The 57,044-nt window shown below is 53.8% G+C and carries 54 protein-coding genes (2 of these 54 cut by a window edge); 30 read left to right on the top strand and 24 right to left on the bottom strand.

Features of this window, described 5'->3' with window-relative positions; genetic code table 11:
• On the top strand, positions 1-1,255 hold the 3' portion of the coding sequence (gene guaD / locus ACP15Y_RS11345; protein WP_424983199.1) for a guanine deaminase. 59 nt of this gene lie to the left of the window's left edge; the window shows 1,255 of its 1,314 coding nt (coding positions 60-1,314); the start codon falls outside the window, past its left edge; the stop codon is at positions 1,253-1,255.
• Between the two features lie 238 nt (positions 1,256-1,493).
• Here guaD and ade read toward each other — a convergent pair whose 3' ends face one another.
• The 9 genes from ade to ACP15Y_RS11300 all read right to left on the bottom strand — a co-directional run bounded on the left by ade (position 1,494) and on the right by ACP15Y_RS11300 (position 13,543).
• Positions 1,494-3,200: an adenine deaminase gene (gene ade / locus ACP15Y_RS11340; RefSeq protein WP_424983198.1), complete on the bottom strand. Its 1,707-nt coding sequence runs from the start codon at positions 3,198-3,200 to the stop codon at positions 1,494-1,496.
• A gap of 117 nt (positions 3,201-3,317) precedes the next feature.
• A complete protein-coding gene (locus tag ACP15Y_RS11335) occupies positions 3,318-4,391 on the bottom strand; it encodes a BMP family ABC transporter substrate-binding protein (protein ID WP_133573640.1) in 1,074 nt (357 codons plus the stop codon).
• 48 nt (positions 4,392-4,439) lie between these two features.
• On the bottom strand, positions 4,440-5,360 hold the full coding sequence (locus ACP15Y_RS11330) for an ABC transporter permease (RefSeq protein ID WP_424983197.1): 921 nt from the start codon (positions 5,358-5,360) through the stop codon (positions 4,440-4,442).
• Positions 5,360-6,445 carry an ABC transporter permease gene (locus ACP15Y_RS11325; RefSeq protein ID WP_424983196.1) on the bottom strand — a complete coding sequence of 362 codons (1,086 nt, stop codon included), beginning with the start codon at positions 6,443-6,445 and terminating at the stop codon, positions 5,360-5,362. The genes ACP15Y_RS11330 and ACP15Y_RS11325 overlap by 1 nt, the downstream gene beginning before the upstream one ends.
• Complete coding sequence (locus ACP15Y_RS11320) at positions 6,442-7,983, bottom strand: ABC transporter ATP-binding protein (protein ID WP_424983195.1); 1,542 nt, start codon at positions 7,981-7,983, stop codon at positions 6,442-6,444. Before ACP15Y_RS11320 ends, ACP15Y_RS11325 begins: the two co-directional genes overlap by 4 nt.
• A 118-nt stretch (positions 7,984-8,101) precedes the next feature.
• Positions 8,102-9,532 carry a methyl-accepting chemotaxis protein gene (locus tag ACP15Y_RS11315; protein WP_424983194.1) on the bottom strand — a complete coding sequence of 477 codons (1,431 nt, stop codon included), beginning with the start codon at positions 9,530-9,532 and terminating at the stop codon, positions 8,102-8,104.
• Between the two features lie 133 nt (positions 9,533-9,665).
• Complete coding sequence (locus ACP15Y_RS11310; RefSeq protein WP_424983192.1) at positions 9,666-11,261, bottom strand: 2-oxo acid dehydrogenase subunit E2; 1,596 nt, start codon at positions 11,259-11,261, stop codon at positions 9,666-9,668.
• Positions 11,261-12,277, bottom strand: a complete 1,017-nt coding sequence (locus tag ACP15Y_RS11305; RefSeq protein ID WP_424983191.1) for an alpha-ketoacid dehydrogenase subunit beta — start codon at positions 12,275-12,277, stop codon at positions 11,261-11,263. Before ACP15Y_RS11305 ends, ACP15Y_RS11310 begins: the two co-directional genes overlap by 1 nt.
• Before the next feature lie 3 nt (positions 12,278-12,280).
• Positions 12,281-13,543: a 3-methyl-2-oxobutanoate dehydrogenase (2-methylpropanoyl-transferring) subunit alpha gene (locus ACP15Y_RS11300; protein WP_424983190.1), complete on the bottom strand. Its 1,263-nt coding sequence runs from the start codon at positions 13,541-13,543 to the stop codon at positions 12,281-12,283.
• A gap of 232 nt (positions 13,544-13,775) precedes the next feature.
• Here ACP15Y_RS11300 and ACP15Y_RS11295 point away from each other — a divergent pair, with 232 nt between their 5' ends.
• Entirely contained in the window at positions 13,776-14,243 is a 468-nt protein-coding gene (locus tag ACP15Y_RS11295; protein WP_424983189.1) for an Lrp/AsnC family transcriptional regulator, read from the top strand.
• On the opposite strand, the gene ACP15Y_RS11290 is transcribed toward ACP15Y_RS11295, so the two are convergent.
• Positions 14,240-14,959, bottom strand: coding sequence for a winged helix-turn-helix domain-containing protein (locus ACP15Y_RS11290; RefSeq protein WP_424983188.1), 720 nt, complete (start codon positions 14,957-14,959; stop codon positions 14,240-14,242). The genes ACP15Y_RS11295 and ACP15Y_RS11290 overlap by 4 nt on opposite strands.
• The gene (locus ACP15Y_RS11285; RefSeq protein WP_424983187.1) at positions 14,956-16,914 is read right to left on the bottom strand and encodes a PAS-domain containing protein; all 1,959 of its coding nucleotides are present in this window, start codon (positions 16,912-16,914) and stop codon (positions 14,956-14,958) included. Before ACP15Y_RS11285 ends, ACP15Y_RS11290 begins: the two co-directional genes overlap by 4 nt.
• Before the next feature lie 189 nt (positions 16,915-17,103).
• Here ACP15Y_RS11285 and ACP15Y_RS11280 point away from each other — a divergent pair, with 189 nt between their 5' ends.
• From ACP15Y_RS11280 to ACP15Y_RS11235, 10 genes are all read left to right on the top strand, one after another.
• Positions 17,104-17,895, top strand: coding sequence for an ABC transporter ATP-binding protein (locus ACP15Y_RS11280; protein ID WP_424983535.1), 792 nt, complete (start codon positions 17,104-17,106; stop codon positions 17,893-17,895).
• Positions 17,896-17,897: 2 nt separating this feature from the next.
• Entirely contained in the window at positions 17,898-19,886 is a 1,989-nt protein-coding gene (locus ACP15Y_RS11275) for an AMP-binding protein (RefSeq protein WP_424983186.1), read from the top strand.
• Positions 19,883-20,779: a branched-chain amino acid ABC transporter permease gene (locus ACP15Y_RS11270; RefSeq protein ID WP_424983185.1), complete on the top strand. Its 897-nt coding sequence runs from the start codon at positions 19,883-19,885 to the stop codon at positions 20,777-20,779. The genes ACP15Y_RS11275 and ACP15Y_RS11270 overlap by 4 nt, the downstream gene beginning before the upstream one ends.
• 11 nt (positions 20,780-20,790) lie before the next feature.
• A complete protein-coding gene (locus ACP15Y_RS11265; protein WP_133573652.1) occupies positions 20,791-21,855 on the top strand; it encodes a branched-chain amino acid ABC transporter permease in 1,065 nt (354 codons plus the stop codon).
• A gap of 97 nt (positions 21,856-21,952) precedes the next feature.
• Positions 21,953-23,173: an ABC transporter substrate-binding protein gene (locus ACP15Y_RS11260; RefSeq protein ID WP_424983533.1), complete on the top strand. Its 1,221-nt coding sequence runs from the start codon at positions 21,953-21,955 to the stop codon at positions 23,171-23,173.
• 73 nt (positions 23,174-23,246) lie between these two features.
• Complete coding sequence (locus tag ACP15Y_RS11255) at positions 23,247-24,074, top strand: ABC transporter ATP-binding protein (RefSeq protein WP_424983184.1); 828 nt, start codon at positions 23,247-23,249, stop codon at positions 24,072-24,074.
• 13 nt (positions 24,075-24,087) lie between these two features.
• The gene (locus tag ACP15Y_RS11250) at positions 24,088-25,323 is read left to right on the top strand and encodes a phenylacetate--CoA ligase family protein (protein ID WP_424983183.1); all 1,236 of its coding nucleotides are present in this window, start codon (positions 24,088-24,090) and stop codon (positions 25,321-25,323) included.
• 145 nt (positions 25,324-25,468) lie between these two features.
• Positions 25,469-26,575, top strand: a complete 1,107-nt coding sequence (locus tag ACP15Y_RS11245) for a DUF2332 domain-containing protein (protein ID WP_424983181.1) — start codon at positions 25,469-25,471, stop codon at positions 26,573-26,575.
• A gap of 130 nt (positions 26,576-26,705) precedes the next feature.
• Positions 26,706-28,532: a hypothetical protein gene (locus ACP15Y_RS11240; RefSeq protein ID WP_424983179.1), complete on the top strand. Its 1,827-nt coding sequence runs from the start codon at positions 26,706-26,708 to the stop codon at positions 28,530-28,532.
• Positions 28,533-28,738: 206 nt separating this feature from the next.
• Positions 28,739-30,589: a hypothetical protein gene (locus ACP15Y_RS11235; protein ID WP_424983177.1), complete on the top strand. Its 1,851-nt coding sequence runs from the start codon at positions 28,739-28,741 to the stop codon at positions 30,587-30,589.
• On the opposite strand, the gene rpiB is transcribed toward ACP15Y_RS11235, so the two are convergent.
• Complete coding sequence (rpiB, locus tag ACP15Y_RS11230) at positions 30,579-31,013, bottom strand: ribose 5-phosphate isomerase B (RefSeq protein ID WP_424983176.1); 435 nt, start codon at positions 31,011-31,013, stop codon at positions 30,579-30,581. The genes ACP15Y_RS11235 and rpiB overlap by 11 nt on opposite strands.
• Before the next feature lie 51 nt (positions 31,014-31,064).
• Positions 31,065-31,430 (bottom strand): DUF6693 family protein, encoded by a 366-nt coding sequence (locus ACP15Y_RS11225; protein WP_424983174.1) that lies wholly within the window; start codon positions 31,428-31,430, stop codon positions 31,065-31,067.
• 201 nt (positions 31,431-31,631) lie between these two features.
• On the opposite strand from ACP15Y_RS11225, the gene ACP15Y_RS11220 reads away from it, so the two are divergent.
• The 8 genes from ACP15Y_RS11220 to ACP15Y_RS11185 are packed head-to-tail and all read left to right on the top strand — an operon-like array spanning position 31,632 to position 40,055.
• Complete coding sequence (locus tag ACP15Y_RS11220; RefSeq protein WP_424983173.1) at positions 31,632-32,237, top strand: TetR/AcrR family transcriptional regulator; 606 nt, start codon at positions 31,632-31,634, stop codon at positions 32,235-32,237.
• 1 nt (position 32,238) lies between these two features.
• Complete coding sequence (locus tag ACP15Y_RS11215; protein WP_424983172.1) at positions 32,239-33,402, top strand: isovaleryl-CoA dehydrogenase; 1,164 nt, start codon at positions 32,239-32,241, stop codon at positions 33,400-33,402.
• 8 nt (positions 33,403-33,410) lie between these two features.
• Positions 33,411-35,018 (top strand): carboxyl transferase domain-containing protein, encoded by a 1,608-nt coding sequence (locus tag ACP15Y_RS11210; protein ID WP_424983171.1) that lies wholly within the window; start codon positions 33,411-33,413, stop codon positions 35,016-35,018.
• A gap of 9 nt (positions 35,019-35,027) precedes the next feature.
• On the top strand, positions 35,028-37,001 hold the full coding sequence (locus tag ACP15Y_RS11205; protein WP_424983170.1) for a biotin carboxylase N-terminal domain-containing protein: 1,974 nt from the start codon (positions 35,028-35,030) through the stop codon (positions 36,999-37,001).
• Positions 36,994-37,845, top strand: a complete 852-nt coding sequence (locus ACP15Y_RS11200; RefSeq protein WP_424983168.1) for a hydroxymethylglutaryl-CoA lyase — start codon at positions 36,994-36,996, stop codon at positions 37,843-37,845. The genes ACP15Y_RS11205 and ACP15Y_RS11200 overlap by 8 nt, the downstream gene beginning before the upstream one ends.
• Before the next feature lies 1 nt (position 37,846).
• On the top strand, positions 37,847-38,221 hold the full coding sequence (locus ACP15Y_RS11195; RefSeq protein ID WP_424983167.1) for a DUF4440 domain-containing protein: 375 nt from the start codon (positions 37,847-37,849) through the stop codon (positions 38,219-38,221).
• On the top strand, positions 38,212-39,264 hold the full coding sequence (locus ACP15Y_RS11190; protein WP_424983166.1) for a S66 family peptidase: 1,053 nt from the start codon (positions 38,212-38,214) through the stop codon (positions 39,262-39,264). The genes ACP15Y_RS11195 and ACP15Y_RS11190 overlap by 10 nt, the downstream gene beginning before the upstream one ends.
• A 2-nt stretch (positions 39,265-39,266) precedes the next feature.
• Positions 39,267-40,055, top strand: coding sequence for a crotonase/enoyl-CoA hydratase family protein (locus ACP15Y_RS11185; protein WP_424983164.1), 789 nt, complete (start codon positions 39,267-39,269; stop codon positions 40,053-40,055).
• A 186-nt stretch (positions 40,056-40,241) separates the two neighbouring features.
• On the opposite strand, the gene ACP15Y_RS11180 is transcribed toward ACP15Y_RS11185, so the two are convergent.
• The 10 genes from ACP15Y_RS11180 to ACP15Y_RS11135 are packed head-to-tail and all read right to left on the bottom strand — an operon-like array spanning position 40,242 to position 50,134.
• The gene (locus tag ACP15Y_RS11180) at positions 40,242-41,036 is read right to left on the bottom strand and encodes an enoyl-CoA hydratase-related protein (protein WP_424983163.1); all 795 of its coding nucleotides are present in this window, start codon (positions 41,034-41,036) and stop codon (positions 40,242-40,244) included.
• A gap of 4 nt (positions 41,037-41,040) precedes the next feature.
• Positions 41,041-41,973 carry an electron transfer flavoprotein subunit alpha/FixB family protein gene (locus tag ACP15Y_RS11175; protein WP_424983162.1) on the bottom strand — a complete coding sequence of 311 codons (933 nt, stop codon included), beginning with the start codon at positions 41,971-41,973 and terminating at the stop codon, positions 41,041-41,043.
• A complete protein-coding gene (locus ACP15Y_RS11170) occupies positions 41,973-42,722 on the bottom strand; it encodes an electron transfer flavoprotein subunit beta/FixA family protein (RefSeq protein WP_424983161.1) in 750 nt (249 codons plus the stop codon). The genes ACP15Y_RS11175 and ACP15Y_RS11170 overlap by 1 nt, the downstream gene beginning before the upstream one ends.
• A gap of 33 nt (positions 42,723-42,755) precedes the next feature.
• On the bottom strand, positions 42,756-43,937 hold the full coding sequence (locus tag ACP15Y_RS11165; RefSeq protein ID WP_424983159.1) for an acetyl-CoA C-acyltransferase: 1,182 nt from the start codon (positions 43,935-43,937) through the stop codon (positions 42,756-42,758).
• A 9-nt stretch (positions 43,938-43,946) separates the two neighbouring features.
• Positions 43,947-44,717, bottom strand: coding sequence for an SDR family NAD(P)-dependent oxidoreductase (locus tag ACP15Y_RS11160; protein WP_424983158.1), 771 nt, complete (start codon positions 44,715-44,717; stop codon positions 43,947-43,949).
• 2 nt (positions 44,718-44,719) lie between these two features.
• Positions 44,720-45,493 carry an enoyl-CoA hydratase-related protein gene (locus ACP15Y_RS11155; protein WP_424983532.1) on the bottom strand — a complete coding sequence of 258 codons (774 nt, stop codon included), beginning with the start codon at positions 45,491-45,493 and terminating at the stop codon, positions 44,720-44,722.
• Between the two features lie 39 nt (positions 45,494-45,532).
• Positions 45,533-46,417: a 3-hydroxyisobutyrate dehydrogenase gene (gene mmsB / locus ACP15Y_RS11150; protein ID WP_424983156.1), complete on the bottom strand. Its 885-nt coding sequence runs from the start codon at positions 46,415-46,417 to the stop codon at positions 45,533-45,535.
• 31 nt (positions 46,418-46,448) lie between these two features.
• Positions 46,449-47,489, bottom strand: a complete 1,041-nt coding sequence (locus ACP15Y_RS11145) for an enoyl-CoA hydratase/isomerase family protein (RefSeq protein WP_424983155.1) — start codon at positions 47,487-47,489, stop codon at positions 46,449-46,451.
• Positions 47,486-48,628 (bottom strand): acyl-CoA dehydrogenase family protein, encoded by a 1,143-nt coding sequence (locus ACP15Y_RS11140; protein ID WP_424983154.1) that lies wholly within the window; start codon positions 48,626-48,628, stop codon positions 47,486-47,488. Before ACP15Y_RS11140 ends, ACP15Y_RS11145 begins: the two co-directional genes overlap by 4 nt.
• Before the next feature lie 6 nt (positions 48,629-48,634).
• A complete protein-coding gene (locus tag ACP15Y_RS11135; protein WP_424983153.1) occupies positions 48,635-50,134 on the bottom strand; it encodes a CoA-acylating methylmalonate-semialdehyde dehydrogenase in 1,500 nt (499 codons plus the stop codon).
• Positions 50,135-50,323: 189 nt separating this feature from the next.
• Here ACP15Y_RS11135 and ACP15Y_RS11130 point away from each other — a divergent pair, with 189 nt between their 5' ends.
• From ACP15Y_RS11130 to ACP15Y_RS11120, 3 genes are all read left to right on the top strand, one after another.
• Positions 50,324-51,214 (top strand): LysR family transcriptional regulator, encoded by an 891-nt coding sequence (locus ACP15Y_RS11130; RefSeq protein ID WP_424983152.1) that lies wholly within the window; start codon positions 50,324-50,326, stop codon positions 51,212-51,214.
• A complete protein-coding gene (locus ACP15Y_RS11125) occupies positions 51,211-51,663 on the top strand; it encodes a MaoC/PaaZ C-terminal domain-containing protein (RefSeq protein ID WP_424983151.1) in 453 nt (150 codons plus the stop codon). Before ACP15Y_RS11130 ends, ACP15Y_RS11125 begins: the two co-directional genes overlap by 4 nt.
• Before the next feature lie 872 nt (positions 51,664-52,535).
• Positions 52,536-53,042 (top strand): fasciclin domain-containing protein, encoded by a 507-nt coding sequence (locus tag ACP15Y_RS11120; protein WP_424983531.1) that lies wholly within the window; start codon positions 52,536-52,538, stop codon positions 53,040-53,042.
• Between the two features lie 216 nt (positions 53,043-53,258).
• On the opposite strand, the gene ACP15Y_RS11115 is transcribed toward ACP15Y_RS11120, so the two are convergent.
• Positions 53,259-53,471 carry a hypothetical protein gene (locus ACP15Y_RS11115; RefSeq protein ID WP_424983150.1) on the bottom strand — a complete coding sequence of 71 codons (213 nt, stop codon included), beginning with the start codon at positions 53,469-53,471 and terminating at the stop codon, positions 53,259-53,261.
• 158 nt (positions 53,472-53,629) lie between these two features.
• Between ACP15Y_RS11115 and ACP15Y_RS11110 the strand changes: the two genes are divergently transcribed.
• The 7 genes from ACP15Y_RS11110 to ACP15Y_RS11080 form a co-directional block, all read left to right on the top strand.
• Positions 53,630-53,998 carry a PRC-barrel domain-containing protein gene (locus tag ACP15Y_RS11110; RefSeq protein ID WP_424983149.1) on the top strand — a complete coding sequence of 123 codons (369 nt, stop codon included), beginning with the start codon at positions 53,630-53,632 and terminating at the stop codon, positions 53,996-53,998.
• A 58-nt stretch (positions 53,999-54,056) separates the two neighbouring features.
• A complete protein-coding gene (locus ACP15Y_RS11105; RefSeq protein ID WP_424983148.1) occupies positions 54,057-54,242 on the top strand; it encodes a DUF3008 family protein in 186 nt (61 codons plus the stop codon).
• A 164-nt stretch (positions 54,243-54,406) separates the two neighbouring features.
• The gene (locus tag ACP15Y_RS11100; protein ID WP_424983147.1) at positions 54,407-54,949 is read left to right on the top strand and encodes a biotin transporter BioY; all 543 of its coding nucleotides are present in this window, start codon (positions 54,407-54,409) and stop codon (positions 54,947-54,949) included.
• A gap of 13 nt (positions 54,950-54,962) precedes the next feature.
• Positions 54,963-55,625 carry an energy-coupling factor ABC transporter ATP-binding protein gene (locus tag ACP15Y_RS11095; RefSeq protein ID WP_424983146.1) on the top strand — a complete coding sequence of 221 codons (663 nt, stop codon included), beginning with the start codon at positions 54,963-54,965 and terminating at the stop codon, positions 55,623-55,625.
• The gene (locus tag ACP15Y_RS11090; protein WP_424983145.1) at positions 55,619-56,245 is read left to right on the top strand and encodes an energy-coupling factor transporter transmembrane component T family protein; all 627 of its coding nucleotides are present in this window, start codon (positions 55,619-55,621) and stop codon (positions 56,243-56,245) included. The genes ACP15Y_RS11095 and ACP15Y_RS11090 overlap by 7 nt, the downstream gene beginning before the upstream one ends.
• On the top strand, positions 56,238-56,663 hold the full coding sequence (locus tag ACP15Y_RS11085) for a DUF1284 domain-containing protein (protein ID WP_424983144.1): 426 nt from the start codon (positions 56,238-56,240) through the stop codon (positions 56,661-56,663). The genes ACP15Y_RS11090 and ACP15Y_RS11085 overlap by 8 nt, the downstream gene beginning before the upstream one ends.
• Positions 56,660-57,044, top strand: partial view of a class I adenylate-forming enzyme family protein gene (locus ACP15Y_RS11080; RefSeq protein ID WP_424983143.1) — the start only. The gene runs 1,007 nt beyond the window's last position; only the first 385 of its 1,392 coding nucleotides appear in the window; its start codon is at positions 56,660-56,662; its stop codon lies off the right edge, out of view. Before ACP15Y_RS11085 ends, ACP15Y_RS11080 begins: the two co-directional genes overlap by 4 nt.

Below are 57,044 nucleotides of genomic sequence, written 5' to 3'. Positions count from 1 at the left end.
CGATGATGAAAGCGCCTATCGCTATATTGAGGATGGCGCTTTGATGGTGCGTAATGGCACCATTGCGGCCATGGGCGCCTATGATGAGGTGAAAGCCAAAGCCGACAAAAATGTCCAGATTGACGATCATCGCGGCAAGCTGATCCTACCGGGCTTTATCGACCCGCACATTCACTTCCCACAAATGCAGGTGCTGGCGTCCTATGCTGGGTCACTGCTAGAATGGTTGAACACTTACACCTTTGTGGAAGAGCAACGTTTTGGCGATGCGGTTCATGCCGCGCGGATCGCAGACCATTTAATTGATGAATTCATCCGCAATGGCACCACTACCGCCAGCGCCTTTTGCTCGGTGCATCCCGGCTCCGTCGATGCCTATTTCAGCGCCGCGTCCCACCGCAATATGCTGATGCTGGGCGGCAAAGTGATGATGGATCGAGAAGCGCCAGAAGCGCTCACTGACACGCCACAATCCTCCTATGACGACACCAAAGCTGGCATTGAAAAATGGCACGGGCTGGGCCGTAATTATTATGTGATCACCCCACGCTTCGCCATCACCTCCACCCCAGAACAGTTGGAAGCCGCAGGGGCGTTGGCGAAAGAATTTCCAGACCTGCATATTCAAACCCACTTGAACGAAAACAAAAACGAAATCGCCTTCACCAACGAGCTTTATCCTGAAGCGGGTGACTATTTCGGCATCTATGAAAAATATGGGCTGGTGGGCGACAAATCCTTGTTCGGCCATTGCATCCATATGAGCGACCGCGAGCGCGACGCCATGTTTGACACCAATTCCGTAGCCGTCTTCTGCCCTACATCAAATATGTTTATCGGCTCCGGCCATTTTGATTGGCAAAACATGGAAGGCGACCAAAAACAGGGCCGCATTGGCTTGGCCACCGATATTGGCGGCGGCACCTCCATCTCCATGCTGCGCACCATGGATGAGGGCTACAAAGTGCTGCAACTACAAGGCCAGCGCCTACCGCCTTTGGTTAGCTTTTACCAAGCGACATTAGGCAATGCCGAAGCCCTCTCTCTGCAAAACCGTATCGGCACTTTGGACGAAGGCAGCGATGCCGACTTTATCGTCCTCGACGCCGCAGCAACCCCGGTGATGAAGCTGCGCATGGAAACGGTGCACGATCTGGAGCAAGAGCTGTTCCTCCTGCAAACCATGGGCGACGACCGTGCCATCGTAGAAACCTATGTCGCCGGGGAAGCGCTGAAGTCGAAACTGGCTGGCTAACATCCCCAGCCGCCGTCCCGGCCTTGAGCCGGGACCAAATATCAATGCAAATATAGGCAAGTAGGCCCCAGATCAGGTCCGGGGCGGCACGGTGGGGTTGTGGCGCTCTGCGGCTCATGTGAGTTTGTTTCTGTGTGAATCATCTGCCTACGCTCCACCGTCATTACCGGACTTGATCCGGTAATCCATGCAGCACCAACGGTTACACAGGCGTGTCACTTATTGTGTGACACGCACTTCACTTCACAAAATCAAACGCATCCACATCAAACAGCCCATAATCTGTCATCTTCAAATGCGGAATAACCGGCAGCGCCAAAAAGGCCACCTGCAAAAACGGCTCAGGCAGCGTGCACCCCAGCCCATGCGCCGCATCGCGCAGCTTCTCCAAAGCATGGGCCACTTCTTCAAACGGCAGCTCGCTCATCAGCCCGGCAATAGGCAGAGCCAGCTCCGCCAAAATCTTCCCTTCATGCGCCACGCAAAAGCCACCGCGCATTTCGATAATGCGGTTGGCGGCAGCGCTTAGATCATCCGGGTTGGTGCCCACCAAAGTGATGTTGTGGCTGTCATGGCCTACCGACGACGCAATCGCCCCCTGTTTCAGCCCGAACCCTTTCACAAACCCATGGCCAATATTGCCATTCCTGCCGTGCCGCTCCACCACGCTCACCTGAATAGCGTCCTGCGCCGGGTCTGGTTGCAAAATGCCGTCCTCGCGCGGCAACACGCCCTCTTCACGAAAAGTGAGGATCAGCCCTGGCTTAACCCCCATCATCGGGGTCAGGTTTTTGCCTTCGCTAGCGGGCACTTTAAACTGATCGGGGCAAGTCTTTTGCGCTTTCATCGAATGAAGCCCAATCGGCTCAAGCGAAGGCCGCGCCGCAAAAGCGGCTTCATCCACCAACTGGCCAGATTTGACCACATCGCTCACCGCGCACTGCTCTAAATCATCCAGCAGCACGATGTCCGCCAGCCAGCCCGGCGCGACAATACCCCGATCATCAAGACCGAAAATTCGCGCCGCTGAATGGCTTGCTGCGCGATAAACATGATGCGTCGGGCAGCCTTTTGCGATCAGGCGCCGGATCAAGCTGTCCAAATGGCCTTCTTCATGAATATCCAACGGATTGCGGTCGTCAGTGCATAACGCCATAAAGCTGGAGCTTTCCGCGGTCAGCACCTCGGCCAGCGCATTCAAATCTTTCGACACAGACCCTTCGCGGATCAAAATCGCCATGCCTTTGCGCATTTTCTCCCGCGCTTCGTCAGCACTGGTGCATTCATGGTCCGTGCGGATTTTGGCGGCCAGATAGCCGTTTAAATCCATGCCGCGCAGCAATGGCGCGTGGCCATCAATATGTCCATCCTGAAACGCCAGCAGCTTGTCGAGCACTTCATCATTGGTGTTGATCACGCCGGGAAAATTCATAAATTCTGCCAGCCCGATCACGCTCGGATGGTCGCGATAGGGCAGCAAGTCCTCGATCAGCAATTCCGCGCCAGATGTCTCAAACGCTGTGGCAGGCACGCAGGAGGAAAGGTTGACTTTAATGTCCATCAGGCTGCGTTCAGACGCGTCGAGAAAATATTTGATTCCGTCTGCGCCCAGCACATTGGCAATTTCGTGGGGGTCGCAAATAGCGGTGGTCAGCCCATAAGGCAACACACAGCGGTCAAACTCCATTGGCGACACCAGCGAGCTTTCAATGTGCAAATGGGTGTCGATAAAGCCCGGCACCGCATAGCGCCCCGCGCCATTAATTTCCCGCTCGCCGTCATAGCTGGCATGGGTACCTACAATCCGGTTGCCGACAATGGCGATATCGCTGGTGGCGATGTCCCCGGTGATGATGTCGAGCAAGCGCACATTTTTGATCACCAGATCTGCTTTGCGTTTGCCCGCACCCGCTTGGATCATTCTGGCCAACTCTGCCTTATCCATCGCCTGCTCCCCCACTCAATTATTTTATCGTTTGGTCAAATATTATAAACGGTATAGATCCAATAGAAAAGGGCGGATCAAAAGACCCGCCCTTAAACTTAACCAAGCTTTTCAGCCTTATTGAGGCAATTGATCGTCAACGCCTTCAACATAGAAGTTCAAGCCGAGCAAAACGCCGTCTTCAGCTTCTTCGCCTTCAGCCAACCAAACAGAACCATCTTGTTTGTTCACTGGGCCGGTAAATGGCTTCAACTCGCCTGAAACGATGGCCGCCTCTGTGGCTTCCGCCATGGCTTTCACATCGTCTGGCATGTTGGTGTAAGGCGCCATTTCAAGAATACCTTCTGCCAAACCATCCCAAGTTGATTGGCTTTCCCAAGTGCCGTCCATCACATCTTGCACGCGCTTGATATAATATGCACCCCAAGTGTCCACGATCGCAGTCAATTGAGTTTCTGGGCCGGCAGCAATCATGTCAGAGGCTTGGCCGAATGCTTTGATGCCGCGCTCTGCTGCCACTTGCATTGGAGCGGTGGAGTCAGTGTGCTGGGTCAAAATATCAACGCCTTGGTCGATCAGGGCTTTGGCCGCATCGGCTTCTTTACCCGCATCAAACCATGAGTTCACCCAAACCACTTTCAGTTTGAAATCTGGGTTCACGCTTTGGGCACCCAAAGTGAAAGCGTTGATGCCTTGCACAACTTCTGGAATTGGGAATGAACCGATATAACCCGCTACGCCTTTTTCGCTGGTTTTCGCAGCGATTTGGCCGAGAATATAGCGACCTTCGTAAAAGCGTGAGTTATAGCTGGTTACGTTTTCTGACGTTTTATATCCAGTGGCATGTTCAAACTTCACATCAGGGAAGCGCTCAGCAACGGCCATTGTTTGGTCCATAAAGCCGAAGCTTGTGGTGAAGATCAATTCACAGCCAGAACGGGCGAAACGTTCAATAACGCCTTCAGCCTGTGGGCCTTCTGCCACGTTCTCAATGAAAGGCGTCTCAATCTTGTCGCCAAAATGTGCTTGCAGTTCCTGGCGGCCAATATCGTGGGCCTGGGTCCAGCCACCGTCAGTTTTTGAACCAACATAAACAAAGCAAACTTTCATGGGGTCTTCTGCCAAAGCAGAAGCAGCCATGCCAAGCGACATTGCGGCAACGCCAGCAAGTCCGATCAGCAATTTTTTCATCTCTTCACCTCCGAGGTTTGATTTGGCAACATGCCAAACTTTTATTGTTTATCGATCAGGCACAAAAGGCCGACCAAGCATTGCGGGCGTGTTGATCAACGTCGCCCGAACATTCTGTGAAATCAGCACCAGCACCACAATGGTCGCCAAAAATGGCAACGCGGTGAGCAATTGTGAGGGCACTGCAATTCCCAACGCTTGCGCGTGTAATTGTCCAATAGATACCGCACCAAATAGATATGCGCCAGCTAAAACGCGGGCGGGCCGCCAAGAGGCAAACACCACCAGCGCCAACGCAATCCAGCCGCGCCCAGCAGTCATATTTTCCACCCATTGTGGCGTGTAAACCAGCGACAAATGTCCGCCCGCCAGCCCCGCACATGCGCCGCCAAACATCACCGCCAAATAGCGATAGCGCAACACGGGAATGCCCAGTGCATGGGCCGAATGGTGGTTATTGCCAATGGAGCGCAAGGTTAGTCCTGCGCGGGTGCGGAACAAAAACCAGCTCACGCCAAACACCAGCGCGATGGAAATATAAAAGATAGGATCTTGGCCAAAAATAAGCGGCCCGATCAACGGAATATCGGTGAGCACGGGCAAATCCAAATTTGCCAGTTTCTTGCCCGCTTGGCCCACAAATTGCTCGCCCATCAGGCTGGAGGCACCTAGCCCCAAAATAGTGAGCGATAGGCCCGTGGCCACCTGGTTGGCCGCCAAAGTCAGCGTGAGAAAAGCGAACAATAAGGACGTGATCGCGCCCAGTGCAATCGCCGCCAACACGCCTAGCCATGGGTTGCCTGTTAGGCTGGCCACCACAAAGCCGCCAACCGCGCCCATCACCATCATGCCTTCAACACCAAGGTTCAACACGCCCGACCGTTCAACCACCAATTCGCCAATCGCGGCGATCAAAAGCGGTGTTGCCGCGGTGGCAATGGTCAACAAAATGGCTTCTGTCATGCCCATTATGCGGCTCCCTTATGCGCAGCGCCAAAAGTCAGGCGGATTTTGTAAAGAATCAGCGTGTCGCAGGCGAGCACGAAAAACAGGATGAGACCTTGGAACACACGTGCAATCTTGTCGGATAGTCCAAGGCTGATTTGCGCCGCTTCGCCGCCCAAATAAGTAAGTGCCAACACAAGGCCAGCCACAATGGCCCCAATAGGGTTCAACCGCCCCAAATAGGCGACGATAATGGCGGTAAAGCCATAACCGGGCGACACGGTCGGCCGCAATTGCCCGGTGGCCCCTGCCACTTCGATAATGCCCGCCAGCCCGGCGCAGCCGCCCGCCAAAAGGAAAGAGAAAAAGATCATCTTCTTCGCATCAAACCCGGCAAATTGCGCCGCCTTTGGACTGGTACCGATCACCTTCACCTCAAAGCCCTTCAGGCTTTTCGCCAGCATCACGCCAAGGGCAATCGCCACCACAACGGCAATCACAAAGCCCCAATTGGCGCGACCATCTGCAGGCATCATTTCGGGAATTCGCGCCCATTCATGGAAGCGACGAGATTCAGGAAAATTCAGGCCTTCTGGGTTGCGCCATGGGCCGCGAACCAGCCAATCGAGCAACATTTGCGCTACATATACCAGCATTAGGCTGGTCAAAATCTCGTTGGTCTTAAACTTGGCCTTCAAAAGTGCCGGAATAAAGCCATAGAGCATGCCGCCGAGAATGCCACAAATCAGCATCAGAGGTAGGATCAAAAAATTCTGCACATCAGGCAGCAAGATGGGCAAGGCGGCACCAAAAATGGCCCCAACAATCATTTGCCCTTCTGCGCCAATGTTCCAATTGTTGGATTGAAAGCAAATGCACAACCCCGCGCCAATCAGAATAAGTGGTGCAGCTTTGATCAACAGTTCATGCACGCTCCACATCTCAGAAACGGGCTCGATGAAAAAGGCATAAAGCGCCCGATCTGGCGCTTTACCCAGCGCAGCAAACATGATGGCGCCCGCAATCAAAGCCAAAAATAGACCCAATAGGGGGGATAGAATGCGCATGGCGGGGGCGGGGGCGCTGCGCTTGATCAGTTCCAGTCTCATACGTGCGCTCCCTCTGCAGGCACAAAGGCCCCGGTCATTTTCAATCCAACCTCATTGCGGTTGGTTTTGCTGGTGGGCACAAATTCTGAAAGCTCACCCTCTGCCATTGTCGCTAAGCGATCTGAGATTTCAAACAGCTCATCCAAATCCTGTGAGATCACCAAAATTGCGGCGCCAGTTGCCGCAAGATCAATCAAATTTTGCCGCAGTTGCGCAGCGGATCCAGCGTCCACGCCCCAAGTGGGTTGGTTCACAATCACCAATTTTGCCCCAGCCATCACTTCGCGGCCCAGCACAAATTTTTGCAAATTCCCACCAGAAAGTGACATGGCCGTCGGGTCATCATTGCCTTTGCGCACATCAAACATTTCGGCAATTTTGTCTTTGATTTTCTTTGCCGTGCCGTGGCGGATAAACGGACCGGATTCCAAATCTTTCTCCAGCCCATGGCGGGTCAACACCACATTGTCCGAAAGGCTCATTTCAGGCACCGCCCCATGGCCAAGCCGTTCCTCTGAAACAAACATGGCGCCCAATTTGCGGCGTTGCAAAATTGAACGTTGCCCCACCGGATCACCGTCAATGGTGATCATGTCCGGGGCCGAGGTGCGTTCGCCAGATAAAACCGCAAACAATTCATTTTGTCCATTGCCAGCAATCCCTGCAATGCCGGCAATTTCGCCCATGCGCACGCTGAAATTGATGTCTTTCAAGCTGGTCTCAAATCCGGTGAGTCCGGGGGCGGAAAGCCCTTTCACATCCAACACCACTTTCGTGTCGTCGCTGCTGGTGGCGCGGGGAGAGATTTCATGAATGTCATCGCCCACCATCATCTTCGCTAGGCTTAGTGGCGTCTCATCAGCAGGGATGCAATCAGCCACCACTTCGCCATGGCGCAAAATGGTCGCGTTCTGACAAAGCGCCTGCACTTCGGCAAGTTTATGGGAGATGTAAAGAATGGCCGTGCCTTCGCCTGAAAGCCGCCGCAGCACTTTAAACAAATCTTCCGATTCTTGCGGCGTAAGCACCGAAGTCGGCTCGTCCAAAATCAGCAATTTGGGTTCTTGCAGCAGGCAACGCACAATCTCCACTCGCTGACGTTCGCCAACAGAGAGGTCGTGAATGCGGGAATCAGCTTTAAGTGGCAAACCATATTCTTTCGATACAGCCTCAAGCCGTGTCGCAATGTCTGAAAGTTTTTGATCTTTTGGCATAGCCAGTGCGATATTTTCCGCCACTTTCAACGCATCAAACAGCGAGAAATGCTGAAACACCATGCCAATGCCAAGCGCCCGCGCTTCCGCTGGGTTGGCAATGTTCACTGCTTTGCCCTGCCATAAAATGCGGCCCTCATCTGGCTGCAAACTGCCATAAAGCATTTTCACTAGCGTGGATTTGCCAGCGCCATTTTCGCCCAACAGGGCATGGATTTCCCCTGGTACGATCGTTAAATCAATACGATCATTGGCTTTAAAACTGCCATAATATTTGGAAATGCCGTCAAGCTGAAGCAGCTGCTTCTCGCCATTTTGCGTCATATCATCCCGCCCGAATGCCCTCGTTGGTAGAGATTATGACGATTTCGTGATTTATGCGCAAGTTACTTGAAAACAATTGTGGATAATTTGACCAATTGGCAAAATATTGTTCGGTTTTTTACACCTTATAGCCAATCCGCAAGCCACCCCAATGTTGCCCTTCAATATAGATTGGCACGGAGGCATCCTTCATCAACACAAATTCGCCATTGCCCATATCGCGACGATAGGTTTGCACCAGAAACGGTTTGGTGTTTTGCCCCGCTGAAAGTCCGGTGCGGTCATTAAAAATACGCCGATTGCGGCAATTGGCAGCGTTCCACTCCGCATCATCGGTAGGTGGCTTTGAATAAATCACATTGTGGGTAGGCAAATAGCCGTTCACATCAATCGCCGCACCAAATACGATGCGCGGGTCCGCTTGCTGCACTTTTTCAAAAATAGGCTGCCAATGGGCATCAGTCCAATCCACATATTCGGTGAAATATTGCACCGGATTGGTGTTGGGAATTTGCTTATATTGCCGATCAAATGCGGCGCGCTTGCTCAATTGTCCCTGTGCAATTGCATCCTGCATCTGTGCTTCAATTTGCCGAGCAGCCTTCTCACAAAGACGAATGATCTTGGTGTCGCTGGTTTCCACGCCTGATTGGGCAATAAACACCATCAAATCTTCCGAAATATCTAAAATGGAATCGGCGCGGCCCTGCAATTGGCCAAGCTGATTTTCAAAATGTTTCACGCTTTGGTCGAGGTCACTCAATTCCTGATTGATGGATTTCGACGCATGAATATTTTCATCCACCGGGGCTTTGAGCCCTTCAATGTCTTTCACAAGTTTTGAAACGCTTTGCGAAAGATTGGTCAATTGCGTGCTCGCCTCATGGGCGGCCGCGCTTTCCTCAATGGCTTGCGTGGCGCTTTGCGCGCTGGAGTGGCTGCGCTCTTGCAAATTGCTCAAAACACTCACCAACTCTTCAAGGCTTTGCGCGTTCTGGTCGGCAAAGCCCTGAATTTGATCGGCAAGCGTTTTCACTGAAGCGGCGATCACGGCAAAGCCGCGCCCGGCATCTCCCGCCCGCGCTGCTTCCACACTGGCGTTAAGCGATAAAAGTTGTGTTTCGCGCGCAATCTGCCCTATGGCGCGGCTCGCCACGCGCACTTCCTGCACATTGCCGTCAACGCTGCCAAGGCTCTCTTTCAAATTGAGGCTATTGGCGCTCAATTCTTGCATACGATTATTATTTTTGGTGATCGTATTTTGAATTTGCGCCGTGCTGGCGGTGAGGATCAGTTCGGCCTGCTCGGCAGATTGCGCCGCCTCCGCCATGGAGCTGGCCAGCTTGGTGCTGGTCGTTAACACCTGATTAGACGTACGGGTAACTGTGCGGATATTTTGGGCTTGTTGCACGCCGAGGGCAGCCAATTCGTTGGCCACACCATTTACGTCAGCAATTTCAATGCCTAGCCGCTCAACCCGATGGCCAATATCTGCCATAGTTTGGTCGTCGACCAAGTTCGATTCTATATTTGCTGTCGCGCTCACCATAAAGGCGTTCTCCCCCGCACATGCGCGGGAGTTTAGTTCAAGAATGGTAACGAAACGTTTACGTTAATTAATTCTGAACAGAAGAAGGCCGCCACTTGGGCGACCTTGATGCATTTTCAACAGCTTCTTTGATTTACGAGAAAATCATCAACGGCTTTTCCAGCAATGATTTTACACGCTGGATAAACACCGCCGCGTCATATCCATCCACCACGCGATGGTCGAAGCTGGAGGAAAGGTTCATGATTTTGCGGGGCACAAATTTCTCCCCATCCCACTTCGGCATGGTCATCATTTTGTTGACGCCCACAATCGCCACTTCCGGATGGTTGATCACCGGGGTGTTCACAACCCCGCCCAGCGCCCCCAGCGAGGTGATGGTGATGGTTGAGCCGGTCAGTTCTTCGCGTTTGGCGCTGCCATCCTTGGCCGCTTGCGCCAACCGGGCGATTTCTTTCGCGCTCGACCACAGGCCGTGATTTTGCGCATTTTTCACCACAGGCACCATCAAGCCATTATTGGTTTGTGCCGCAATGCCCACATGCACATGCTCAAACTGGTGCACAATGCCATTATCATCGTCAAAATGCGCATTGATGCCGGGCTGCTCAGAAAGTGCGGTCACCATCGATTTCATCAAAAATGGCAAAAGCGACAGTTTGGTTTGCGTTTCATCCTTTTGCGCGTTCAGGCTTTGCCGCAACCCTTCCAGTTCGGTCACATCAATTTCTTCTACGTAAGTGATGTGCGGAATGCGGGCATTGGCCACGCTCATCTTTTCCGCAATCATTCGCCGAAGGCCCACCACTTTCACGTCTTTGGTTGGCTCATTGCCGGTGCCTGCATAAGGCGCGGCAGGCTTGCTCGCGGCGGCGCTGCCACTCTTGGCCTGCTGACTCAGTAAATAGCGGTCCAAATCTTCATGGCTGATGCTGCCTTCCGGTCCAGTGCCCGAAAATTGGCTCAAATCCAGATTGAGGAATTTGGCGCGGTTGCGCACAGCAGGCGCCGCCAACACTTTTTCGCCAGATGCACGCGGTGGCAACATTTCTGCCTTGCTGTCCGCTTCTGGAGTTGCGGCGGGCACTGCACCTGGTTCCGGCGCGATATCATTTTCAATCACATGAATATCCGCTTCATGTGACCCGCTTTCGCCCTCCAAAGTCGCCAGCTTCACAATTTCCGACCCAACGGAAACCACATCGCCGACCTCTGCGCCCAACCAGGTGATTTCACCTTGCACGGGCGAGGGGATTTCAACGGTGGCCTTGTCGGTCATCACTGCACCAAGCACTTCATCCTCTGCGACCATGTCGCCAACTTTGACGTTCCATTCCACCAGTTCAGCTTCGGCAACGCCTTCGCCCACATCTGGCAGCTTGATCACATAGCCGCCTTTGGCTGCGCTTTTCGGCGCATCATCGGCGGGTGCTTCTTCTTGCTGTGCAACAGGGGCAGGTGCAGTTTCTTCAGCCTCATCCTCATCGCCGACGGTGGCAAGCTTCACGATTTCCGATCCAACAGAAACAATGTCGCCCACCTCGGCACCCAACCAAGTGATTTCACCTTGCACCGGCGAGGGGATTTCAACGGTGGCCTTGTCGGTCATCACTGCGCCGATCACCTCGTCCTCGGCAACCACGTCACCCACTTTGACGTTCCATTCCACCAATTCAGCTTCGGCAACGCCTTCGCCAACATCGGGCAGTTTGATAATATGCGTACCCATTATTGTGCCTCCACTGCGCGTTTAAGCGCCTTGCCAACTCGTTTCGGGCCGGGGAAATAGTGCCATTCCTGCGCGTGCGGATAAGGCGTGTCCCACCCCGCAACACGCAACACTGGCGCTTCCAAATGTTTGAAACAGTGCTGCTGCACCAGCGCCGCCAATTCAGCACCAAAGCCAGAGGTCAATGTTGCCTCATGCAGCACCACGCAGCGCCCGGTTTTCTCCACCGATTGCACAATCGTGTCCAAATCGAGCGGCAATAGCGAGCGCAGATCAATAATCTCCGCATCAATACCTTGTTCCTTTGCTGCCGCTTGGGCCACATAAACCATGGTGCCATAAGCGAGGATGGTCACATCCATGCCCTTTTCCACCACATTGGCTTTGCCAATCGGCACCGTGTAATGTCCCTCCGGCACTTCGCCCTTTTCATGCTTGGCCCAAGACGTCACTGCATTTTCGTGGTGCCCGTCAAACGGACCATTATAAAGCCGCTTCGGCTCCAAAAAGATCACTGGATCATCATCTTCAATCGCCGCGATCAACATGCCTTTGGCATCATAAGGGTTAGATGGGATCAAAGTTTTCAACCCGCTCACATGGGTGAAAATGGCTTCCGGGCTTTGCGAGTGCGTTTGCCCGCCAAAAATACCGCCGCCCGTGGGCATGCGGATCACAATCGGCGCGGTGAACTGCCCGTTGGAACGGTGTCGAATCCGTGCCGCTTCCGAAACAATCTGGTCATAGGCTGGCAGTACATAGTCGGCAAACTGGATTTCAATACAGGGCCGCTTGCCATAGGTCGCCATGCCAATGCCCGCGCCCACAATGGCGCTTTCATTGATTGGCGCATCAAAGCAGCGATGCTTACCATATTTTTCTTGCAGGCCCTGGGTGCAGCGAAACACGCCGCCGAAATAGCCCACATCTTCACCGAACACGACCACATCTTCGTCCATGCCCATTTTCACATCCATCGCATCGCGGATGGCTTCAATCATCGTCATGCGTGCCATGGTTTACGCCTCAAATTCCAAACGTTGACGGACCAGATGATCTGGCATTTCTTTGTAAACGCCTTCAAACATCTTCTCAGGATCAGGGCCTTTGCCGCGATTGAGCGTGCCATATTTCTCGGCTTCTTTTTGAATGGCGATCATTTCGCTTTCAATTTCCGCCATGGCTTGGGTGTGTCGCTCTTCAGACCATGCGCCTTTTTTAATGAGGTGCAGCTTCAACCGCTCCACCGGATCACCCAAGGGCCACGCATCGCTCTCTTCTTTCGGGCGATAGGCGGAGGGATCATCTGAGGTGGAGTGGGCCGCCACGCGATAAGTCACCCATTCAATCAGGGTCGGACCCAAATTACGCCGCGCCCGTTCAGTCGCCCACTTGGACGCCGCCAACACGGCCAGATAGTCATTGCCGTCCACGCGAAGGGAAGGGAAACCATAACCATGGGCACGCGCGGCAAATGGCGCATTGCGCCCACCAGCTAACCCGTTAAAGGAGGAGATGGCCCATTGGTTGTTCACAATGTTCAGCACAACAGGTGGCTGATAGACAGAGGCGAACAACATGCCCGAATGGAAGTCAGTTTCCGCAGTCGACCCGTCGCCAATCCAAGCCGAGGCAATCTTGTCATCGCCGGAAATGGCAGACGCCATTGCCCAGCCAACTGCCTGCACATATTGCGTACCCAAATTGCCGGAAATGGAGAAAAAGCCATGTTCTTTAAAGGAGTAAAGACAGGGCAATTGGTGCCCGTCCAAATTGTCTTTTTCGTTGGAATAGATTTGGCAAATCATGTCAAACATGGAACATCCATCCGCGATCAACAGGCCTTGCTGCCGATAGGTGGGAAAGTTCATGTCGCCTTTGCGCATCATGCGCTGAAAGCCGGTGGCAATCGCTTCTTCGCCCAAGCATTGGGTGTAAAAACTGGTTTTGCCTTGCCGCTGCGCCGTCAGCATCCGCGCATCAAAAATGCGGGTTTTCATCATGTCTTTCAGGCCGCGCAACAGGCTTTCATCATTCAAATCCTCGCCCAAAAAATCGGCCCATGGTCCAACGGCTTCGCCCTTGCGGCTCAACACCCGCACAATCGAATAGGCGAGGTCGCGCATATCTTCAGGCTTGGTATCGATTGCGGGGCATTCAACTGCACCTGCCTTGGGCACATCAATATAGCTAAAGTCTGGTGTGTCGCCCGGGCGCGTTGGCGGTTCTGGCACGTAAATAGATAGCGGGCCGGTGGCTTCCGGCATTTTTTGGTCAGACATGAATATCTCCTCCGGTGCTTATGATGCACCTGATGTCGCGCGAAATTCGACTTAGTCGTCTTAATCTGGCTTGGGGAGATTGGTCAGTTATGCTGACTTTATTTTAAACCCTAGCTCCCCCCAATTATGCATATATTGGCACAAGCTTTGCGCAGTTTCTCACTAAAATAGCCCTTGAACCATACGCTTTTTAGCCGTAAATCTCAATATGGATGTTGATTTTGGAGAAAAAATGAAGATTGACGCCATTGATCGAAAGATTGTTGCGATTTTGCAGGAAGAAGGCCGTATGCGCACCAATGAGCTTGCGGAAAAGGTCGGTCTGTCGCCAACCCCATGCGCGCGCCGGGTTGTGGCGTTGGAAGATCGCGGCGTGATCACAGGCTACACTGCGTCGGTCAATCAGGAAATGTTGGGCCTGCCCATCTCCATCTTTGTGTCAGTTGAGCTAGACAATCAGGGCGCTGAAGCGCTGCAGCTTTTTGAAAAAGAAGTGCAGAGTTTTGAAGAGATCATGGAATGTTTCATCATGACTGGAAGTCAGGATTTTTTGATGCGCGTGGTCGCCGCCGATCTTGGTTCCTATGAGCGCTTCTTGCAAGAAAAGCTCACGCGCGTGCCCGGCATACGCTCCATCCGCTCCCGCTTCGCCCTCCGGCGCATCATCAAACGCGACCGCCTACCCAATTTAAGCCATTAAGAAACAGCTTCCACCTGCGGCGTGAACATATAGCCCGCGCCATAAACGGTGCGGATCAGCTTTGGGTTTTTCGCCGTATCTTTCAGCTTTTTCCTAAGCCGAGACACCTGCGCGTCAATGGAGCGGTCAAAGCTGCCATCGCCATCCTGATCGTAAAGGTCCATCAATTGCTCGCGCGACAAAACTTTGCCCGGCATGCCCAAAAAAGCCTTCAGCAATCGGGCATCTGCGGCGCTTAAAATCTCTGACGTGCCGTCCTTATAGCTCAGCTCGAAGGTAGAAAAATCCACCTGCCAATCGCCAAATTTCAGCTTGTCGCCAAGGCTGGCATTGGCGCGGGGTTGCGCCTTTTCCACCCGCCGCAACAGGCTGCGGGCGCGGGCGGCCAGTTCAATCGTGTTCACAGGTTTCACCAAATAATCATCGGCGCCAAAATCAAGGCCGAGCACCCGGTCGCCCAAGGCTCCGCGGCCACTCACCACTATGGTGGGAATGTTCAATTTCCCCACCGTGTCGCGCAGCAACATCAGCGCATCCCCGTCGGGCAGCGATAGGTCCAAAATGCACAGGGCCGGCGTCTGCGCCAGCAGCGCCGCATCAAAGCTTTTGATGGTTTCAAACGCCTGCACTTCAAACTTTTGCGCTTTCAGCTCACGGCCATAAAGCGCGCGCACATCGGCATCATCTTCTAAGATATAAATCAGCTTCTGATTCATATGGCGCTTTGCTCCCCCCGTGCCAGCGACACTTGCGCTTCAGCAGCAAGGATCGCGCGGGCGAGACTATTGTGCTCAAACGGTTTGCGCAATATGGGGCAGTTTAGACCTTGGTCAAAATCGCTTTTCACCAAATTGGCGTGCCCGGTCATCAGGATCAAGCCCACATGGCCAAAATTGTCACGCACATGGTGCCCCAGCTCCATGCCGCTCATCCCGCCAGGCATCGCAATGTCGGAAAGCACCAGCTCTATGCCGTTCACCTCATCCAGCAATTCCATCGCTTCGGCAGCATTTTCGGCCTCCAGCACTGCATAACCCAATCCCACCAATTCGCGCCGCAACACCGCGCGCACCTCGTCCTGGTCGTCCACCAAAAGCGCCAACGCCCCTTGTTTGTGTGGAAGTTGCGGCACCTCCGGCACAGCTTCAGTCTGCGTTGGGGCCGCCACGTCCGGAATGCAGATTTCAAATTCAGTGCCCAAATCCATGGCGCTGTTCACCGCAATATCCCCGTCCGACATCTGCGCAAAACTTTGCGCCATAGAAAGGCCTAGCCCAGTGCCGCCTGAATGCACCTTAGTGGAAAAGAACGGATCAAAAATCTGTTTTTGCACCTCTTGGCTCATGCCCGTGCCATTGTCGCGACATTGGATTTTGATGTGCTGATCCGCATCTGCCACCAATCGTAATTCAATCAGCCCATGCTCCTTGCGGGTGCTTTCTTCAATCGCCGCTTGTGCATTCAGCGCCAAATTCAACAGCGCATTTTCTAAAGCGCCGGGGTCGACCTTTGCCCACAATTTTTGGGGTGGCAGGTCCAGCCGTAATTGCGTGGTCGCAGGCAGGGAAGGCTTGAGTAAATTGGCGACTTCCTCTACCGCCTCATTCAAATTCACCACCTTTGGGTCCAGCGGTTGCCGCCGCGCCACCGCCAGCAATTGCCGGGTTAGTTCTGCCCCGCGTTTCGCCGCACGGAGGGACGGGGCCACCATCTCTTCGCGCAAATGCGGGTCTTCCATTTGCTCGGCTAGGGGCCGCAAATTGCCCAAAATAATGGTCAGCAGATTGTTGAAATCATGGGAAATCCCAGCCGAAAGTCGCCCAATCGCCTCCATCTTCTGCGCTTGTGACAATGCGGCAGCGGCCTGCTTGTGGCGGGTGAAATTGATCGAGAGCACATAAAAGCCGCGCACTGATTTATCGGCGCGAATGTCGGGCCGCAAAAACACGCGAATTTCCAGCTTGCGCCCGTCCTCATGGTCAAATTCCAGATCAAACTCCACCGCTTCCCCTGCCTTGGCGCGGGCAAAGTAGGGGGCGGAATCCTCATGCATGTGCGGCGACAAAATCTCCTGGCTTTTGTGCCCCACAATATCATCCACCGATTGGCCATAGCTTTGGGCAAACCGCCGATTGACGAATTGAAACACCTCATCTTGATCGAGATAGGCAATGCCCGCGGGCACCTCATTGGCGATCAGCCGCAACCGTTCTTCCGAGCGGCGCAGATCGCGCGTTTGCGCATTGATTCGTTTTTCCAGCTCAATTTCATAGCGCCTCTGCTGGGTAATGTCGGTGTAAATGGTGGCAAAGCCACCCATGGCTAGCGGCGCGCCCGAAACGCGGATCACCCGTCCGTTGGGCCGCACCCGCTCCACCGTGTGGGCGCGAAATTCGCGCGCCACGCGCACCCGCTCGGCCACCTGCTGTTCCACATCACCGGGGCCATATTCCCCATGTTCTGAATTGTAGCGGATAAGCGCTTCAAACTTGGTGCCACGGGTTAAAAGCCGGGCCGGCACATCCAGCAATTCGCCCAATCTTTTATTGGCAAAAACCAGCTCCAAATTCTGGTCAAACACGGTGATGCCCTGATCAATATTATCAAGGCCCGCCTCAATTTGCATCAATAATTCAACGGCTTGGCTGTCGCTGATCTCGTGGTCGCCCATGGCGTTAATGTCCTCCCCACCCGAAAATAGCGCTCGTCACAATTGCGTACAAGTCGGGCATAATCTGGCAACCCCTCCTGGTTAAAACATGGGTAAAGGGATTGCACTGACTTCGGCTTATAGACCAAACTCAAATTCAGTTGAGGTCAAGCGCCTTTGGGGAGGAAAATTGTGACAGAACCATCAAAGATGTTGGATGTAGCCAACATTTCTTTGCGTTTTGGGGGTGTGAAAGCACTCACCGATATTTCGTTTCACGTTGATGAGGGCGAGATTTTCTCGCTGATCGGCCCCAATGGTGCGGGCAAAACATCCATGCTCAATTGCATCTCCGGTCGCTATAAGCCGCAAGAAGGCGCGATCCAGTTTGATGGCAAGGATTTGCTGTCCCGGTCCATCAATGATCGCGCTAAAATTGGCATTGGTCGGACATTCCAAAACCTGGCGCTGTTTTCCCACATGTCGGTGATCGACAATATTCTGGTGGGCCGCCACCATATGATGAAAAACAACTTCCTCACCGGCATGCTTTATTGGGTCGGTGGTGCGCAAAAAGAAGAGGCCGAGGCCCGCGCGGAAATTGAAGACATTATTGATTTTCTCGAAATCCAACATGTGCGCAACGAGCCTGCGGGTTCTCTGTCTTATGGCTTGCGCAAGCGAGTGGAGTTGGCCCGCGCCATCGCCATTCAACCCAAGCTTATTCTTCTCGACGAGCCAATGGCGGGCATGAACCTTGAAGAAAAAGAGGACATGGCCCGCTACATCATCGAACTCAATGAGCAATATGGCATCACCGTGGTGATGATTGAGCATGATATGGGCGTGGTAGTGGATATTTCCCACCGTGTTGCTGTGCTCGATTTCGGCCAGAAGATCGCTGAAGGCCTGCCGGAAGCCGTGGTGGAAGATGAGCAGGTCAAAACCGCCTATCTCGGCATTGATGATTTCTCTATGGATGATGAGAAGGAGGTCGGATAATCATGGCCAACCTCACGGAAAAATCAGGCAGTGACATTCAATGGGCTGACGGGTCTCATCACCTTAAAGCGGTCGCGGAAGCAGACACGCTGCCGAAATTGCTGTCGGCAAATGCCAAGGCTCACCCTAATCAGGTGGCCCAGCGCGAAAAAGATTTCGGCATTTGGAATGAAATCACCTGGCGCCAATTTAACGATCACGTGGCCAAAATGGCGTTGGCGTTTAAAGAGTTTGGCGTGCAACCCGGCGATGTGGTGGCGTTGATTGGCGACAATCGCCCTGAATGGGTGTGGGGCGAGGTGGCCGCCCATGCCAATCAGGCCATGAGCCTGGGCATTTATCGTGACGCGTTGGAAGATGAAATTGCTTACCTCATCAATTATGCCGAACCCAAAATCGTGGTGGCGGAAGATGAAGAGCAGGTCGATAAGTTTTTGATGCTTGGGGATAAAATCCCGTCCATCAAGAAGATCATTTATCACGACACCCGCGGCATGCAGAAATATGATGATCCGCGTTTGATCTATTTGGCGGATGTCGAAAAAATCGGCGCTGACATACTCGCCAAAAACCCAAATGCTTATGCAGACATGGTTGCGGCAACCAAAACAGATGATGTGGCGGTTTTGTGCACCACGTCGGGCACCACATCCAATCCAAAATTGTCCATGTGGAAACATTCGGCATTTCTCGGCCATGCGGTGAACTATTTGAAAGCGGACCCAATGAGCGCAGGCGATGAATATCTCGCCGTGCTGCCATTGTCTTGGGTGATGGAGCAAATGTATTCCGTGGCGTGGAATTTGGTCGCCCGGATGATCGTGAATTTCCCCGAAAGTGAAGACACAGCCATGTCCGACCTGCGCGAGATTGGGCCGCACTTTGTGTTGCTTAGCCCGCGTGTATGGGAAGTGGTGGCCGCTGATATTCGTTCACGCATGATGGAAAGCTCTCCCTGGAAACAAAAGATTTTCGAATGGGGCGTTGAGCGCGGCATTGCGGCGCTGGAAAAGGGCGAACGCGATCAGGTCGCCGAGTTAATCTTGTTCCGCGCTCTGCGCGACCGTTTGGGCTTTTCGCGGCTCAAGTCCGCCGCTACCGGTGGCGCGGCCATGGGTCCGGATACCTTCAAGTTTTTCCAAGCCATGGGCGTGCCGCTCAAGCAGCTTTACGGCCAAACCGAAGGCTTGGGTGCTTATACCATTCATAAGTGGGACGAGGTCGACCACAATTCAGTGGGCTACCCCATGCATGAATGTACAATCTCGATTATCAACCCGGATCATGAGGGCTTAGGCGAGATTGTCGTCAGCCACCCAAATTTGATGAGCGGCTATTATAAAAACAAGGACGCGAGCGACGAGGCCTTTGACGATCAAGGCCGCTTCCTCACTGGTGATGCGGGCTATTTGGATGACAAAGGCCATTTGGTGGTGATCGACCGGATCAAGGATCTGTCAGAAACCAGCACGCAAACCCGCTTCTCCCCACAGTTTATTGAGAACAAATTGAAATTCTCTACCTTTGTGGCCGAAGCTGTGATTTTGGGCAAAGACCAGCCCTATATCGCGGCCATGATCTGCATTCGATATCCCATTGTCTCCAAATGGGCAGAGCAACGGCGCATCGCCTTCACCACTTATACCGACTTGTCCGCGCGCCCAGAAGTTTACGAGTTGATGCGTGAGGAAGTGGAGCGGGTGAATGAGACTTTGCCTGAAGCCCAGCGCATCCAAAAATTCGTGCTGCTTTATAAAGAACTCGATGCGGATGATGGCGAATTGACCCGGACCAAAAAAGTGCGTCGCGGTGTCATCGCCGAGAAATATGGCGACATTATCGAAAAGCTTTATTCCGACGACGAGCGGGTGGCGATTGATACGGTGATTTCTTTCCAAGATGGCACCACCCAGCGCATCAAAACATCGCTCAAAGTTGAAAATCTAAGTCAAGCCCCGAAAGCATCAGATCAAAGGAGCCTTGCCTCATGAAATGGGAACTCTTCTTCCAGCTCTTAGTCAATGGCCTGATTGTGGGCATGCTTTATGGCGTTGTCGCCATGTGCTTTGTGTTGATTTACAAATCCACACAGGTGGTGAACTTTGCGCAAGGTGAATTTCTGGTCTTGGGCGCATGGGTCTGCCTTGCTTTGGTCACCCAAATGCAATTGCCCTTCTTTCTCGCCTTTATCTTCACTCTGATTTTCATGGTGGCCTTCGGCATCATTGTGCAAACGGTGATCTTAAGGCCGCTCATTGGCGAACCCATCATCTCGGTGATCATGGTCACCATTGGCCTGTCTATCTTTATGCAGGCGCTGATGAACTGGATTTTCGGCAATGATGCAAAACGGTTCCCAGATGTGTTTGGCACCACAGATGTGGTCAATATTGCTGGGTTGAATGTGGAAGTGGCCTACCTGCTCTCCCTTGTCCTATCCATCGTGATTATGGGCGTTTTCTTCTGGTTCTTCCGCTTCACCCGGCATGGTCTTGCCATGCGTGCCACCGCTTTCGATCAGCAAATTGCCCAAAGCTTGGGCATCTCGGTCAAACATACGTTCGCCATGGCATGGGCCATCTCGGCCATGGTGTCCGGCGTGGCGGGCATTGTGATTGGCATTGTGAATTCGGTGTCCAATTCTCTCGCTTTTGTGGGCATCAAAGTGTTCCCGGCGGTGATTTTGGGCGGGTTGGATTCCATCGTTGGTGCCGTGGTTGGCGGCATCATTGTTGGCGTGCTGGAAAACCTCGCCGAATATTTTGACGGCCAGTATCTCAAGCTCGGCAATCTCTACACCATCGCGCCATTCTATGTGCTGATCATCATTTTGATGATCAAACCTTATGGCCTGTTCGGCACCAAAGACATTGAGCGGATTTAAGGAGAAACAATATGTCATATGTACCTAATCCGCGCCCCGCTGGTGATTTCCGCACCACCTATAAGGACGATAACCGGCTGTTCAAAACCCACTTTGAAACCCGCTCAGCGCTTGTGTTGTTGGCGTTGGTGATCGTGGCAGCGCCCTTTATCGGCAATTATTGGCTCACCCAGCTTATCTTGATCGGCATTTATGCCATCGCGGCCATTGGCCTCAATATTCTGGTGGGCACCACCGGGCAAATCTCATTGGGGCATGGTGCCTTTTTCGGTTTCGGCGCGTTCGCCAGCGCCTGGCTTGTGAATTCATATGGCGTACCTCCCTTACTGGCCATGCCAGCGGCGGCAGTCCTAACCACCGCCGTTGGCATGATTTTTGGGGTGCCCGCCGCGCGGATTAAAGGTCTTTATCTGGCCATCGCGACACTGGCCTCACAATTCATCCTGACCGACTTTTTCTCACGCGCCGATTGGTTTTCAGGCGGTGTGTATGGTGCATTGGCCGAGCGGCCCAGCTTCTTCGGCTTCGCCTTTGACGATGATCTGCGCTATTTCTATCTGGTGCTGTTCTGGTTGGTTGTGTCCGCTATTGCTGTGACCAACCTATTGCGTTCTCGCGATGGTCGGGCCTTTGTGGCCGTGCGCGACCATTATTTGAGCGCCGAAGTGATGGGCGTCAATCTCACCAAATACCGCATTCTGTCTTTCGGCATTTCATCCTTTTTCGCAGGCTTGGCCGGAGCGCTGTTCGGGCATTATCTCGAATATGTGTCGGTGGAAGGCTTCACCATTCTGCTGTCGATCCAGTTCTTGGCCATGATCATTATTGGCGGGCTGGGCTCAGTCTATGGCGCCATTCTGGGCGCGGCCTTCATCTTGTTGCTGCCGCAAGTCATGGAAAGTATCACCACCATCGCAGCCACAGTTTTTCCGGCCATGGAAAGCGGCAAATCCTATGTGAAGCAAATGTCCATTGGCGCGGCGATCATCCTGTTTTTGATTTTTGAGCCGGAGGGGCTCATCCACCGCTGGCAGCAAATTCGCGCTAGTTGGAAACTCTTCCCCTTCTCGCGCTAGCGGGATTGGGGACCTGAAGAAAAGGCGTTCTTCCCCGGCTATGAAACGCCAAAAAAAACAATATGCCGAGGGTAAAGAGGAGACAAAAGTGAAACACATGAAAACAACTTTATTGGCCCTTTCAGCATCATTGCTGCTGGGCGCATCGGCCCAGGCGCAAGATAGCGTTTTTGTTGGCCACTTGGTTGACTATACCGGGCCAACTGCCTTTGTGGGTAAAGCCTATGGCCCCGGTGTTTTTGATGCCATCAATTATGTAAATGCCAATGGCGGCATTGATGGCACGCAAATTGAACTCACCCAGCTTGACTATGCCTATAAGGTGCCAGAAGCCTTGGCCGCTTATAAAGCATGGTCTAGCCGCGATATGGTGGCGATGCAGGGGTGGGGCACTGCCGATACTGAAGCGCTGATCTCATTTGTGGCAAAAGATAAGATCCCGGTTTTCTCCGCATCTTATTCTGCACACTTGACGGACCCGCAAGGCACAAACCCAGCCACGCAAAAGCCTGCGCCATATAACTTCTTCTATGGCCCTTCCTATTCAGATACCTGCCGGGCATTGGCCCAATGGGCGGCTGAAGATGCGAAGGAAAAAGGCATCGAAAACCCAACCTTCTTGCACGCAGGCGATAATCACCCTTATCCGAATGCGCCAAAAGAAGCGTGTAAGGCCTATGCCGAAGAATTGGGCATGACGGTGGCTGACCCTGTTGTGGTGCCCATGGCGCCGGGTGACTTTAAAGCCCAATGCCTCACGATCAAGGAAAGCGGCGCGCAATATGTCTATCTTGCCAATTTGGGCGGCTCCGTTGTGGCCTTGCTTAAATCTTGCGGCACAGTGGGCGTAGAAGCCAACTATATGGGCAATGTGTGGGCTGGCGACTATGTCACCATCGAAGCTTCACAAGCCAAAAACATGATCTTCCCATCCTCAACCCCATTCTATGGGCAGGATGTGCCGGGCATGGATTTGGTCACCAAAATTGCTGAATCTGGCGAGTTTGCTGATGGCGGCAAGCCAACGCACCACTATATCCGTGGCATTTGCTCAGCGTACTACATGATGGAAGCCATGGCTTGGGCCAAAGAGAATGGCGGCATCACTGGCGAAAACATCAAAAAAGGTATGTACGCCAAGCAAGATTGGGTGCCTGAAGGTCTTGAAGGCGTTTGCTTGCCTTCAACTTGGACTGACACAGACCACCGCGGCTTGATGACCGTAGCGATCAACCAAGGTTCATATGATGGCGAAGTGAAAATTGAGCGCATCAATGAAACCACCTTGCCACGTCGTGACGACTGGTTGGGCCTCTAATCGCAACCACAAACTTTAAGCGGGGGCGTTGGTCCCCGCTGCCAAGAACAAGCTGACGGGAAGGAGGAATAAAATGAAACCACAATTAGCCGCAACAGGTGAAGCGATGGCGACAGAAACCATCCTTTCCGTCAACAATATTGAGGTGGTGTTTAACGAGGTAATCCTCGTGCTGCGCGGCCTCAACCTCAATGTGCAACGCGGTAAAATCACTGCCTTGCTGGGCACCAATGGCGCAGGTAAATCCACCACATTGAAGGCCATCACCAATTTGCTGGCCACTGAAGATGGGGAAGTAACCCGCGGTTCCATTGATTATGAAGGGCAGGACATCACAGACATTGGCCCAGAGGCGCTGGTGCGCAAGGGCGTGTTTTTGGTGATGGAAGGCCGGGGCATTTTGCAAGATATGACCGTGATTGAGAATTTGCGCCTCGGCGCCTATTCGCGCCCCAATGCCAATATCAAAGAAGAGATTGAAGAAGTCTTCCGCTTCTTCCCCCGCCTTAAAGAGCGCACGGGCCTTGCCGGATATCTGTCCGGCGGCGAGCAGCAAATGCTGGCCATTGGCCGCGCTTTGATGGCGAAACCGAAATTGATCTTGATGGACGAACCCTCCATGGGCCTGTCGCCCCTTCTGGTGAAAGAAGTGTTTGGCATCATCAAGCGGCTCAATCGTGAGTTGGGCATCTCCATTTTGCTGGTGGAGCAAAACGCCAATATGGCGCTACATGTGGCAGACGAAGGCTACATCATGGAAAATGGCAAAATCGTTCTCGACGGCACAGCCGAAGAGCTGATGGACAATGAGGACGTGAAAGAATTTTATCTCGGCGGCGGCGGTGAGCGCCGTTCGTTCAAAGACATTAAAAGCTATAAACGCCGCAAGCGTTGGCTTTAGGTGGGTGAGTGCCATGACCCAAGCCTATTTCGACAAAGCCGAAGCGCAAGATCCGCTGTTCCGCCAGTCTGGCCTCATGGCCAAGTTGCGCAAACAATTGGCCCATGCCAGAGCCAATTCCGCCTATTGGCAGGAAGCGCTTGAAGGCATTGATCCCGAAACCATCCAGTCACGGGACGATTTGGCCAAACTGCCCATTTTGCGCAAAAGCGATTTGGTGACTTTGCAGGCAGAGCGCGATTTATTTGGCGGCATTGCCACCGATAAAGCGGCCATCAAGCGGGTGTTTTTCTCCCCCGGTCCCATTGTCGAGCCGCAAGCCAATATTGAGGATCCGTGGCGTATGGCTTCTGCACTTTATGCCGCGGGCATGCGCCAGGGCGATCTGATCGCCAATTGCTTTTCTTATCATCTCACCCCTGCGGGTTTTATGTTTGATGAAGCAGCTGCCAAACTCGGCGCCACCGTGTTCCCGGCCGGGGTGGGCAACACCGAAACGCTGGTGGATGCGTTCAACCATTTCCAAATTTCGGGCTATGTGGGCACGCCAGACTTTTTGCAAATCATTTTGGAAAAAGCCAAGGGCTTGGGCAAAGACATAAAAAGCGTCAAACACGCCCTCGTGTCCGGCGGTCCGCTATTCCCGGCCATGCGCGAATTTTATCAAGGTGAAAATATTGATGTGCGCCAATGTTACGGCACCGCCGAATTGGGCCTCATCGCCTATGAAACGGAAGGCGAAGGCTTGGTGATCGCCGAAGATTGCCTCGTGGAAATTGTCCGCCCCGGCACAGGCGATCCGGTTAATGAAGGCGAGGTGGGCGAAGTGGTGGTCAGCATCTTTAACCCCACCTATCCATTGATCCGCTTTGCCACGGGCGATTTGTCCGCCACCCTGCCGGGCCAATCCGATTGCGGTCGCACCAATGGGCGGCTCAAAGGCTGGCTGGGCCGTGCAGACCAAACCACCAAAGTGCGCGGCATGTTCGTGCATCCGCAACAAATTGCACGCGTGGTTAAAGCCTATCCGCAAGTGGGCCGTGCCCGGTTGGAAGTGACTGAGCAGGAGGGCAAAGACCAAATGACCTTGCTGTGCGAAATCGAAAATGTCGCCCCTGGTCTTCTCGACGATATTGCCCAAACCATGCGGGCCGAAACGCGCCTCCGGGCCGATATTCAAGTCGTGTCGCCCAATGCGTTGCCCAATGATGGCAAGGTAATTGAAGATAAAAGGGTACTTGGCGTTTAACGTGCCAGAAATTTCAGTATAAATACTATGCCAATTGCAAAAATTTGCGCTTAACTGGACATTGATGCGTATAAATACTGTTCATTAGATTTGATCTTTTGCGGCTTTTCGCCATGCTCTGCGCATTTAGCAAAGGAGATGGTAAATGAGCAATCCTCAAATTCTAGCCCAACGCGCAAAGTTCAACGAAGCGTGTGAGATGCAGGCGGAGGCTTGCGCCGCCCTTGGCTCTCCGTTCACGGCGCAGCTCTGCACATTGATGGCGGCAAACTCATTTTCATCACAAGCGTTAGAACAGATGCTGGCCAATTGGCCCGGAGATGTGAGCTATCGCGGGCATTCGGTGCCCTTGCGCCTGTGCGGCGCGCTCAACAGCTTGGCACGGTCGGGCCAAGCGCTCGGCCTAACCGCAGCCTATCCGCCTCACCATGCACAAACGCTTGATGCCGCTTTTTGGCAGGTTTTGGACGAAGCGGTTTTGGCATTTGAGGATCGGATTTTGGCACAACTTGAGTTTGCCCCGCAAACCAATGAAGTCCGTCGGGCAAATGGATTGATGCCAGCACTTTTGCATCTGTCCGTCAGTCATAATTTACCCATAAGGCTTTATGAAATGGGGTCAAGCGCAGGGCTCAATCTGGCGCTAGATAAGTTCGCTTATCGCTTTGCCGGTCAGAACTATGGTCCCAACACCGCGCCTTTCACCCTGCACCCCGATTGGGAGGGACCAACCCCACCGCATGTCGCAATTGATATTCGCCACCGTGCGGGTTGTGATCTCAATCCACTCGATGTGGCGACACCGGAAGGCAGGGGGCGGCTGATGTCCTATATTTGGCCAGACCAAGCCGAGCGTGTTGAGCGCACAGAAAAAGCCATAGAATTGGCCTCCCAATTGGCGATCAAAGTCGACAAGCTAGACGCGGCAAATTGGTTGAAGCAGCAATTGTTCAAAATGACGCCGGGCCATCTTCATGTGGTGTATAACACCGTGGCCTTCCAGTATTTTCCGCCTGAAGCGCAGCAGGAGATTCGCAACCTGTTGATCGAAAGAGGACGCGAGGCAAATGAGGATAAGCCCCTTGTTTGGCTGCAATTAGAAGTGGATGGCAACAAGCCCGGATTTGCGATCTCGCAACAAGTTTGGCCCAGTGGCAAAGCGGTCGAATTGGGGCGTGTTGATGCCCATGGACGCTGGGTCTCTTGGCATATCCACCCAAAAGCGCTTAAGCTGCAAGAGGTTGACGTTTAAATTTAAGAAACCATATGCTTCTGAACGCGAACAAACTTTCGCCTTATCACTTGCTAAGTTGATGTCATAATTGTTTGCTAAGTGCATAACATAAAAATGAATTTTGATGCGCCTTAAGGGAGACCCCATCATGCCGCAACTCATCTCACGCGGTCGCAAACCGCTTAAATCCATGCTTGTCGCGTCTGTAGCGGCCATTTCAATTGGGGCCGCTAGCCCAGTTGTGGCACAAGACACCAGCACCGAAACGACCATGGAAAAATCCATGTCGAGCATCACCCACAAGGTGGAAGTGGGCGCGATCGATTTGACAAATGCCAATATGGATGAAGTTACGCTGCGCGAAATTTTGACCGGCAAAATTAAAGAAAATGCTGACCAGTTGGCAGGCTTGAACGCTGACCGTGTGCGCATTCCTGAGTTGCGATTCTCTTATGAAGTCACCGTGGAAGATGTGTCCACCACCAATGAAATGGTGTTCAAAGAAATCATCTTGGAAGATGTGAGGGACGGCGTAGCCGCCAAAGCGTCGGTTGGCGAAACGCTTGGCGAATTTGGGTCGTCCGGCATGGAAGACAATCCCATGGATGAAGTTGATTTCACCTATGGGATGAGCGAAATCGCTGCATTGAACTTGCCTGCACTTTTGGGTGCCTATGGGATGATCGAAGTCGAAAAGACGGATGAATTTGAAACCGTTTATGAAAGCTATAGCTTGGCAGGCGGTTCTTTGACTTCAGAAGTATTCTCCTGTGAATTTGGTGCGGCACGGTCAGGCACATTCCGGGCAAAGCCTTCTGCCATGGATATGGCTAAACTCACCAGCATGATTGAAGAATTGGAAGCGGCTGAACAGAGCAAGCCAACCCAGGCGCAAATCAGCAACATCATCAATTTCTACGCGCAGTTGCTTTATGGCTTTGAGTCAGACACCACAACAATGGACGGGATTTCCTGTTCGGGCCAAGAAGACGATCAAAAGTTCACCTTCTCCACGGGCGAGATTTCCGTTGGCGCATTTGGCAATGGCATTTATCCCGCCTTTAGCGTGAGCGACATTGACGTGGTGGTTGAAGGCGACGAAGCGGGCACATTCGCGATCGACAATTTCACCTTCAAAGAAATTGATTTCGGCCCAACCTTTGAAAAACTCGGCGAAGCTTCTGACTATACCGAAGAATGGTTCGAGGCGAATATGCGTGGTTTGATCCCGTCAATCAAAGGCTTCTCCTTCAGCGGCATGGCGTTTGATGTGCCAAATGAGGATGACGAGTCAGGCCGTGTCACAGGTTCAGTTGATTTGTTCGACGTGACATTGGCGCAATATCAAAATGGCATCCCGGCAGATATCCGCATCGAAGCGATTGCGATTCAAGCCGATCTGCCGGCGCAAAGCGATGAAGAGGGTGTTCAACAACTCATCGATGCTGGCTTTGAAAAAATCAATATGGGATTTGTCGCCGACCTTGATTGGAATGCCGAGGCCCAAACAATCAATGTGAACACATTGACTGCTGCCATCAAAGAAATGGGCACTGTCGAAATCAAAGGCACCATCGGTGGCGCAACTGAAGCATTGTTTGCCAACGATCCGCAAATGGCCATGATGTCTGCCATGTCATTGGCTGTGACTGATTTGAACCTGATGATCGATGATGAAGGTTTGGTTCAGTTGGCACTTGCCCAAGCGGCCGCAGAACAAGGCGCGCCAGTTGAAGCATTCGCCAACCAAGTCACAGCAATGTCTCAGGGCATGATTGTCGGCATGTTGGGCGGCACCGATTCAGCTGTTCAATTGGGCGAACATGTTGCAGCCTTCCTCGGCGGCAACAAAAAGATCAATGTGAACCTGAAAGCAAAATCAAATTCCGGCCTCGGTATGCCGCAAATGATGATGCTGCAATCAGACCCAACCAAATTGTTGGACTTTGTTGATCTCAATTCAACCCTTGAATAGATCACCTGTACCAAAGCAATTAAGAAGGCCGCCCAATGGGCGGCCTTTTTTAAGGCATGTTGTGCCGCGCACCGTACGGAATGTCTGAGCCGCATAAGTAGAAAGCCCAATGGCGAGACATTTTGTCTGTTTGGTGTGTTTGAAAAGTCATTTAAATTCTGTCAAAACATAGATCATACTTTATTTGATATTTTCCGGAGCCAACAATGATTCGCTTTTTTGCAGCGCTATTTCTATTTATTGTGGTCCATCTGCTGCTGCTTTTTCCTGTCATTTCAAAAGCGCAAACGCCAACTGAATTTGCCTATGAGAAAGACATCCAACTCGATTTGCCGGTTGATGATGTCCGGTACACGATCAAAATTTCAGACCTAAAGATTGCAGGCAGCGCCATCACGCAAGAAGAAATCTTCGCCGCACTTGATGCGGGCGATGTGGCGCAAATTCGGCAATTGTTGAACGCAGACAGCATTGACATCGAACATATTCAAATCGACGTACGGTTGGCCGCTGATGGGTATGTGACCCTCAACCAAGTGGATTTCGAGCAAGTGCAACTCAATCAGTTGGTCGAAGGCCGCGCCGAAAGCGCCAAAGTCATCACCTATCGAGAAAGCGTCAGCTCATTCAGCGGCATGGACGATGTGGCGTCCGACGATCGCAACAGTTCTTTCGATGTTGAATTTCAAAATCTCGATCTGATCGGTTTCTTTTTAGAAAAAGGCATGTTCACCGAAAGCGCCGACGCGGACGCCAACCTATTTGACCAAGCCAAGGTCGCCAAATTTCGCTTTAGTAGCGTCGACGCAAACTGCGAAGGGGAAAATGTCATAATGGAAGGCCCAGTCTCCCCAAAGATCACAGACGTACCGGGCGATGTCACCGTGGCATTTCTAAGCCACGGCGTGGAAGATGAGGAGTATTTGTATTCTGATCAGTTTTCTTCGCTCGTTATCGATGCAACGATTTCTGAATTTTTGACGATGAATTTTCGAAGTCTAACTGCAGAAGAAACCGTATGTAACACATCGGAAGAAATTGGACTTGCAACCATTTCCGTTGGGTCCATCGCGCTGGGTACCGTAGTCGATGGACGGTTTGATGACGTTTTAATAAATGATCTTGTTATCGATAATGGACCATACTCGAATTCCGGAATTTCGTTGGACCGAGTACGGTTTGGCACATTGGATATCAATCCTGCCATCGAGCGCATAAGCGCTTTGACAGATGTGGATTGGGCGGAGCTTCTGGTCAGTCAACCTTACATCTTTATGCCGGAGTTTAGTGGATTTGAGGTGATCAATTTTCAAACTCGAGAGGCTGGCGAAATTGTTAGTCGAGTTGGAAAATTCGCAGTCGCGCTAGGCGACTATTTTCAGGCAAAACCCACTCGAGTGAGGGCAGAAATTTTTGATTTTAAGCGCCGACTAGGGGGTGAAAGCGATAACTTCGATTTGGAGCCTGATGATCCAATTTCGATGCTTAAAAACATATCGCTTGGCGTTGTTGTCGACTTAGGTTGGCTCAAGACATCAGAACAGCTTCACATAAACGAATTCTCATTGTTGGGCGATCCCATGATGGATTTCACATTTACGGCCCAATTTGAAGGGGCAACGGAACTCTTATTTTCGGATGTGCCAGAAGTCATAATTACAAGTTTGCTGACTTTGAAGCTTGATCAGGTTTCACTTAACGTTGCTACCGACGGCGAGTTGTATGAATTGTTTCAGGATGTGGCGGCTTCAATGAATTTACCTTCGGATCCCGAAGAAGATCAGCAAGAAGACACGGATGCAGAAACTGACGAGCTCGAAATTGCGATGGAAAGATATTCCGAAACCTTTTCGAACTACATATTTCCTGACCTGACCGAAGATGAGCTGGAAGCTATTCTTGAAGATATTGCCGCAGGCGAGCGGGACCTCTCGGTCAAAATTGCGGCAAAGAACAATGCGGTGCCAGTGCCCATGCTGCAATTTTTGGTGAAAGATATCGAGCAGCTAAAACGCTATTTCGAAGTCAAAGACGTGAATTACGATCTTAAGAACTAGCTTCAATCTTCTGGATGCGCCGCTCGTGCCGACCACCATCAAACGGCGTTTCCAGCCACGTGGTCACAATCGCTTCAAGCTGATCTTCATAGATCATGCGCTCCCCAAGCGAGAGCACATTGGCATCATTATGCCGCCGCGCCATCTCGGCTGAAAGCGTGTTCCAGCACACCGCGCAACGAATACCTTTAACCTTGTTGGCTGCAATGGCTTCACCATTGCCCGAACCGCCCAACACAATCCCGCGCTCAAAATCCCCTGCGGCAACCGCCTTGGCAACCGGGAAAATAAAGTCCGGATAGTCACAAGACTCATCACTAAAGGTGCCAAAATCCTGCACCTCATGCCCAGCCTCTGTCAAAAAACCTTTGATCTTCTCCTTGTAGCGATATCCAGCGTGATCAGTGCCAATTGCGATTTTCACCTTAACTCTCCCTTGTCAGGTGTTATTGCAGACTAGGGAGACGAAATGTGCCTAGCGCAATGATGTGATTTCGGTACGGTTTATAACCATTCGGAATGTTCGAAAAGCGTAAAATATCAGACCAATACCTAGAGTGACGATAGTAAGTAAAATCCAAATAAGGATGTGGCCAATTACCTCCGCAAGATTAAGATCACATGTAAGTTTACCTATCTTGCGGCCATCAAGATCGACGATATAGGTCTTGTTTAAAACTGTCTTGTAGAAGTAATAAATTGCAAAGAAGCTGCCAATTCCCAGCGTGATAACACTTAAAATTAGCCAAAGAATTACAAATCCTAACGCCTCGAGAAGCGAATATTCGCATTGTAATTTTTGAAAGTTGCTCGTTCGAATATCATTTTGCGCCAATTCCATAAAAACCCATATAATTTAAACCAAAATCTAATTAAGTGTTGAAAGTTGCTTGCAGTCAAGTGGGGCAATTGAATAGCCAAATTGTTTGCTCATGCGAAGTTCACTACCTCGGTTGAGTTCCTCCCCACACCCCATCCCCCTTGCCACCCGTCCTGCATCGTGTTAAATAAACAAACGTTCATTTAATTAAGCGAGGCGATTTTGGCGCGCACTCAGGGGTCCAACGGGCAAGAAACCGCAAAGCGCATTGATGAAGTGGCGCTGAAGCTCTTTGCGAAAAAGGGCTATGCCGCCGTGTCCATGCGCGAGATTGCCCTGGAAGTCGGGGTGCAGGCCGGGGCGCTTTATAATCATTGCCCCAACAAGCAGGCGCTGCTCACCAACTTGCTGGCCGATCATATGCAAGCGCTGTTGGATGCATGGAGCGACATGGAGCTGCCGAAAGACCCGGCGCAACAGCTCGAAGCTTTTGTCCGTTTCCACATCCAATATCACCTGAAACGGCCCGACCAAGTGTTCATCTCCTATATGGAACTGCGCAATCTTGAGCCGGACAATTTCAAGAAAATTGAAGCCTTGCGTCGCCAATATGAGGCGATTCCGAAAAACATTCTCGCCGCCGGGCAAATGGCGGGGCAGTTCAATCTGGCTGACACCCATGTCGCCGCGATGGCCATTCTTGCCCAACTCACCGGGGTCACCACCTGGTACCGCGAGCAGGGGCGGCTGAGCCAACAAAAAATCGAAGATATTTACGTTCAATTGGTGTGCCAATCTGTGGGCATCACCTTAAGTGGAGGACACTGAAATGTTCACAACCGGAATGAATTTCGCCCTTGGGGAAGATATCGAAGCCTTGCGCGAAATGGTGCACCGCTTCGCGCAGGATCGCATTGCGCCCATGGCGGCCAAGATCGACGAAACCAACGAGTTTCCCAACGAGCTTTGGAAAGAATTTGGCGAGCTGGGCCTGTTGGGCGTCACCGTGTCGGAAGAATTTGGCGGCGTGGAAATGGGCTATTTGGCCCACTGCGTGATCGTGGAAGAAATCAGCCGCGCTTCGGCCTCGGTTGGCTTGTCTTATGGCGCGCACTCCAATCTCTGCGTCAACCAGATTTACCGCAACGGCACCCAGGCGCAGAAGGAAAAATATCTGCCCAAGCTGATCTCCGGCGATCATGTGGGCGCCTTGGCTATGTCCGAACCCGGCGCCGGGTCAGACGTGGTGTCCATGCAGCTTCGCGCCAAAAAGGTTGAGGGCGGCTATAGCCTCACCGGCAACAAAATGTGGATCACCAATGGCCCCGATGCGGATACGCTGGTGGTTTATGCCAAAACCGATCCCGAAGCCCATTCCAAAGGCATCACCGCCTTTATCATCGAAAAAGGCATGGAGGGATTCTCCACCGCGCAAAAGCTCGACAAGCTGGGCATGCGCGGCTCAAACACCTGTGAGCTGGTGTTTAAAGATTGTTTTGTGCCGGAAGAAAACATTCTGGGCGAATTGAACAAAGGCGTGCGCGTTTTGATGTCCGGGTTGGACTATGAGCGCGTCGTGCTCGCCGCTGGCCCTGTGGGCATTATGCATGCGGTGCTGGATGTCGCCGTCCCTTATGTACATGAGCGCAAGCAATTTAACCAGGCCATTGGCGAGTTCCAATTGGTGCAGGGCAAATTGGCCGATATTTATTCCACCATGAACGCCAGCCGCGCCTATGTTTATGCCGTGGCGCAAGCCTGCGACCGCGGCGAAACCACCCGCAAAGATGCCGCAGGCTGTATTCTTTATTCGGCGGAAAAAGCAACCCAATGCGCCTTGGATGGCATCCAGCTTTTGGGCGGCAATGGCTACATCAATGAATATCCAACAGGCCGCTTACTGCGCGATGCGAAGCTTTATGAGATCGGCGCAGGCACCAGCGAAATTCGCCGCATGTTGATCGGCCGCGAAATGTTCGTGGAAACGAAATAGAGGGCAAAATGGCGGTCATTAAATCCCAAATCTCCACCGCGTCAGAGAGCTTTAAAACCAATCAAAAAGCGCTGCTGAATCAGATGGCGCAGATTGAAGACGCGGTTGAAATCGCCCGGCAGGGCGGCGGCGAAAAATCGCGTGAGCGCCACACCTCGCGCGGCAAATTGCTGCCGCGTGATCGGGTGGCCAAATTGCTCGATCCCGGCTCGCCCTTTCTGGAAGTCGGCGCCACGGCTGCTCATGGCCTTTACAATGGCGATGCCCCCGGCGCGGGCCTGATCACCGGCATTGGCCGCGTGGCCGGGCAGGAGGTGATGGTGGTGTGCAACGACGCCACCGTTAAGGGCGGCACCTATTATCCCATGACCGTCAAAAAACATTTGCGGGCGCAAGAAATCGCCCTCGAAAACCATTTGCCCTGCGTTTATCTGGTGGATAGCGGCGGGGCCAACCTGCCGAATCAGGATGAAGTCTTTGCTGACCGCGATCATTTTGGCCGGATTTTTTACAATCAAGCCAATATGTCCGCGCGCGGCATCGCGCAAATCGCGGTGGTGATGGGGTCTTGCACCGCCGGTGGTGCCTATGTGCCTGCCATGTCGGACGAAACCATCATCGTCAAAAACCAAGGCACGATTTTCCTTGCCGGCCCGCCCTTGGTGAAAGCCGCCACCGGCGAAGTGGTCACCGCGGAAGATTTGGGCGGCGGCGATGTGCATACGCGCCTCTCCGGCGTTGCCGATCATCTGGCTGAAAATGACGAACATGCCCTGCAATTGGCCCGCGAAGCCGTGGCCAATCTCAATCGGCAAAAACCATCAAGCCTGCTCACCCAAGCGCCCGAAGACCCGCTTTATGATCCCAATGAGATCATCGGCGTGGTGCCTGGCGATTTGAAAACGCCCTATGATATTCGCGAGGTGATCGCCCGCGTGGTCGATGGCTCGCGTTTTGAAGAATTTAAAGCCCGCTATGGCACCACGCTGGTCTGCGGCTTCGCCCATATTCACGGCATGCCGGTGGGCATCATCGCCAATAATGGCGTGCTTTTCTCCGAAAGCGCCGTTAAAGGCGCACACTTTGTGGAGCTGTGCTCCCAGCGCAAAATCCCGCTGGTGTTTTTGCAAAACATCACCGGCTTTATGGTTGGCCGCAAATATGAAAATGAAGGCATCGCCAAAAATGGCGCCAAGCTGGTGACCGCCGTGGCCACCACCTCGGTGCCGAAAATCACCGTTCTGGTGGGCGGCTCTTTCGGCGCCGGCAATTATGGCATGTGCGGCCGCGCCTATCAGCCACGTTTTTTGTGGACATGGCCCAATTCCCGTATCTCGGTGATGGGCGGCGAACAGGCCGCAGGCGTTCTCGCCACCGTCCGCCGCGACGGGCTGGAGCGCAAAGGCGTTGAATGGTCAGCGGAAGAAGAACAGCAGTTCAAACAACCGATCATCGATCAGTTTGAAACCCAGTCCCACCCACTCTACGCATCCGCCCGCCTCTGGGACGATGGCATCATCCACCCCGCCCGCACCCGCGATCAACTCGCGCTCTCCCTCAGCGCGTCCCTCAATGCCCCAATTGCGGACACGCAATTCGGCCTCTTCAGAATGTAGGAGTTGCGCATGTTTAAAAAAATTCTGATTGCCAACCGGGGTGAAATTGCCTGTCGCGTCATGCGCACTGCGCAGCAGATGGGCATCCAATGTGTCGCCATCTATTCTGATGCAGACGCGAATGCCCAGCATGTGCACATGGCGGATGAAGCCTATCATATCGGCCCCAGCCCTGTGGCGGAAAGCTATTTGAAGGCCGACAAGATCATTGAGATCGTCAAGCGCACGGGCGTGGAAGCAGTGCATCCGGGCTATGGCTTTCTCTCGGAAAATCCGGACTTTGTGGAAGCGCTAGAAGCCAACAATATCCGCTTTATCGGCCCCTCTGCCGATGAGATCCGTAAAATGGGCCTGAAGGATGCGGCCAAGGCGTTGATGGAGGAAGCTGGCGTGCCCGTGGTGCCCGGCTATCATGGCGACAATCAGGACGCAGATTTCCTCGCGGCAGAAGCCGAAAAGATCGGCTATCCGGTGCTGATCAAAGCCCGCGCGGGCGGCGGCGGCAAAGGCATGCGCCGTGTGGATGACCCGAAGGATTTCGCCTCGGCGCTGGAAGGGGCCATACGCGAGGGCCAGTCCAGCTTTGGTGATCCGCGGGTACTGATTGAAAAATACATCACCACCCCGCGCCACATCGAAATTCAGGTCTTTGGCGACGATCATGGCAATGCCGTCCATCTGTTCGAGCGCGATTGCTCGCTGCAACGCCGGCACCAAAAGGTGATTGAAGAAGCCCCCGCGCCGGGCATGACCGAAGAGATGCGCAACGCCATGGGCGAGGCGGCTGTCCGTGCGGCCAAAGCCATCAATTATTCCGGCGCTGGCACGGTGGAATTTATCATCGATGCCGCCAACGGGCTCAACCCGAACGGCTTCTATTTTATGGAAATGAACACCCGCCTGCAGGTCGAGCATCCGGTCACCGAGCTGATCACCGGACAGGATCTGGTGGCCTGGCAATTGCGCGTCGCCAGCGGAGAACATCTGCCCATGGCGCAGGAGGAGTTGCGCATCAATGGATGGGCCTTCGAAGCCCGCCTCTATGCCGAGGATGTGCCCAAAGGCTTTCTCCCCGCCACCGGCAAATTGCAGCATTTGGCGCTGGATGACCAAACCGCCCGCATTGATTCCGGGGTGGCCACCGGCGATGAAATCTCGCCCTTTTACGATCCGATGATTGCCAAAATCATTGTGCACGCCAATGACCGGGCGGAAGCCTTGCAAAAGCTCAACAAGGCCTTGGGCAATAGCGAAATTGTCGGGCTGGTCACCAATAAGGACTTTCTGAAAGCCCTCACCGAACATCAGGATTTTGCGCAAGGCAAGGTGGATACGGGCCTGATTGACCGCGATCTCGACGCGCTGATCCAGCCTGCCCCGCTCCCCGCCGAAACCATCGCCGCCGCCTTCATCGTGGCCAGCAATCTGGCCCAAAAGCCCAGCGCCGATATCTGGCAGAGCGTACCTGCTTATCGCGCCTGGCCCGGCGAAAGCCTGCCCCTGCATCTGCACCACGCCGACCGCGAAATCATCGGCCGCATCAAGCTTTTGGAGGGTGCCTATAAAGTTGGGTTTGACAAGCAAACCGTTGAGGTGAAATCGGCCAAGTTGGACGGGGATCGCTTGGTGCTGAACTTCGGTGACCACCAGCAAAAAATGCGGCTGCATCAGACCCATAATCAGCTCACCCTGTTTGCCGATGGCCAACGCCACCAGTTCGACATTGTCGAAGTGGAATTGGCCGAAGACGCCACCAGCGGCGACCATGTGATCTCGCCCATGCCGGGGGCGATTGTTGACCTTAAGGCCAAAGCCGGGCAGGCGGTGCAAAAGGGCGACAAGCTGATCACCATTGAGGCGATGAAAATGGAACACGCGCTCGCCGCGCCGCGCGATGGGGTGGTGGCCGAAGTGCTGGTGTCCCTCGGCGATCAGGTGCAAGATGGGGCGATGCTGGTCACGCTGGAGCCGGAAGATGAGTGATCCCGTTACCATTTTTGAAATGGGCCCACGCGACGGGCTGCAAAATGAAAAAAAGCTGATCGACACCGCCGATAAAATCAAGCTGGTGAATTTGCTGTCCGATTGCGGTTTCAGTAAAATCGAAGTCACCAGCTTTGTCTCGCCCAAATGGGTGCCGCAAATGGCCGACGCGGCAGACGTGCTGGCGGGCATTAATCGCAACCCGGCCATCGCCTATGCGGCGCTCACGCCCAATCTGCGCGGCTATGAAGGCGCAAAAGCCGCCCGTGCTGACGAAGTCGCCATCTTCGCCTCGGCCTCGGAAGGCTTCAGCCAGAAAAACATCAATTGCTCCATCGATGAGAGCCTAGATCGCTTTGCCCCCGTGCTCGCCGCCGCTCGAAAAGACAATATCCCCGTGCGCGGCTATGTCTCCTGCGTCACCGATTGCCCCTATGACGGCCCCACGCCGCCCGAAAACACCGCCCGCGTCGCCAAAGCACTTTATGATATGGGCTGCTATGAAATCAGCCTCGGCGACACCATTGGCGCCGCCACCGCCGAAACCACATCCCTGATGCTACAAGCGGTGCAACAAGTCGTCCCTATCGCAAAATTGGCCGGACACTTCCACGACACCCACGCCCGCGCGCTGGACAATATCGAAGTGTGCCTCGGCTATGGCCTGCGCACCTTCGACGCCGCCGTCGGCGGCCTCGGTGGCTGCCCCTACGCCCCCGGCGCCAAAGGCAATGTCGCCACCGAAAAAGTCGCCAACCTCTTGCGCAGCAAAGGCTTCGCCACCGGCCTCGACCTTGAAAAACTCGCCAAAGCCAGCCAATTTGCCCAAAACCTAAAGGGATAAAATGATTGCGCTGACCGAAGAGTTGAAAGAGCAGCTTTACCGCCTAGAGGAAGACTTGTGGCGCGCCGAAACCCGCTATAATCGTGCGGAAATGGACAAATGCTTTGCCCCAGATTTTTTCGAGTTCGGCCGCTCAGGCCGCACCTACACGCGGGACGAGCTGCTGCGGGCAGCAGGCGAAACAGGCGAAATCCCCGTCCGTTTGCCGCTCCCAAATTTCAAAATCACCGCCATCGACGAAAATAGCGTGCTGGTCACCTATCTGAGCGAACTGACCCGCCACGGCACAACCGAACGCGCCAACCGCGCTTCGCTCTGGACCAAAACCAACGATCAATGGCAGCTCCGCTTTAATCAGGGCACGCCATGTCCCTAGCCAATCTCACTAAGCCGCAAAAGCTCTCACCTGGCGATAAGGTTGCCGTGGTCTCCCCCTCCTGGGGCGGTGCGGGGCAGTTTCCCCATCGCTATGAGGCGGGCAAACGCCAATTGGCTGAAGTCTTCGGCGTCGAGGTGGTGGATATGCCCCATGCCACAAAACCGGCAGAATGGGTGGCGCAAAACCCCAAAGCGCGAGCTGAAGATCTGATGACCGCTTTCGCGGACCCATCAGTCAAAGCGATCATCACCGCCATTGGGGGCGACGATTCTATTCGATTGCTGCCTTATCTCGACGGGCAGGTGATCGTCGACAATCCAAAAATCTTCATGGGCTATTCTGACACCACCATATTGCATTTCGCTTGCCTGAAAGCGGGCCTCTCCAGCTTCTATGGCCCGGCCATAATGGCCGGATTTGGCGAAAATGGCGGCATCTTTCCCTATATGGAGCAGGCCGTGTGCAAATGTCTGTTTTCCAGCGAACCGGTGGGCGCGGTGCCCGCCGCCACGGAATGGACCGTCGAAATGCTCGATTGGGCCAAGCCAGAATTGCAAAGCCAAAAGCGAAAAGTGCAACGCGCTTTGGGCCGCACCTGCCTGCAAGGCAGCGGCAAAGTGCAGGGGCGATTGATAGGCGGCTGTATTGATGTGCTGCCCATGCTGGTCGGCACCAGCATCTGGCCTGATGCCGAATTGTTTGACGACGCCATCCTGTTTATTGAAACCTCTGAAGATGCCCCCGCGCCCGATGCGATCAAACGCATTTTGCGCAATCTGGGTGTGCAGGGCGTTTTCGATCGGTTGAACGGTATTCTGATCGGCCGCCCCGGAGGCGGCGTTAGCGATTTGCGCCAATATGACCGCGCCACCCAGGAAGTGGTGCGCGACGAGTTTGCTCAACCTGACCTGCCCATCATGGCACAGATGGATTTCGGCCACACCGATCCCATGTGTGTGCTGCCCTATGGCGCTCTAGCTGAAATAGATTGCGACAATCTTCAATTTTCCATTCTTGAACGCGCTTGCCGCGAGGATTGACCATGCCCAACTACACCACCATCTCACTGGAAACCGATGAACAAGGCGTCGCCACGCTGACGCTGAATCGTGCCGAAAAACACAATGCCATGAGCGCGGATATGATTGCTGAGCTCACCGCTGCGGCGGCTGAGATTAATCGAGATAAGGCGATCCGCGTGGTGGTGCTCACGGGCGCGGGCAAGAGCTTTTGTGCCGGCGGTGACCTCAACTGGATGCGCGAGCAATTTGACGCGGATCGGGCGACCCGCATGGCCGAAGCGAAAAAGCTGGCCATGATGCTCTTCGCGCTAAATACGCTGGAGAAGCCGCTGATTGGCAAGGTCAATGGCAATGCCTTTGGCGGCGGCGTCGGCATGATGGCGGTGTGCGATATTGTGGTGGCGGCAGATCACGCCAAATTCGGCCTCACCGAAACCAAGCTGGGCCTGATCCCTGCCACCATCAGTCCTTATGTGTTAGCGCGCATGGGTGAGGGCAATGCTCGTCAGGTCTTCTTCTCAGCCGCTCTGCTTGGGCCAGATCGGGCGCAACAATTGGGTCTTGTGGCCAAATCAGTGCCCTTTGAACTGCTGGATGAGGCCGTCGAAGCTGAAATCAAACCCTATTTCGCCACCTCGCCGCAGGCCGTCACCGCCGCGAAAAAACTCGCCCGTCAACTTGGCCCGCGGCTGGATGAAGCGCTGATTGACGACACCATCCGCCAATTGGCCGACACTTGGGAAACACCAGACGCGCAAGAAGGCATCGGTGCGTTTTTCGATAAGCGCAAAGCCAATTGGGTGAGATAGGCCAACAAATCCACCACCCTGTCATTACCGGGCTTCACCCGGTAATCCAATTGCGACCAGCGCCATAGCTCTTCCTATGCGAATTCTATTTCCCTCCCCCTTGTGGGGCGGGATCAAGGGCTGGGGGATTGCTGCGGTAATGTAGAACAGGGCGAGATCGTTTGGCTGAGGCCTAGATTGAAATGATTATTTGCCCTTATTCACAAACGCCGCCACCGCATCCTTGTGCGCGTCTGAATGGTGGCAGGTGCCTTGCACGAGAGCGGTATGATCCAAAAAGTCAGAAAGATTCATCTGCTGAGCTTTGCGCATCAGCAATTTTGATTGCCGCACTTGATAGCGTGGTTTGGCGGCAATTTCTTGTGCCAGTGTGGTGGCTCGGTCCATCAATTGGTCGGCAGGCACAGTATCCAGCAGAAAGCCGATGTCTTTGGCCTCTAGGGCGTCAAATAGCCTTCCGGTAAAGGTCAGTTCTGCCGCACGTTGATAGCCCACCACGCGCTGCAAGAAATAAGCGCCGCCATCGCCGGGGATCAGCCCCATATTGACGAAATTTTCGCCAAACCGTGCATGGTCTGCGGCGATGCGGATGTCGCACATGGCGGTCAGGTCAAAGCCTGCGCCTACGGCCACGCCATTGATCGCGGCGATTACGGGCACGCTCAGTTCGGCAAATTTCATCGGAATGCGTTGGATGGTGGCCTTATAGGCCGCCGCGATATCGTCCACCCCGCCAGAAAACATGCCCGTGCGTTCGTGCATGTCTTTCACATTGCCGCCAGATGAAAAGCCTTTGCCAGTGCCTGTAAGGATCACGCAACAAACGTCTGGGCTCGCCTCGGCCCAATCAAGGGTATCGATAATATCGTCGATCAGGTTGGTGCCGGTGAGGGCGTTCAACACGTCCTCACGGCAAAATGTCAGCGTGGCCACGCCCGCATCCAAACTTAATTTGGCATCGGTGAGCGTGGGCAAGCTCATCTGATTAGTCCAAAGCCGCTGTCAGCTCAGGCACCAGCGTGAACAAATCGCCCACAAGGCCATAATCAGCCACAGAGAAAATAGGGGCATCTTCATCGGTGTTGATCGCCACGATGGTGGTGCTGTCCTTCATGCCTGCCAAGTGCTGGATTGCGCCAGAAATGCCGATGGCGATATAAAGCTTAGGTGCCACAACCTTGCCGGTTTGGCCCACTTGCCAATCGTTCGGGGCATAGCCCGCATCCACCGCTGCGCGAGAGGCACCAAGCGCAGCGCCCAGCTTGTCAGCCAAAGGCTCAAGCAGTTCGTTGAACTTCTCCTTGGAGCCGAAAGCACGACCGCCAGAAACAACAACTTTGGCGCTCGCCAATTCAACCCGGTCGCCCCCGGCCAATTGCTCGCTTTTAAAGCTGGAGATTGCATTGTCCGGGGCTTTGTCCACGGCTTCAACGCTGCCACTGCCATCCAGTGCGGCCGCTTCAAATGCGGTAGTGCGCACGGTGATCACCTTTTTGGCGTCGCTGGTCTGCACTTTCTGGAACGCATTGCCTGCATAAATCGGACGCACAAACGTATCGCCACTCACCACTTCGGTAATGTCAGAAATCTGCATCACATCAAGCAAGGCCGCCACGCGGGGCAGGGTGTTTTTCCAGTTTGAGGTGGCCGGGGCCACAATCGCATCATAGCCGTCGGCTAAGGAGACGATTAGATCGGCCACTGGCTCAGCCAATTGATTGGCAAATGCGGCATTGTCTGCATGCAGCACTTTGCCTGCACCGGCGATTTTTGCTGCTTCCGCTGCCACATCGCCTGCGCCTTCGCCAGCCACCAACACATCAAAGCCGTCGCCCAATTGCGCTGCTGCGCTGGCCGCGCGCAAGGTGGCTTCGTTCAAGCTTTTATTGTCATGTTCAGCAATCAAAAGTGTCGTCATTAGATTGCCCCCGCTTCGTTCTTCAATTTATCAACCAGCTCTGCAACAGAACCCACTTTAATGCCCGCTTTGCGTTTTGGCGGTTCGGTGGTTTCAAGAACGGTCAAACGGTTTTTTATCTCAACGCCAAAATCGCCTGGCTCTTTAACGTCCAAAGGCTTTTTCTTCGCCTTCATAATGTTCGGCAAAGAGGCATAGCGCGGCTCATTGAGACGCAAATCTGTGGTGATGATCGCGGGCAGCGAGAGCGATACGGTTTGCAAACCGCCATCCACTTCGCGGGTCACATCTACACCATTGTCGTTGAGTTCAACAGTGTAAGCAAAAGTGCCTTGGCCCCAGCCGAGTAGCGCGCCCAGCATTTGGCCTGTTTGGTTGGCATCATCATCAATGGCCTGCTTGCCCAAAATCACCAAATGTGGCTGTTCTTCATCCACAACAGCTTTCAGCAATTTGGCCACATCAAGCGGCTCAACAGTTTCATCTGTCTTGATCAGAATGCCGCGATCAGCGCCCATGGCCAAACCGGTGCGCAAAGTCTCTTGCGCCTTGTCTGGGCCGATCGACACCACGATCACTTCTTCTGCTTTGCCAGCTTCTTTCAGCTTCAACGCCTCTTCAACGGCAATCTCGTCAAAGGGGTTCATGCTCATTTTCACATTGGCGAGGTCAACGCCAGAACCATCCGCTTTCACGCGGATTTTGACGTTGTAATCAACGACCCGTTTCACGGGCACAAGAATTTTCATCTTATCGGTCTCCGTATTTGTTTAAGCGGCAATCTAAACAATCTCGATTGCCATGGCCGTTGCTTCGCCCCCACCAATACAAAGCGACGCAACACCTCGTTTTTTAGAGGTGTGTTCAAGTGCATGCAAGAGCGTTACGAGAATACGGGCGCCAGAAGCGCCAATTGGGTGGCCAAGGGCGCAAGCGCCGCCGTGAATATTGACGCGATCTGCGTCGATTTTTAAATCATGCATCGCCGCGAGGGTCACCACGGCAAAGGCCTCGTTGATTTCCCAAAGATCTACATCATCCACGGCCCAGCCGATCTTGTCGATCAGCTTTTGCATGGCAGGCACAGGCGCAGTGGTGAACCAGCCTGGCTCATGCGCATGGCTTTGATGGGCGATAATCCGTGCGCGGATGTTCAAGCCTTTTGCTTTGGCATCGCTTTCCCGCATCAGCACCAACGCCGCCGCTCCATCAGAAATGGAAGACGCATTGGCTGCAGTCACGGTCCCGTCTTTAGCAAAGGCTGGGCGCAAGCTAGGAATTTTGTCCGGGCGGGCATTGCCGGGCTGCTCGTCTTGTTCCACCACAGTGTCACCCTTGCGGCTTTTAACGGTCACAGGGGTGATTTCTTTGGCAAACGCGCCGCTTTCCTGCGCTTTCAAAGCCTTGTTCAACGAGTTGAGGGCAAACTCATCTTGTTGCTCACGGCTAAAGCTATATTTTCCGGCGCAGTTCTCAGCAAATTGGCCCATCAATTCGTGCTCACCATATGCATTTTGCAACCCGTCAAAAAACATATGGTCAATCACTTCGGTGTGGCCCATGCGGGCACCACCACGCATTTTGGGCAACAAATAAGGCGCATTGGTCATGCTTTCCATGCCACCAGCCACAGCAATGTTGCCATTGCCTGCTTTGAGTTGGTCATGGGCCAGCATCACAGCCTTCATGCCAGAGCCGCACACTTTTGAAATGGTGGTGGAAGGTGTGCCAAGGGTTAGCCCCGCGCCCAAAGCGGCTTGCCGCGCCGGGGCTTGGCCGACGCCAGCATTCAGCACATTGCCCATCAGCACTTCAGAGATATCTCCCGGTTTCAGGCCTGCGCGCTCCACAGCAGATTTAATGGCGGCTGCGCCCAATTCGGGGGCGGTCACTGTGCCCAAATCGCCTTGCAACCCACCCATTGGGGTGCGGGCTGCATCAACAATTACAATATGATCCGTCATGAAATGCTCCTATCGCGGTTGCAAGCGCACCGCGCCATCCAAGCGAATGGTCTCGCCATTCAACATGGTGTTGATGATGATATGTTCAACAAGCTTGGCAAAGTCTTCGGGATGGCCCAACCGTTTAGGAAACGGCGTATTCTCTGCCAAAGAATCCTGCACCTCTTGCGAAAAGCCTTTCATCATCGGGGTTAAAAAGATGCCCGGCGCAATCGAGAGCACCCGCACGCCATCGCGCGACAAGTCCCGCGCCATCGGTAGGGTCATGCCTACAATACCGCCCTTAGATGCGGAATAAGCAATTTGGCCAATCTGCCCCTCATAGGCGGCAACCGATGCCGTGTTGATGATCACACCGCGCTCGCCTTCGCTGCCCACACCGTCAAGTTTCACCATGCCCGCTGCTGATTGCGATGCGCAGTTAAAACTGCCGATCAAATTAACGCCCAAAGTTTTCGCAAACAGGCCCGCATCATGTGGGTTGCCTTCGCGGTCCACGGTTTTGGCGCCCGGCGCAATGCCCGCGCAATTTACCATTGCCCGTTCTTGTCCCAACTGGCCGCGCACATGCTCAAAGCCCTGCGCCACGCTCTCGCTATCTGACACATCAACTTTGGCAAATGCCCCGCCAATATCGTCGGCCACTTTCTGCCCGGCTTCTTCGTTCAAATCGAAAATGCCAACGCTTGCGCCCAAAACGGCCAAATGCCGCGCCACGCCTTCGCCCAAACCGGATGCGCCGCCCGAAACAACGACGGTTAGCTTGTCATCAATATGCATAATTATTCACCCTTGAAATTGGCGTCGCGTTTTTCGCTAAACGCAGACATGCCTTCTTTTTGGTCGTGGCTGGAGAACAAGCCGTGGAAGCTGCGGCGTTCAAACAAAACGCCTTCGGTCAAGCCGCCCTCAAGCGCGCGGTTCACCGCTTCCTTGCCCGCCATCACAGAGAGTTTGCCAAATCCGGCAATCTCTTTGGCGATGTTCATCACTTCATCCACCAAGCTGCCAGCATCAAAAACCCGCGCCGCCAAATTGCAGCGCTCCGCTTCCGTGGCGTCCATCATGCGGCCAGTCAAAATCATGTCCATGGCTTTATATTTGCCCACGGCCTTGGTCAGCCGTTGCGACCCGCCCATGCCGGGGATAACCCCGAGCTTGATTTCTGGCTGGCCGAACTTGGCGCGGTCACCTGCATAGATCACATCGCACATCATCGCCAACTCGCAGCCGCCGCCAAGGGCATAGCCGTTCACCGCCGCCAAAATCGGCGTGCGAATGCGCGACAGGCGATCCCACCCGGCAAACCAATCTGCGTTCAGCATGTCGGTTGCGGTTTTGTCTTGCATTTCTTTAATGTCTGCCCCGGCGGCAAATGCTTTTTCTGATCCGGTGATCACAAAGCAGCCCACATTCGGGTCGCGATCATATTGCTCAAGCGCGGAGGCAACGGCCTCCATCACCTCTAAATTGAGCGCATTCAGGGCGTCCGGTCGATTGAGGGTGATCTTGACCACCCGCTCGACCTGCTCCACCAAAATAACATCGGTCATCACGCTGTCCTTTACCTCGATCATAATTAGAAATGAATGCGCCTAGTTTTTACCAAGCGCATCCAAATCGTTGATGATGCCGGAAAAATCGTGCCCCACGCCGTGTTTTTCGACAAACTTTTCATACAATGATGTGGCGTGCGCGCCAAGGGGGGTCACCCCGTCGCTCTGTGCCGCCGCATCTTGGCTCAGCTTCAAATCTTTCAGCATCAAGCTCGCATCAAAACCTGGCTTATAGTCCCGGTCAGCGGGGCTTTCAGGCCCAACGCCCGGCACCGGACAATATGTATTCACGCTCCAGCAAGAGCCGGATGATGTGGAAATGACATCAAATAATGCGGATTTATCGAGGTTGAGCTTGTCCGCAAGGTTAAATGCTTCCGCCGCCCCGATCATGGAAATAGCCAACAGCATATTGTTACAAATCTTGGCCGCTTGTCCCGCGCCGCCTTCGCCGCAATGCACGGCCTTTTGTCCCATAATGTCGAACAGCGGCTTGGCCTTGCCATAGGCATCGTCGCTGCCGCCCACCATAAAGGTTAGGGTGCCCGCTTCCGCGCCGCCCACGCCACCAGATACGGGCGCATCAAGGCTCAACATGCCTGCCTCTTTCGCCATAGCGTGCGCCTCTTCGGCGCTTTTCACATCAATGGTCGAACAGTCAAGGAAAACAGTGCCCTTATTGGCCAGCCCCAAAAGTTGCTTATAAACGCTCAGCACAATATTGCCGTTCGGCAACATGGTGATCACAGCGTCAGCGCCTTCCACCGCGCCTTCGGCGCTGTGCGCCAGCTTCACGCCATGCGCCGCTGCCTTTTGGGCAATCTCTTGGTTCAGGTCAAAGCCGAGCACTTCGTGCCCGGCGGTGGTGAGGTTGGCCGCCATGGGGCCACCCATATTGCCCAATCCGATAAATGCAATTTTCATCTTGTCCTCCCAAAGACAGGCCGAAAAACGGCTATTTCAGTTTCAGCTCTTTGTCCCCAAGCGGCTTAAACATGGCGTCCACCATTTGCTCCGTCACTTGGTCAAGTGTTGCAGGCACCCATTGCGGATTGCGATCCTTTTCAATAATCGCGGCGCGAATGCCTTCGTAAAAATTGAACTCATAAAGCGAGGCATCCGCATAGCGGAATTCCTGCCCCAAACAAGGTTCGATGCTGTCCATATTCTTGGCGTCATTGATGGCGCGGAACGTGGACTTCACTGAAAGCGGGCACTGGCGCTTCAAAACCTTCAGGGCCTTTTGCGCAAACTCGCTTTCATCCGCTTCAATCGCTGCCATCGCTTCGTCAAAACTCTTGCCGTCAAACCAGTCAGCAATCTGCGTGTGGTGCCAGCGTGCATCGCCCTCTGGCGGTGTTGCCGCATGGGCTTTGATCAACTCATCCACATCGCCACCTGCCAAAATGGCCTCTTTCAGCGCGTTAAACTTGTCCTCCGGTACGTAATAATCCGCAAATCCACAATAGATGGCATCATCGGCAGTCATGCGCCCGCCGGTCAACCCGTAGAAATACCCTAAGCCGCCCGGTGCGCGAGACAGCAAATAGGTGCCGCCCACATCGGGCAAAAAGCCAATGCCGGTTTCCGGCATAGAGATAATGGAATTGTCGGTCACGATCCGGTGGCTGCCATGGGCCGAAACGCCCACGCCACCACCCATAATAAAGCCATGCATCATGGCCACATAGGGCTTGGTGTAATTCTCGATCAGGGCGTTCAATTCATATTCGTCGCGCCAAAATTGCATCACGCCATCATGGTCGGTGCGGCCATTTTCATAAACCGCTTGAATGTCGCCGCCTGCGCAAAAAGCGCGGTCACCCGCGCCTTCAATCAGCACTGCATGAATGTCTGGATCGCCTTGCCATGCTTTCATGGCTTCAAGCATATCCAGCACCATTTTATGGCTGAGCGCGTTCAAGGCTTTTGGGCGGTTGAGCACAATGTGCCCAACCCCATTTTGGCTCGAAATCAGAACGTCTTTGTCGCTCATTTTGCACTCAAAAGTTGCCGCGCCACAATCAGGCGCATGATTTCGTTGGTGCCTTCCAAAATCTGGTGCACCCGCAAATCCCGTACGATTTTCTCAATGCCATAATCAGCCAAATAGCCATAACCGCCATGCAACTGCAGCGCTTGGTTGGCCACATCGAAGGCGGTGTCGGTCACAAACCGTTTGGCCATGGCGCAATATTTGGTCGCCTCTGGCAATTGCTGGTCGTAAGTCCATGCTGCCTTGTAAAGGAAGGTGCGTGCCGCTTGCAGCTCAATTTCCATGTCGGCAAGGCGGAATTGCAGCGCCTGAAACTGGTTGATGCTTTTGCCAAAGGCTTTGCGCTCTTCCATATAGTTCAGCGTCTTGTCGAGCGCGGCTTGTGCCGCACCCAAGGCGCTGGCCGCAATGTTCAACCGTCCGCCATCAAGCCCCTTCATGGCATATTTGAACCCGTCGCCTTCCGTACCCAGCAAATTGCTGGCCGGCACGCGCACATTGTTCATCACCACTTCAGAGGTAGGCTGCACGTTCCAGCCCATCTTCTTTTCATTGGCGCCATAGCTCAGGCCTTCGGTGCCCTTTTCCACCAAGATGGCCGAAATGCCCTTCGGACCCTCTTCGCCGGTGCGCGCCATCACGATATAAAGATCAGACACGCCGCCACCAGAAATAAAGCTCTTGGTGCCACTGAGCACAAAGTGATCGCCGTCCCGTTTGGCTGTGGTTTTGAGCGCCGCCGCGTCCGAACCAGAACCCGGCTCGGTGAGGCAATAGCTGGCGACCTTGTCCATGGTGCAAAGCTGTGGCCCCCACGCTTGGCGCATTTCTTCGCTGCCAAAAGTGTCGATCATCCAAGCGCACATATTGTGGATGGAAAGGAACGAGGCCGTGGCCGGGCACCCATGAGACAGGGCTTCAAAAATCAGCGCCGCGTCCAGCCGCGTCAGGTCAGACCCGCCAATGTCGTCGCGCACATAAATGCCCGCCATGCCCAATTCGGCTGTTTGCTTGATCACATCCAGCGGAAAATGCTTGGCCTGATCCCATTCCACCGCGTTCGGCGCAATGTTCTCGGCGGCAAATTCCCGCGCCATATCAAAAATGGCGCTTTGTTCTTCGCTTAATGCAAAATCCATCTCGGATTACTCCATAACAGGAATGGTAAAGCTCGCGCCTTCTTTCACGCCAGAAGGCCAACGCGAGGTCACAGTTTTGGTGCGCGTATAGAAGCGGAACGCATCCGGGCCGTGCTGGTTCAAGTCGCCAAAGCCAGAGCGCTTCCAGCCACCAAAGGTGTAATAAGCGAGCGGCACGGGGATCGGCACGTTCACGCCGACCATGCCCACATTGATCCGGTGGGTGAAGTCACGCGCGGTGTCGCCATCGCGGGTGAAGATCGCAACGCCATTGCCATATTCATGGCGCATGGCATAGCCCACCGCATCCTCATAAGTTTCTGCCCGCATCACAGAAAGCACAGGGCCGAAAATCTCTTCTTTATAGATGTCCATGCCTTCGGTCACATGGTCAAACAGGCAAGGGCCGATGAAAAATCCGTTGGGATTGGTGCTGTGCTTAAAGCCGCGCCCATCCACAACCAGGTCTGCGCCTTCTTCAACGCCCTTATCCACCAGCCCGGTCACGCGCTTCAGCGCATCCCCGGTCACCAGCGGGCCAAAGTCCACATCATCGCCTTCCGTGTAAGGGCCAACCCGCAGCGCTTCCACGCGGGGTTTCAGCGCCGCCACCAATTTGTCGGCAGTTTCCTTGCCCACAGGCACGGCAACAGAAATGGCCATGCAGCGTTCACCCGCCGCGCCATAGCCAGCGCCCACCAGCGCATCCACCGCTTGGTCAATGTCCGCATCGGGCATAATGATCATATGGTTTTTCGCGCCACCAAAACATTGCACGCGCTTACCGTTGGCTGACCCGCGTGAATAGATATATTCCGCAATCGGGGTCGAGCCCACAAAGCCGATGGCCTGAATATCGTCATGGTCCAAAATACCGTCCACGGCTTCTTTGTCCCCATGCACCACATTCAATACGCCCTTGGGCAGGCCTGCTTCAATCATCAGTTCTGCCAGCATGTTCGGCACAGAGGGATCGCGCTCTGATGGCTTCAAAATAAACGCATTGCCCGCCGCAATCGCGGGGCAGAATTTCCACATTGGAATCATGGCCGGGAAGTTGAACGGCGTAATGCCCGCCACAACGCCCAAAGGTTGGCGCATGGAGTAAATGTCGATGCCAGTTGAGGCGGCAGCGCTATATTCGCCCTTCATAAAATGCGGCGCACCGATGGAAAACTCGGCCACTTCCAACCCGCGCACCACATCGCCTTTCGCATCGGGCAAGGTTTTGCCGTGCTCGCGTGACAGGGCTTCCGCCAGTTTGTCCATATCGCGGTGCAACAGCTCAACAAATTTCATCATCACGCGGCCACGCCGTTGGGCATTGGTGTTGCCCCACGCGATTTGCGCTTCCTTGGCGATTTCGATGGCTTTGGCCAATTCGTCCTTGCTGGCCAGCGGCACTTTGGCTTGCACGTCGCCAGTTGCCGGGTTCAACACATCGGCAAAGCGGCCAGATGTGCCTTTCACATGCTCGCCATTGATAAAGTGGGTGATCTCGTTCATTGCTCGGGCCTCCTCCAGATCCCTTGCGCGCAAAATCAGCTATCGCTGTGCGCTGCGCAAACTGCGCCTTAAAAACATATCGCCCGCATCATATTGTGCGTGAATGGGCGTTCAACAACAAATCAAGCAAAACCATTGTGCAAAAATACAGTAGCTATAGTGTAACACATCAGCTAATCTCACGCCATTATGCGCACCAATTGGGACGATTTTCGGTTTTTCCTCGCTGTGGCCCGCCACGGCACGCTCACTTTGGCCGCCGCCCAGCTGGGCGTCGATCACGCCACCGTGTCGCGCCGCATTGCCGCGCTGGAAGACAATATTAAAACCAAGCTGTTTCACCGCTCGCCCCAGGGCTATGCCTTGAGCGACGCCGGGCTCAAAATGCTGCCCATCGCCGAGCAGGTGGAAAGCGACGCCATGCGGGCCATTGATGAATTGAGCGACAAGCGGTCGGACCTGTCCGGCCCCGTGCGCATCGGCGCCCATGAAGGCGTGGCCAGTTTCCTGTTGGCCGAAGGCGCGGCAGAACTTTGCCGCCTGCACCCGCAATTGGAAGTGCAATTGATCACCGTGCCGCGCAACTTCTCGCTCTCCAAGCGCGAAGCTGATTTTGTGATCACCGGCTCACGGCCGCAAACCGGCCGCGTGAAGATCCGAAAGATCGCGTCCTATGCCCTGCATATTTATGGCGCGCAAACCTATCTCGATAATCACGCGGAAATCGTCACCCGCCGCGACCTGAAGCGCGTGCGCGGCATCGGCTATATTCCCGACATGATTTTCGACAAAGAACTGGATTATATCCCCAGCGTTGACCCCTCGCTCAAAGCCCACCTCACCGCCACCAGCCTGCATGTGCAAGTGCAATTGGCGGTTGATGGGGCCGGGGTCTGCATCCTGCCTGATTATATCGCTAAAGATCACACCAACCTGATTCCCATCCTGCCCGATGAGGTGGAGATCAAGCGCGATCTGTGGCTCACCATTCACGAAGATTTGGCCCATTTGACCCGTGTGCGCACGGTGGCCGATTTCATCACCAAAGATGTGCAACAGCGCCTGAAAGCAAGAGCATGACAAAGACCCGTTATTTTGAAGATTTGACCCTCGGCGAAAAATTCGAAACCGAAACCTACACGCTGACAGCCGAAAAAGTGCACGAATTCGCTTCAGAATATGACCCTCAATTCATCCATGTGAATGAGGACGAGGCGAAAGATGGCCCCTTCGGCACCATCATCGCCTCCGGCTGGCAAACCCTTTCCGCCACCATGCGCCTCATGGCGCTGATCAAGCCCTTCGGAAAAAACCCCTTGATTGGTATGCGTATTGACGACCTAAAATTCGCCGCCCCGGTCTATCCGGGCGAAAGCGTCACGGTGAAGGGCGAAATCGTCGAGCTCACCAAATCCCGCACCGCCCCGCGCGGCTATGTCGGCATTTTGCTGAACACGGTCAATCTCGACACCGGCAAGCTCGTCGCCACCCAAAAGTGGACCTGCCTGGTCCCGTGCCGCGAGGCGTAACATCCCCGTTTGCAGAGCGCCAACCTCCTCTCGACCGCCCCGGACTTGATCCGGGGCCACCCAGCAATGGTGAACGAGCACTACATCCGTCTCTATGCTTTGTTACAACCGCTACATGGATTACCGGATCAAGTCTGGTAATGACGTGAGGGGTGTTGCTTCGCCCTGCACAGCATATTAGCGGGGCACACATTGGCGGGGGTGCCGGGGACGGGAGCGCAGCGACCGGTGGCGGCAAGAAAAAATGGCGGGGGTGCCGGGGTAGTGAGCACCGCGAACGACGGCGGCGCGAAAAAAGAGCCGGGGGTGCCGGGGACGGGAGCGCAGCGACCGGTGGCGGCAAGAAAAAATGGCGGGGGTGCCGGGGTAGTGAGCAAAGCGAACGACGGCGGCGCGACAAAGAGCCGGGGTGCCGGGCCAGCCTGTCCGGCGCGAGGGCAGAAAAATGGGAGCACAGCGAACGATGGCGGCGTGTGAAAACCTTGGCAGAGCCAGCAAGCCCGCACATCATAAGCGCTAGCAAGTTCCTAACGCGCCTGTGCAAACGGCCTTGGCAGGTCATCAACCCCACCACCGGGTCATCCTCGGGCCTGACCCGAGGATCCATGCAGCATTGGCGGCTGGCGGATGTACTGTCCGCTGCGCGAAACCTGACGGAAACTGCGCGCCGCAACACACATGTTCACACGATCAACTTCCGTAACATCGTCAACGAAAATCGATCAAACAGCGACTTTGACAACAGATTGTTTACCTGAAAAGCGGCGCTAAGCGCGCGGGTTCCGTGATCCAGAACCCGCGCATTACCGTTAATTGGTCTGCAAACATCAATTACGGCGCTTAGCCAAACAAAGGTAAGTACAATGAAATCCATCCGCAAGATCGTGGCCACAATTGCCACAGCTTTCGCGCTCACCACAGCTGCGCAAGCGCAAACCATCGTTGAAATCGCTTCTGACGACGACCGCTTTTCAACCCTCGTCGCTGCTGTGTCTGCCGCTGGCTTGGTCGACACTTTGAACTCAGACGGTCCATTCACCGTCTATGCCCCGCTCAACTCAGCTTTCGACGCTTTGCCCGAGGGCACAGTTGAAACATTGCTCAAGCCGGAAAACAAAGATCAGCTCACCAATGTGTTGCTCTATCACGTTGATGATCGTCTGTTGCGTGCCGCTGATTTCCCGCACGGTTCGAACTATTTCAAGCCGGTTTTGACCAGCGAACGCCTGTGCATCACTTCTGATGGCAGCGGTGTCACCATTGCTGATGGTACAGGCGATGTGGCCAATGTGGTCGTTGCCAACATCCATGCGGACAATGGCGTGATCCATGTGATCGACAAAGTCCTCCTGCCCGGCACGCGCCCTGCCTGTCATTAAGCTTTAGGTTCGTCCCTCGACCTAGGCAGAAAAGCGGCCCCACCGCGGTGGCGCCGCTTTTTCATGCAAAATTGCAGTGTCAAATAAGTTGGCACTTTCTGATGCAAACTGACCAGAAAAGAATTCACTGAAATTCCAAAGCAATCTCTGTATAAATTCGCAATAATTTTCTAGAATTCTGATAAAATTCTGGCGTCGATTTCAGTTTTATGGAACCTAATTGCTCGCCCGCGCCACCTTGATCATGCTGCCAATAATCAGGAATGCACCTGAAATGAGCAGCAGGATGAAGCTAAGTGGCAAAAAGAAGCTTTCTTGCACAATCCGATCTGGGTTAACCCCACCACCGAAAATGAATGTTTCCACCAGCAAAGATGCGCCCGCACAAAGCAGCGCTGCAATGCCTAATATAATGAATTTATTGGCCATTTTTCTGCTCCTTTGGTTGTTGGCGCAACGCTAAGCAATGCGGATTGTTCCTCAGCCTCCGCAATATCTTGCGTAAAAAGTTTGGGAACCAAAAACGCGAGCTGCGCGTTTTTCTTGCATCTCATCTGTCGCCATTGAGGCGACGAAAGGAGGAAGAAATGCAAATTGTACTCGACGAAACACATGATCTGATCGCCGCAGAAAAAGTAGACGGTACAAAGGTTTACGATGTTGCAGGCGAGAAAATGGGCACGGTGAAATCCGTGATGATCAACAAGCGTACTGGTAAAGTGGCGCACGCGATCCTGTCCATCGGTGGCTTTCTGGGCATGGGCGAGGATTATCACACCGTGCCATGGGAAAAGCTCGATTACGACACTGAACTTGGTGGCTACAAACTCGATGTGCCCGAAGAGCAGCTGAAGTCGGCTCCAACCTTCTCAGCTGAAGAGGTCACAGCGTTGAATGACCGCGAGTTTGAGCATCGCGTCTATCATCACTTCGGCACACCACCTTATTTTATCTAGCAACTTCAAGCCGCTGCGCCGCATTTGGCGCGGCGGTGCCAATGTACGGGAGCCAGACATGCCCGCAAAATCTAAAGCACAGCAGAAAGCCGCTGGCATGGCATTGGCCGCCAAGCGCGGAGACATGAATGTCAGCGGTCTAGAAGGCGCAGCCAAAGAAATGTATGACAGTATGAGCGAAAATGAACTGCGCGAATTTGCCGAAACCGAACATGGTGACAAGCCAGAACATGTCGAAAATTAGATGTTTGTTCAGTGAGTTAACCTGAAGTATCTTGTGAAGTGAAAAGGCATAGTCCACACTTTTGACTTTCCATTTGGTCAAATAAGAATTGCCAAATGAAATTGTCACGCCAAGTTAAATGCGTTAACACCCTTGCCGACTAACTTGCTTGAGGGGAAGAAAGCATGACCACCCGTGACATCGTTTTGATCGCACTTTTCGCCGCCATTATGGCTGTTCTCGGGGTGTTTCCCCCAATCACGTTGCCGGTTATCGCCGTGCCCATCACCGCGCAATCTTTGGGCGTAATGCTCGCTGGTGGCGTGCTTGGCGCGAAGCGTGGCGCACTTTCGATGGTCCTTTTCTTGGCGCTGGTCGCCGTTGGCTTGCCGCTTCTTTCGGGTGGCCGTGGTGGCGTCGGCGTGTTTTTCGGCGCAAGCGGCGGCTTCTTGCTCGGTTGGATCGTGGCCGCCTTTGTGGTCGGCCTGCTGGTCGAGCGCTTCTGGAATAATCTCAACTATATCAATGCCTTTATCGCCAGCGTGGTGGGCGGCATTGTGTTGCTTTATGCCATTGGCATTCCGTGGATTTCTGTGGTCGCAGGCATTTCACTTGGCCAAGCCTTTACCGGCTCCATGGGCTTTATCCCCGGTGATCTGGTGAAAGCCGTGATCGCTGCATTGGTGATTGTGTCCGTTTCAAAATCCTACCCGATCATCAAGAAATAGGGGCATTGCGCCCATGATTGAAATTGTCTCGGCCAGTTTGGTGAAAAACGGACGGACCATCCTGTCCGACCTTTCGGCCAAACTGACCGAAGGCCGCATTGGCATTATCGGGCACAACGGCTCCGGCAAATCAAGCTTTGTCAAAATGCTTAATGGGCTGGAGCCATGTACCAGTGGCCAAGTGCGCGTGGGCGATGCAGACATTGCGGAACACCGCGCCCGCGTCGGCTTTGTGTTTCAAAACCCGGACAATCAATTGGTGATGCCGCTGGTTGAGGAGGACATTGCCTTTGGCCTGAAAAAGTCCGGCCTCAGCAAAGCAGAGATCAAAGCGCGCAGCGATGCGCTGCTTGAAAAATTCAATCTCACCCATCTGCGCGAACGCCTCACCCACGAGCTGAGCGGCGGCGAGAAACAGCTGATCGCGCTGATCGGGGTGTTGATCATGCAGCCCGAACATATCATTCTCGATGAACCCACCACCTTGCTAGATTTGCGCAATCGCGCCATGCTGATTTCCATGTTGGACAAGTTGGAGCAGCAATTGATTATCGTCAGCCACGATCTGGATTTGATGACCCAAATGGATCGGCTGTTGTTGATCCATGAGGGCAAATTGCATGCGGATGGCGCGCCAACTGAGATCATCCAAACCTATCGCGACCTCTCATGCTGATCAGCCTTTATAAGCCCGGCAACAGCATCGTGCACCGCACCCCGTCGGGGTGGAAGATTGTACTGCTGTTTGTGTTTTGTACGGCGCTGTTTCTGGTGCAAAACTGGTGGTTTCTGGGCGCGGCGATTGCGTTGGTGCTGGCGAGTTATCTGCTAGCGAAATTGCCGCTGTCGCTGGCGTGGCAGGCGATGCGGCCGGCACTTTGGGTGCTAATACTGATCTTTTTGGTGCAGCTTTGGCTCAATGATTGGCAGTTCGGCCTTTATGTGGTGTTGCGCTTTGCGATCATGATCGTGGCGGCGACTTTGCTGACCCTGACCAGCAAAACCAGCGAGATGATTGAAGGCATTGAGCGTAGTGTCGGCAAATTATTTGGCGCGGAAGTTGCGGAAAAGGTGGGCCTCGCCTTTTCACTATCCTTGCGGTTTATCCCCATGGTGCGCGAAACCTATCAGGAAGTGCGCGAGGCGCAAAAGGCGCGTGGGTTGGGCCGCAATTGGCGGGCGTTGATCACGCCCACCATGATCCGGACGCTGAAATCTGCAGATGATATTGCTCAGGCCGTTGATGCCCGGTCTGCCGGGGCGCCTTTGGGCGAGAAAGAACCGCGCCATGATTAAGATTCGCGGCCATCATCTGCTGTGTGCGCTGACCTTTGCCGGACGCGGCTATAGCCGCCAATTTGAACGCGACTTTAAAGCGATCACAAAGCGCATGCGCGCCAATGAAATGATGCAGATTGTGGATCGACCCGACGAGATTTGCCGAAGCGTGAAAGACTGCGACGGCAGCCATTGTTATGAGCCGCGCATTGATCAACGCGATCAATTGGCGCTGGCGGACATTTCAGCGCTGCTCGGGCGCGAGCTGAATGTGGGCGATGAAATCGCCCCAGCAGAGCTGTTTACCGATAAGATGCGCGCCGCCTTCCGCGACAATCAAATTCGCGGTGGCTGCTTTGATTGCCAATGGCGCGGCTTCTGCGATCAGATCGCCTCTGAAGGGTTTCAAAACACACTTTTGCTGGCAGATAAATGAGCTCGGAAATTGTCGCGCGGATCAAACATCATCTGAGTAGCGATCCGGATCGGCTAGCCCTATTTGCCGGACAAGAAGTGCTGACTGCGGGCGCGTTGCTGGCACAGATCGAAGCGGCGGAAGCGCGGCTGCGCGATAAGGGATCGCCTGATCAAGTTGCGCTGGCCCTGCCCACCTCGGTGGAAGCGCTGGTGCTGTTTATTGCGGCGCTGAATGTGGCGCGAAACACGATCTATTTTGATCCCAATTGGCCCGCTGAAACGCAGCAACGCATCTTGAACTTTGTGCGGCCAGACCTGCTGATTGATCAAGTCGCTTGGACCAGTTTGCGGGGCGGCGACGCGCCGGAAGGTGATGCGCACTATACCTGCTTTACCTCCG

It is taken from the genome of Maritalea sp. S77, assembly GCF_049801075.1.
GTDB lineage: Bacteria > Pseudomonadota > Alphaproteobacteria > Rhizobiales > Devosiaceae > Maritalea.
Note: the sequence above shows the minus strand (reverse complement) of the source record. Positions and strands in the feature narration are given on the sequence as shown.

Coding starts and splice junctions, on each gene's coding strand:
- ACP15Y_RS11180 (WP_424983163.1), bottom strand. CDS start 41,036: ATGAGCTTGCCCACGCTCACCGATGCCAAATTAAGTTTGGATGCGGGC.
- ACP15Y_RS11125 (WP_424983151.1), top strand. CDS start 51,211: ATGACAAAGACCCGTTATTTTGAAGATTTGACCCTCGGCGAAAAATTC.
- ACP15Y_RS11270 (WP_424983185.1), top strand. CDS start 19,883: ATGAAATGGGAACTCTTCTTCCAGCTCTTAGTCAATGGCCTGATTGTG.
- ACP15Y_RS11115 (WP_424983150.1), bottom strand. CDS start 53,471: ATGGCCAATAAATTCATTATATTAGGCATTGCAGCGCTGCTTTGTGCG.
- ACP15Y_RS11320 (WP_424983195.1), bottom strand. CDS start 7,983: ATGACGCAAAATGGCGAGAAGCAGCTGCTTCAGCTTGACGGCATTTCC.
- ACP15Y_RS11235 (WP_424983177.1), top strand. CDS start 28,739: ATGATTCGCTTTTTTGCAGCGCTATTTCTATTTATTGTGGTCCATCTG.
- ACP15Y_RS11275 (WP_424983186.1), top strand. CDS start 17,898: ATGGCCAACCTCACGGAAAAATCAGGCAGTGACATTCAATGGGCTGAC.
- ACP15Y_RS11190 (WP_424983166.1), top strand. CDS start 38,212: ATGTCCCTAGCCAATCTCACTAAGCCGCAAAAGCTCTCACCTGGCGAT.
- ACP15Y_RS11335 (WP_133573640.1), bottom strand. CDS start 4,391: ATGAAAAAATTGCTGATCGGACTTGCTGGCGTTGCCGCAATGTCGCTT.
- ACP15Y_RS11100 (WP_424983147.1), top strand. CDS start 54,407: ATGACCACCCGTGACATCGTTTTGATCGCACTTTTCGCCGCCATTATG.
- mmsB (WP_424983156.1), bottom strand. CDS start 46,417: ATGAAAATTGCATTTATCGGATTGGGCAATATGGGTGGCCCCATGGCG.
- ACP15Y_RS11145 (WP_424983155.1), bottom strand. CDS start 47,489: ATGAGCGACAAAGACGTTCTGATTTCGAGCCAAAATGGGGTTGGGCAC.
- ACP15Y_RS11110 (WP_424983149.1), top strand. CDS start 53,630: ATGCAAATTGTACTCGACGAAACACATGATCTGATCGCCGCAGAAAAA.
- ACP15Y_RS11280 (WP_424983535.1), top strand. CDS start 17,104: ATGTTGGATGTAGCCAACATTTCTTTGCGTTTTGGGGGTGTGAAAGCA.
- ACP15Y_RS11090 (WP_424983145.1), top strand. CDS start 55,619: ATGCTGATCAGCCTTTATAAGCCCGGCAACAGCATCGTGCACCGCACC.
- ACP15Y_RS11310 (WP_424983192.1), bottom strand. CDS start 11,261: ATGGGTACGCATATTATCAAACTGCCCGATGTTGGCGAAGGCGTTGCC.
- ACP15Y_RS11160 (WP_424983158.1), bottom strand. CDS start 44,717: ATGCATATTGATGACAAGCTAACCGTCGTTGTTTCGGGCGGCGCATCC.
- ACP15Y_RS11260 (WP_424983533.1), top strand. CDS start 21,953: ATGAAAACAACTTTATTGGCCCTTTCAGCATCATTGCTGCTGGGCGCA.
- ACP15Y_RS11195 (WP_424983167.1), top strand. CDS start 37,847: ATGATTGCGCTGACCGAAGAGTTGAAAGAGCAGCTTTACCGCCTAGAG.
- ACP15Y_RS11095 (WP_424983146.1), top strand. CDS start 54,963: ATGATTGAAATTGTCTCGGCCAGTTTGGTGAAAAACGGACGGACCATC.
- ACP15Y_RS11170 (WP_424983161.1), bottom strand. CDS start 42,722: ATGAAAATTCTTGTGCCCGTGAAACGGGTCGTTGATTACAACGTCAAA.
- ACP15Y_RS11290 (WP_424983188.1), bottom strand. CDS start 14,959: ATGAATCAGAAGCTGATTTATATCTTAGAAGATGATGCCGATGTGCGC.
- ACP15Y_RS11225 (WP_424983174.1), bottom strand. CDS start 31,430: ATGGAATTGGCGCAAAATGATATTCGAACGAGCAACTTTCAAAAATTA.
- ACP15Y_RS11130 (WP_424983152.1), top strand. CDS start 50,324: ATGCGCACCAATTGGGACGATTTTCGGTTTTTCCTCGCTGTGGCCCGC.
- ACP15Y_RS11300 (WP_424983190.1), bottom strand. CDS start 13,543: ATGTCTGACCAAAAAATGCCGGAAGCCACCGGCCCGCTATCTATTTAC.
- ACP15Y_RS11200 (WP_424983168.1), top strand. CDS start 36,994: ATGAGTGATCCCGTTACCATTTTTGAAATGGGCCCACGCGACGGGCTG.
- ACP15Y_RS11085 (WP_424983144.1), top strand. CDS start 56,238: ATGATTAAGATTCGCGGCCATCATCTGCTGTGTGCGCTGACCTTTGCC.
- ACP15Y_RS11215 (WP_424983172.1), top strand. CDS start 32,239: ATGTTCACAACCGGAATGAATTTCGCCCTTGGGGAAGATATCGAAGCC.
- ade (WP_424983198.1), bottom strand. CDS start 3,200: ATGGATAAGGCAGAGTTGGCCAGAATGATCCAAGCGGGTGCGGGCAAA.
- ACP15Y_RS11105 (WP_424983148.1), top strand. CDS start 54,057: ATGCCCGCAAAATCTAAAGCACAGCAGAAAGCCGCTGGCATGGCATTG.
- ACP15Y_RS11295 (WP_424983189.1), top strand. CDS start 13,776: ATGAAGATTGACGCCATTGATCGAAAGATTGTTGCGATTTTGCAGGAA.
- ACP15Y_RS11210 (WP_424983171.1), top strand. CDS start 33,411: ATGGCGGTCATTAAATCCCAAATCTCCACCGCGTCAGAGAGCTTTAAA.
- ACP15Y_RS11185 (WP_424983164.1), top strand. CDS start 39,267: ATGCCCAACTACACCACCATCTCACTGGAAACCGATGAACAAGGCGTC.
- ACP15Y_RS11305 (WP_424983191.1), bottom strand. CDS start 12,277: ATGGCACGCATGACGATGATTGAAGCCATCCGCGATGCGATGGATGTG.
- ACP15Y_RS11330 (WP_424983197.1), bottom strand. CDS start 5,360: ATGGGCATGACAGAAGCCATTTTGTTGACCATTGCCACCGCGGCAACA.
- ACP15Y_RS11285 (WP_424983187.1), bottom strand. CDS start 16,914: ATGGGCGACCACGAGATCAGCGACAGCCAAGCCGTTGAATTATTGATG.
- ACP15Y_RS11265 (WP_133573652.1), top strand. CDS start 20,791: ATGTCATATGTACCTAATCCGCGCCCCGCTGGTGATTTCCGCACCACC.
- ACP15Y_RS11240 (WP_424983179.1), top strand. CDS start 26,706: ATGCCGCAACTCATCTCACGCGGTCGCAAACCGCTTAAATCCATGCTT.
- ACP15Y_RS11250 (WP_424983183.1), top strand. CDS start 24,088: ATGACCCAAGCCTATTTCGACAAAGCCGAAGCGCAAGATCCGCTGTTC.
- ACP15Y_RS11325 (WP_424983196.1), bottom strand. CDS start 6,445: ATGAGACTGGAACTGATCAAGCGCAGCGCCCCCGCCCCCGCCATGCGC.
- ACP15Y_RS11175 (WP_424983162.1), bottom strand. CDS start 41,973: ATGACGACACTTTTGATTGCTGAACATGACAATAAAAGCTTGAACGAA.
- ACP15Y_RS11165 (WP_424983159.1), bottom strand. CDS start 43,937: ATGACGGATCATATTGTAATTGTTGATGCAGCCCGCACCCCAATGGGT.
- ACP15Y_RS11255 (WP_424983184.1), top strand. CDS start 23,247: ATGAAACCACAATTAGCCGCAACAGGTGAAGCGATGGCGACAGAAACC.
- ACP15Y_RS11245 (WP_424983181.1), top strand. CDS start 25,469: ATGAGCAATCCTCAAATTCTAGCCCAACGCGCAAAGTTCAACGAAGCG.
- ACP15Y_RS11135 (WP_424983153.1), bottom strand. CDS start 50,134: ATGAACGAGATCACCCACTTTATCAATGGCGAGCATGTGAAAGGCACA.
- ACP15Y_RS11140 (WP_424983154.1), bottom strand. CDS start 48,628: ATGGATTTTGCATTAAGCGAAGAACAAAGCGCCATTTTTGATATGGCG.
- ACP15Y_RS11205 (WP_424983170.1), top strand. CDS start 35,028: ATGTTTAAAAAAATTCTGATTGCCAACCGGGGTGAAATTGCCTGTCGC.
- ACP15Y_RS11315 (WP_424983194.1), bottom strand. CDS start 9,532: ATGGTGAGCGCGACAGCAAATATAGAATCGAACTTGGTCGACGACCAA.